The sequence below is a fragment of the Serratia sp. TSA_198.1 genome, assembly GCF_052686505.1.
Genome location: NZ_JBQZFP010000001.1, coordinates 1,148,960 through 1,204,956, shown reverse-complemented (window position 1 = coordinate 1,204,956; position 55,997 = coordinate 1,148,960). Strand labels below are relative to the sequence as shown.

At 58.2% G+C, this 55,997-nt stretch carries 56 protein-coding genes (1 of these 56 cut by a window edge); 23 read left to right on the top strand and 33 right to left on the bottom strand.

Annotation, left to right across the window (positions count from 1 at the left end):
- From yddG to ACUTSW_RS05660, 3 genes are all read left to right on the top strand, one after another.
- A protein-coding gene (yddG, locus tag ACUTSW_RS05670) for an aromatic amino acid DMT transporter YddG (RefSeq protein ID WP_062870576.1) crosses the window boundary here: on the top strand, nt 1–474 show its 3' portion. Its footprint begins 420 nt before the window's first position; the window shows 474 of its 894 coding nt (coding positions 421–894); its start codon lies beyond the left edge, outside the window; its stop codon occupies nt 472–474.
- A gap of 72 nt (nt 475–546) precedes the next feature.
- A complete protein-coding gene (locus ACUTSW_RS05665; protein WP_020438887.1) occupies nt 547–819 on the top strand; it encodes a hypothetical protein in 273 nt (90 codons plus the stop codon).
- Between the two features lie 387 nt (nt 820–1,206).
- On the top strand, nt 1,207–2,088 hold the full coding sequence (locus tag ACUTSW_RS05660) for a nucleoside-specific channel-forming protein Tsx (protein WP_197912724.1): 882 nt from the start codon (nt 1,207–1,209) through the stop codon (nt 2,086–2,088).
- Nucleotides 2,089–2,141: 53 nt separating this feature from the next.
- Here ACUTSW_RS05660 and ACUTSW_RS05655 read toward each other — a convergent pair whose 3' ends face one another.
- A complete protein-coding gene (locus ACUTSW_RS05655; RefSeq protein ID WP_006324851.1) occupies nt 2,142–2,321 on the bottom strand; it encodes a hypothetical protein in 180 nt (59 codons plus the stop codon).
- Between the two features lie 469 nt (nt 2,322–2,790).
- On the opposite strand from ACUTSW_RS05655, the gene ACUTSW_RS05650 reads away from it, so the two are divergent.
- A complete protein-coding gene (locus tag ACUTSW_RS05650; protein ID WP_062870578.1) occupies nt 2,791–3,303 on the top strand; it encodes an anti-virulence regulator CigR family protein in 513 nt (170 codons plus the stop codon).
- A 128-nt stretch (nt 3,304–3,431) separates the two neighbouring features.
- Nucleotides 3,432–3,962: a chorismate mutase gene (locus ACUTSW_RS05645; protein WP_445583904.1), complete on the top strand. Its 531-nt coding sequence runs from the start codon at nt 3,432–3,434 to the stop codon at nt 3,960–3,962.
- A gap of 9 nt (nt 3,963–3,971) precedes the next feature.
- Here the strand turns inward: ACUTSW_RS05645 and ACUTSW_RS05640 are convergent, their stop codons facing one another.
- From ACUTSW_RS05640 to hutC, 4 genes are all read right to left on the bottom strand, one after another.
- The gene (locus tag ACUTSW_RS05640; RefSeq protein ID WP_445583903.1) at nt 3,972–5,507 is read right to left on the bottom strand and encodes a serine hydrolase domain-containing protein; all 1,536 of its coding nucleotides are present in this window, start codon (nt 5,505–5,507) and stop codon (nt 3,972–3,974) included.
- A 325-nt stretch (nt 5,508–5,832) separates the two neighbouring features.
- Complete coding sequence (gene hutG / locus ACUTSW_RS05635; RefSeq protein WP_445583902.1) at nt 5,833–6,633, bottom strand: N-formylglutamate deformylase; 801 nt, start codon at nt 6,631–6,633, stop codon at nt 5,833–5,835.
- Nucleotides 6,630–7,853, bottom strand: a complete 1,224-nt coding sequence (hutI, locus tag ACUTSW_RS05630; protein ID WP_004943404.1) for an imidazolonepropionase — start codon at nt 7,851–7,853, stop codon at nt 6,630–6,632. The genes hutG and hutI overlap by 4 nt, the downstream gene beginning before the upstream one ends.
- Before the next feature lie 160 nt (nt 7,854–8,013).
- Entirely contained in the window at nt 8,014–8,730 is a 717-nt protein-coding gene (gene hutC / locus ACUTSW_RS05625; protein ID WP_208295248.1) for a histidine utilization repressor, read from the bottom strand.
- 215 nt (nt 8,731–8,945) lie between these two features.
- Here hutC and ACUTSW_RS05620 point away from each other — a divergent pair, with 215 nt between their 5' ends.
- The 8 genes from ACUTSW_RS05620 (at nt 8,946) to ACUTSW_RS05585 (ending at nt 17,349) form a co-directional block, all read left to right on the top strand.
- Complete coding sequence (locus ACUTSW_RS05620) at nt 8,946–10,316, top strand: formimidoylglutamate deiminase (RefSeq protein ID WP_445583901.1); 1,371 nt, start codon at nt 8,946–8,948, stop codon at nt 10,314–10,316.
- Entirely contained in the window at nt 10,316–10,879 is a 564-nt protein-coding gene (locus ACUTSW_RS05615) for a HutD/Ves family protein (RefSeq protein ID WP_445583900.1), read from the top strand. The genes ACUTSW_RS05620 and ACUTSW_RS05615 overlap by 1 nt, the downstream gene beginning before the upstream one ends.
- 230 nt (nt 10,880–11,109) lie before the next feature.
- The gene (locus tag ACUTSW_RS05610; RefSeq protein ID WP_445583899.1) at nt 11,110–12,096 is read left to right on the top strand and encodes an ABC transporter substrate-binding protein; all 987 of its coding nucleotides are present in this window, start codon (nt 11,110–11,112) and stop codon (nt 12,094–12,096) included.
- Between the two features lie 11 nt (nt 12,097–12,107).
- Nucleotides 12,108–12,971, top strand: a complete 864-nt coding sequence (locus tag ACUTSW_RS05605) for an ABC transporter permease (RefSeq protein WP_434462925.1) — start codon at nt 12,108–12,110, stop codon at nt 12,969–12,971.
- On the top strand, nt 12,968–13,750 hold the full coding sequence (locus ACUTSW_RS05600; RefSeq protein WP_062870587.1) for an ABC transporter ATP-binding protein: 783 nt from the start codon (nt 12,968–12,970) through the stop codon (nt 13,748–13,750). Before ACUTSW_RS05605 ends, ACUTSW_RS05600 begins: the two co-directional genes overlap by 4 nt.
- 89 nt (nt 13,751–13,839) lie before the next feature.
- Nucleotides 13,840–14,982, top strand: a complete 1,143-nt coding sequence (gene hisC / locus ACUTSW_RS05595; RefSeq protein ID WP_445583898.1) for a histidinol-phosphate transaminase — start codon at nt 13,840–13,842, stop codon at nt 14,980–14,982.
- Complete coding sequence (locus ACUTSW_RS05590) at nt 14,982–16,139, top strand: alpha-hydroxy acid oxidase (RefSeq protein WP_445583897.1); 1,158 nt, start codon at nt 14,982–14,984, stop codon at nt 16,137–16,139. Before hisC ends, ACUTSW_RS05590 begins: the two co-directional genes overlap by 1 nt.
- 208 nt (nt 16,140–16,347) lie before the next feature.
- Entirely contained in the window at nt 16,348–17,349 is a 1,002-nt protein-coding gene (locus ACUTSW_RS05585; protein WP_445583896.1) for a LacI family DNA-binding transcriptional regulator, read from the top strand.
- Nucleotides 17,350–17,399: 50 nt separating this feature from the next.
- Here ACUTSW_RS05585 and ACUTSW_RS05580 read toward each other — a convergent pair whose 3' ends face one another.
- The 12 genes from ACUTSW_RS05580 to ACUTSW_RS05525 all read right to left on the bottom strand — a co-directional run bounded on the left by ACUTSW_RS05580 (nt 17,400) and on the right by ACUTSW_RS05525 (nt 30,320).
- A complete protein-coding gene (locus tag ACUTSW_RS05580; RefSeq protein ID WP_445583895.1) occupies nt 17,400–18,842 on the bottom strand; it encodes a glycoside hydrolase family 32 protein in 1,443 nt (480 codons plus the stop codon).
- On the bottom strand, nt 18,839–20,098 hold the full coding sequence (locus ACUTSW_RS05575; RefSeq protein ID WP_445583894.1) for an MFS transporter: 1,260 nt from the start codon (nt 20,096–20,098) through the stop codon (nt 18,839–18,841). Before ACUTSW_RS05575 ends, ACUTSW_RS05580 begins: the two co-directional genes overlap by 4 nt.
- 196 nt (nt 20,099–20,294) lie before the next feature.
- The gene (locus tag ACUTSW_RS05570) at nt 20,295–21,077 is read right to left on the bottom strand and encodes an SDR family NAD(P)-dependent oxidoreductase (RefSeq protein WP_445583893.1); all 783 of its coding nucleotides are present in this window, start codon (nt 21,075–21,077) and stop codon (nt 20,295–20,297) included.
- Between the two features lie 9 nt (nt 21,078–21,086).
- On the bottom strand, nt 21,087–22,076 hold the full coding sequence (locus tag ACUTSW_RS05565) for a zinc-dependent alcohol dehydrogenase (protein WP_445583892.1): 990 nt from the start codon (nt 22,074–22,076) through the stop codon (nt 21,087–21,089).
- On the bottom strand, nt 22,073–23,407 hold the full coding sequence (locus tag ACUTSW_RS05560; protein ID WP_445583891.1) for a hypothetical protein: 1,335 nt from the start codon (nt 23,405–23,407) through the stop codon (nt 22,073–22,075). The genes ACUTSW_RS05565 and ACUTSW_RS05560 overlap by 4 nt, the downstream gene beginning before the upstream one ends.
- Nucleotides 23,408–23,425: 18 nt before the next feature.
- Nucleotides 23,426–24,754, bottom strand: coding sequence for a histidinol dehydrogenase (gene hisD / locus ACUTSW_RS05555; protein ID WP_062870595.1), 1,329 nt, complete (start codon nt 24,752–24,754; stop codon nt 23,426–23,428).
- A gap of 10 nt (nt 24,755–24,764) precedes the next feature.
- Nucleotides 24,765–25,535, bottom strand: coding sequence for an ABC transporter ATP-binding protein (locus ACUTSW_RS05550; protein ID WP_004943452.1), 771 nt, complete (start codon nt 25,533–25,535; stop codon nt 24,765–24,767).
- A complete protein-coding gene (locus tag ACUTSW_RS05545; RefSeq protein ID WP_445583890.1) occupies nt 25,535–26,407 on the bottom strand; it encodes an ABC transporter permease in 873 nt (290 codons plus the stop codon). The genes ACUTSW_RS05550 and ACUTSW_RS05545 overlap by 1 nt, the downstream gene beginning before the upstream one ends.
- A 62-nt stretch (nt 26,408–26,469) precedes the next feature.
- Entirely contained in the window at nt 26,470–27,471 is a 1,002-nt protein-coding gene (locus tag ACUTSW_RS05540) for an ABC transporter substrate-binding protein (protein WP_445583889.1), read from the bottom strand.
- A gap of 267 nt (nt 27,472–27,738) precedes the next feature.
- Nucleotides 27,739–29,049, bottom strand: a complete 1,311-nt coding sequence (locus ACUTSW_RS05535) for an MFS transporter (RefSeq protein WP_445583888.1) — start codon at nt 29,047–29,049, stop codon at nt 27,739–27,741.
- Between the two features lie 100 nt (nt 29,050–29,149).
- Nucleotides 29,150–29,536: a GFA family protein gene (locus tag ACUTSW_RS05530; RefSeq protein ID WP_445583887.1), complete on the bottom strand. Its 387-nt coding sequence runs from the start codon at nt 29,534–29,536 to the stop codon at nt 29,150–29,152.
- Between the two features lie 85 nt (nt 29,537–29,621).
- Nucleotides 29,622–30,320 carry a DAPG hydrolase family protein gene (locus tag ACUTSW_RS05525; RefSeq protein WP_445583886.1) on the bottom strand — a complete coding sequence of 233 codons (699 nt, stop codon included), beginning with the start codon at nt 30,318–30,320 and terminating at the stop codon, nt 29,622–29,624.
- 93 nt (nt 30,321–30,413) lie between these two features.
- Here ACUTSW_RS05525 and ACUTSW_RS05520 point away from each other — a divergent pair, with 93 nt between their 5' ends.
- Nucleotides 30,414–31,076, top strand: coding sequence for a TetR/AcrR family transcriptional regulator (locus ACUTSW_RS05520; protein WP_062870600.1), 663 nt, complete (start codon nt 30,414–30,416; stop codon nt 31,074–31,076).
- A 296-nt stretch (nt 31,077–31,372) separates the two neighbouring features.
- Here ACUTSW_RS05520 and pckA read toward each other — a convergent pair whose 3' ends face one another.
- A complete protein-coding gene (gene pckA, locus ACUTSW_RS05515) occupies nt 31,373–32,992 on the bottom strand; it encodes a phosphoenolpyruvate carboxykinase (ATP) (RefSeq protein ID WP_062870601.1) in 1,620 nt (539 codons plus the stop codon).
- Between the two features lie 488 nt (nt 32,993–33,480).
- Here pckA and ACUTSW_RS05510 point away from each other — a divergent pair, with 488 nt between their 5' ends.
- On the top strand, nt 33,481–34,824 hold the full coding sequence (locus ACUTSW_RS05510; protein WP_445583885.1) for a 2-hydroxycarboxylate transporter family protein: 1,344 nt from the start codon (nt 33,481–33,483) through the stop codon (nt 34,822–34,824).
- A gap of 209 nt (nt 34,825–35,033) precedes the next feature.
- On the opposite strand, the gene ACUTSW_RS05505 is transcribed toward ACUTSW_RS05510, so the two are convergent.
- Nucleotides 35,034–35,243, bottom strand: a complete 210-nt coding sequence (locus tag ACUTSW_RS05505; RefSeq protein WP_004943477.1) for a hypothetical protein — start codon at nt 35,241–35,243, stop codon at nt 35,034–35,036.
- A gap of 168 nt (nt 35,244–35,411) precedes the next feature.
- Between ACUTSW_RS05505 and ACUTSW_RS05500 the strand changes: the two genes are divergently transcribed.
- Nucleotides 35,412–35,576, top strand: a complete 165-nt coding sequence (locus tag ACUTSW_RS05500; RefSeq protein ID WP_004943479.1) for a hypothetical protein — start codon at nt 35,412–35,414, stop codon at nt 35,574–35,576.
- A 25-nt stretch (nt 35,577–35,601) separates the two neighbouring features.
- Here the strand turns inward: ACUTSW_RS05500 and yniD are convergent, their stop codons facing one another.
- Entirely contained in the window at nt 35,602–35,709 is a 108-nt protein-coding gene (gene yniD / locus ACUTSW_RS05495) for a small membrane protein YniD (RefSeq protein ID WP_020438901.1), read from the bottom strand.
- 330 nt (nt 35,710–36,039) lie between these two features.
- Here yniD and ACUTSW_RS05490 point away from each other — a divergent pair, with 330 nt between their 5' ends.
- Together ACUTSW_RS05490 and ACUTSW_RS05485 are read left to right on the top strand one after the other, a co-directional pair.
- Nucleotides 36,040–36,432 (top strand): ASCH domain-containing protein, encoded by a 393-nt coding sequence (locus ACUTSW_RS05490; RefSeq protein ID WP_445583884.1) that lies wholly within the window; start codon nt 36,040–36,042, stop codon nt 36,430–36,432.
- A 1-nt stretch (nt 36,433) separates the two neighbouring features.
- On the top strand, nt 36,434–37,036 hold the full coding sequence (locus tag ACUTSW_RS05485) for a C39 family peptidase (protein WP_445583883.1): 603 nt from the start codon (nt 36,434–36,436) through the stop codon (nt 37,034–37,036).
- 53 nt (nt 37,037–37,089) lie between these two features.
- Here ACUTSW_RS05485 and ACUTSW_RS05480 read toward each other — a convergent pair whose 3' ends face one another.
- The 10 genes from ACUTSW_RS05480 to yebS all read right to left on the bottom strand — a co-directional run bounded on the left by ACUTSW_RS05480 (nt 37,090) and on the right by yebS (nt 48,957).
- Entirely contained in the window at nt 37,090–37,329 is a 240-nt protein-coding gene (locus ACUTSW_RS05480; protein ID WP_445583882.1) for a DUF1480 family protein, read from the bottom strand.
- Between the two features lie 137 nt (nt 37,330–37,466).
- Complete coding sequence (locus ACUTSW_RS05475) at nt 37,467–38,399, bottom strand: Csu type fimbrial protein (RefSeq protein ID WP_445583881.1); 933 nt, start codon at nt 38,397–38,399, stop codon at nt 37,467–37,469.
- An 18-nt stretch (nt 38,400–38,417) separates the two neighbouring features.
- Nucleotides 38,418–40,907, bottom strand: a complete 2,490-nt coding sequence (locus ACUTSW_RS05470) for a fimbria/pilus outer membrane usher protein (protein ID WP_445583880.1) — start codon at nt 40,905–40,907, stop codon at nt 38,418–38,420.
- A gap of 7 nt (nt 40,908–40,914) precedes the next feature.
- Nucleotides 40,915–41,679, bottom strand: coding sequence for a fimbrial biogenesis chaperone (locus ACUTSW_RS05465; RefSeq protein WP_445583879.1), 765 nt, complete (start codon nt 41,677–41,679; stop codon nt 40,915–40,917).
- A gap of 23 nt (nt 41,680–41,702) precedes the next feature.
- Nucleotides 41,703–42,251, bottom strand: a complete 549-nt coding sequence (locus tag ACUTSW_RS05460) for a Csu type fimbrial protein (protein ID WP_062870607.1) — start codon at nt 42,249–42,251, stop codon at nt 41,703–41,705.
- Nucleotides 42,252–42,256: 5 nt separating this feature from the next.
- Nucleotides 42,257–42,760 (bottom strand): Csu type fimbrial protein, encoded by a 504-nt coding sequence (locus ACUTSW_RS05455; RefSeq protein WP_445583878.1) that lies wholly within the window; start codon nt 42,758–42,760, stop codon nt 42,257–42,259.
- 2 nt (nt 42,761–42,762) lie between these two features.
- Complete coding sequence (locus tag ACUTSW_RS05450; protein WP_004943503.1) at nt 42,763–43,302, bottom strand: Csu type fimbrial protein; 540 nt, start codon at nt 43,300–43,302, stop codon at nt 42,763–42,765.
- A gap of 271 nt (nt 43,303–43,573) precedes the next feature.
- Entirely contained in the window at nt 43,574–45,010 is a 1,437-nt protein-coding gene (gene rsmF, locus ACUTSW_RS05445) for a 16S rRNA (cytosine(1407)-C(5))-methyltransferase RsmF (RefSeq protein ID WP_445583877.1), read from the bottom strand.
- Nucleotides 45,011–45,110: 100 nt separating this feature from the next.
- Complete coding sequence (locus ACUTSW_RS05440) at nt 45,111–47,741, bottom strand: PqiB family protein (protein WP_197927398.1); 2,631 nt, start codon at nt 47,739–47,741, stop codon at nt 45,111–45,113.
- Nucleotides 47,710–48,957 carry a membrane integrity lipid transport subunit YebS gene (gene yebS / locus ACUTSW_RS05435; RefSeq protein ID WP_445584448.1) on the bottom strand — a complete coding sequence of 416 codons (1,248 nt, stop codon included), beginning with the start codon at nt 48,955–48,957 and terminating at the stop codon, nt 47,710–47,712. Before yebS ends, ACUTSW_RS05440 begins: the two co-directional genes overlap by 32 nt.
- 604 nt (nt 48,958–49,561) lie before the next feature.
- Between yebS and ACUTSW_RS05430 the strand changes: the two genes are divergently transcribed.
- The 3 genes from ACUTSW_RS05430 (at nt 49,562) to prc (ending at nt 52,930) form a co-directional block, all read left to right on the top strand.
- Nucleotides 49,562–50,059 carry a GAF domain-containing protein gene (locus tag ACUTSW_RS05430; protein ID WP_004943516.1) on the top strand — a complete coding sequence of 166 codons (498 nt, stop codon included), beginning with the start codon at nt 49,562–49,564 and terminating at the stop codon, nt 50,057–50,059.
- A 95-nt stretch (nt 50,060–50,154) separates the two neighbouring features.
- Nucleotides 50,155–50,865, top strand: coding sequence for an RNA chaperone ProQ (proQ, locus tag ACUTSW_RS05425; protein WP_062870611.1), 711 nt, complete (start codon nt 50,155–50,157; stop codon nt 50,863–50,865).
- Nucleotides 50,866–50,884: 19 nt separating this feature from the next.
- Nucleotides 50,885–52,930 (top strand): carboxy terminal-processing peptidase, encoded by a 2,046-nt coding sequence (gene prc, locus ACUTSW_RS05420; protein WP_063197664.1) that lies wholly within the window; start codon nt 50,885–50,887, stop codon nt 52,928–52,930.
- Between the two features lie 730 nt (nt 52,931–53,660).
- Here the strand turns inward: prc and ACUTSW_RS05415 are convergent.
- Entirely contained in the window at nt 53,661–53,903 is a 243-nt protein-coding gene (locus ACUTSW_RS05415) for a hypothetical protein (RefSeq protein WP_445583876.1), read from the bottom strand.
- Nucleotides 53,904–54,061: 158 nt separating this feature from the next.
- Between ACUTSW_RS05415 and ACUTSW_RS05410 the strand changes: the two genes are divergently transcribed.
- Both ACUTSW_RS05410 and ACUTSW_RS05405 read left to right on the top strand, forming a co-directional pair.
- Complete coding sequence (locus ACUTSW_RS05410; protein ID WP_445583875.1) at nt 54,062–54,325, top strand: hypothetical protein; 264 nt, start codon at nt 54,062–54,064, stop codon at nt 54,323–54,325.
- 71 nt (nt 54,326–54,396) lie between these two features.
- Entirely contained in the window at nt 54,397–54,663 is a 267-nt protein-coding gene (locus tag ACUTSW_RS05405; RefSeq protein ID WP_445583874.1) for an ogr/Delta-like zinc finger family protein, read from the top strand.
- Nucleotides 54,664–54,691: 28 nt separating this feature from the next.
- Here the strand turns inward: ACUTSW_RS05405 and ACUTSW_RS05400 are convergent, their stop codons facing one another.
- Nucleotides 54,692–55,519: a hypothetical protein gene (locus ACUTSW_RS05400; RefSeq protein WP_445583873.1), complete on the bottom strand. Its 828-nt coding sequence runs from the start codon at nt 55,517–55,519 to the stop codon at nt 54,692–54,694.
- Nucleotides 55,520–55,546: 27 nt separating this feature from the next.
- Entirely contained in the window at nt 55,547–55,855 is a 309-nt protein-coding gene (locus tag ACUTSW_RS05395) for a hypothetical protein (RefSeq protein WP_445583872.1), read from the bottom strand.
- Between the last annotated feature and the right edge of the window lie 142 nt (nt 55,856–55,997).

Below are 55,997 nucleotides of genomic sequence, written 5' to 3'. Positions count from 1 at the left end.
ATGAGCGGCGAGGGCGGATGGTCGCCGGCGCAGATGCTGGAGAATGTGCGCAGTAACCCGCTGAGTTATTCGCTGGCTTTCAGCGGCGCAGTGATTTGGGCGCTGTATTGCAACCTGACAAAAAAAATTGCGCAGGGCAGCAACGGCGTGGTGCTGTTTATTACGCTGACCGCCGTGGCGCTGTGGCTGAAATATGCCTTCAGCACCGAAAGCGGCATGCAGTTCACCTGGCCGGTGACCCTGACGTTGCTGTGTGCCGGCGCGGCGATGGGTGCCGGTTACGCGGCGTGGAACGTCGGCATTTTGCACGGCAACATGACACTGCTGGCGACGGTATCCTATTTTACGCCGGTGCTGTCGGCGGTATTTGCCGCGCTGGTGCTCGATACTTCACTGAGGGTCAGTTTCTGGCAGGGGGTGGTGATGGTCACGCTCGGCTCGCTGATCTGCTGGCAGGCAACCCGAGGAAAGTAACGGAAATTTTCAGTCGGCCCTGGGATAGTGGGCTAGAATTTAACTATCGATTGTGCCTGAAGGAACATAAAAATGAGAGACGATATCCAATTCATTCAGCAGCCAGTGATTGACGATGAAAACTATATGCGCGGTGATACGGTGCGTCTGACCACCGCTAATTTGCGTCATGAATATCAGCTTGATGTCAGCATTCTGCGCCGGGAAGGCAAGTTGATTTTCGGCTCCGTGGTTGCCGCTGCGCCGAAGGTGGACATTCCCCCTAAAGAGTGGGAGGTGGCTCCGGGGCAGGAAGTGGTTTTCCGCCAGGAAAATATTGCCAAAGCGGTGCCGAGCGTGCGTTGAGTTTTCAACGGCCACCTGACCCGCTTTCCACTCATCTCTTTCTGCAGCCGGCCGTCTTGAGCCGGCTTTTTTTGGCCTAAAAATGACATCCGCACTCATTTTGGCTGTCGTGCATAATTGGCACAAAAACTGCTTTATAAATCACCGAGCATGACAAAAATCACATCGATCGTGAATTTGCATGAAACATAATTTGACAAATGTGAACGCAATCGATTACCTATTCGCGAAATGCATAACTGGATCACAGATTATTACACTCAGTGATTTCTATAATGCGCGCGTCGCCCGAGAAGTTTGTCAGCGGGGCAACGCCAGGTGTCGTCAGACTCATTGTCATCTTTTCTAACGGGCAGGAAATGGCCCTTTAAGCATGTGGTAATAAAAATGAAAAAAATAGCTCTAGCAGCAGGTGTATTGCTCGCCGCGTCGTACAGTGCATCTTCAATGGCTGATAGCAAAGACAGCGAATTCGTCTCGGATTGGTGGCACCAGAGCGTTAACGTGGTGGGGAGCTACCACACCCGTTTCGGACCTCAGCTGAACAACGATCTGTATCTTGAATATGAAGCCTTCGCCAAAAAAGATTGGTTCGATTTCTATGGCTACGTCGACGTGCCTAAATTCTTCGGTGTCGGCAACACGCCGGATCGTGGGATTTGGGACAAGGGCTCACCGCTGTTTATGGAGATCGAGCCGCGCTTCTCCATCGACAAGCTGACCGGCACAGATCTGAGCTTTGGGCCGTTCAAAGAATGGTACTTCGCCAACAACTACATCTATGATCTGGGCCACAACGCCGATGGCCGCCAGAATACCTGGTACATGGGCCTGGGTACGGACATCGATACCGGCCTGCCGATGAGCCTGTCGATGAACATCTATGCCAAATACCAGTGGGAAAACTACCAGGCTGCCAATGAGAACAGCTGGGATGGTTATCGCTTCAAGGTGAAATATTTTGTGCCGTTGACACAGGTGTGGGGCGGCAACCTGAGCTACATCGGTTTCACCAACTTTGACTTCGGTTCCGATCTGGGCAAAGACAGCAACTGGACCGACGGCACCGGCAAACAGGTTCGCACCAGCAACTCGATCGCTTCCAGCCACATTCTGGCGCTGAACTACGATCACTGGCACTACTCGTTTGTGGCCCGTTACTTCCATAACGGCGGCCAGTGGCAAGATGGCTCGGAGATTGGTACGCCGCAGGGGCCAATTAAATCTACAGGCTGGGCCTATTACCTTGTGGCCGGTTATAACTTCTGATTTTCCGTGGTATCAGAAACAGAAAACCCCGCTTTGCGGGGTTTTTTTTGTCATCACTGCGCTTGTTCACCGGGTAAATGTCTCACCGGCATAAATAATCGTCCTTTGATTACATGGCATTCATTATCGATCCAATGGATGATTTGTTCACGGCTCACGCCTTCGGATTGCGCGTAGCGGTGAAGATCGCCATTAAAGTGCTGAGTGATGTATTCCATGAGGGTCATTTGCATGTCTTTTGCTCCTGAACGCCCACCCGTTGCCAACTGGCCACCGCGGGAGGTTAAGGTTTCTCAGACGCTGAATTTAAAGTATTGGCTACCAAATCTCAACATAAAGCACCGGGTTGGTGCGACAGGCGTCAAATTTAGCAGAAAAAAGAATCCCGCACGGAGAGGCGGGAAGCATTCAGTTTATCATTCTGGACGATAAAATAAGATTTGAGGTGCGACGAAAAAGAGCAGACTAACTCTTTTTGTTACCTTTCCAAAGTACTGGAAGACTTATTTTGCCGCAAGAAAAATATTGTCGCCAAATTCGGTTTTTTCGAATAGTTTTGCGCAGGAATAATCTTTCATCACTTTCCTTACTCTTGCTTGCCCGCCCGCCTTTTCGGTGCCCGCAATCTCGGAGTTTTCCTCATCCTTTATGGGGGAAATTACCGCTATAGTTTATGTAATACCCCAAGCAGGAAGTCATAACATGAACAAAAGTCGTACTACACTCACGGCGCTGGCACTGATTGTCTCGCTGGGTCTGTCTTCTGCGCCAGTGTTCGCCGATAAGGGCGGTAATGGCAATGGAAACGGCGGCGGGCACGGTAATAGTCAAGGCAACGGTGGCGGTAATGGTCACGGCAACAGCGGCAAAGGCAATAGCAGCGATCACGGCAAAGGCAATAAAGACAAGGGCCATAAAGCCAAAGGTGACGAACGCGATCTGGTGTCGGTCAATATCTCCCACGATCGGGTACGTTCGCTGGCGCTGAATTACGGCCTGACCGGCTATCGTTCTCTGCCGCCGGGCATCGCCAAGAACCTGGCACGCGGCAAACCGTTGCCTCCAGGTATCGCCAAGAAAATGGTGCCGTCTTCAATGCTGCGCGATCTGCCGTCCTATCCGGGTTACGAATGGCGCATTGCCGGTAACGATCTGGTGCTGGTGGCGCTGAGCACCGCCATTGTGGCCTCGGTGATTAACGGCGTGTTTGACTAACGCCGGCCTCTTCGGCTCAAAGCCTCGCTTCGGCGGGGCTTTTTTCTTTCCGAGGGAGAGTTGCCTGAGCGGCGGTGACTGTGATGAACTCTGTTTTCTTTATTTGGGCAAACAAAAAGGAAAGGGTTATGTTCAGAGCGTTATTGTTCGTCTGCTGTCTGGCCAGTTTTTCGGCGATGGCAGGCGACGGGGCGCAGCTTGGCGAATTGGTCAACCAGCGTCTGGCCTATATGAAAGACGTCGCCGGTTACAAAGCGCAGCAGCATTTGCCGATCGAGGATCTGGCGCAGGAAGCCAAGGTGCTGGCGAGCACAGAGGCGGAAGCGGGCAGATTAGGGTTGATGCCACGCTCGGTGCGGCCGTTTATTGTGGCGCAGATGGACGCCGCCAAGGCGATTCAGTACCGCTATCGCGCAGACTGGCTGGCGACGCCGGAAAGCGGTTGGCAACCGCGCCCGCTGGACAGCGTGCGGCCGCAGATCGCCGAGCTGAGCAACCGCATTCTGCAACGGCTGGCGCAGCAATTAAAGGCCGGGCCGTTGACGGAACAGGCTCGCGGCGCTTTTGTCAGCGCCATTCGTCAGCCTAATCTCAGCGATGCCGACAAGCAGCGGTTGTTCACCGCCTTGCTGGCAGTCAGGGCCGACAAGGCGGGGTGAGCGGCGTAGCTAATCTCGGCCGGCGCTACTGCGCTGAAAGGTCAGCACCCGGCTGCGGTTGGCGATCAAATCCACGCTGTAGCCGCGAAAGTATAAACAAAAGCGTTTTAGCCACGGGCCGTCGTGGCTTTCCACCAGCATACGGCCGTTGCCGAGTGAGCTGACAGTGCCTGTCTGCGCCGCCGGACCCACGCCGATGTGTACTTGATTGCCGCAAATCTCGAAGGCGGTTCGGTACTGCGGGTGATACCAGAAACCCTGAACGTGTTTCAGGCAGTCGCCGTTGGGGATGACCGGCAGAAAGCTGCGCGCCACGTGGCCCACTTCGCCTTCAACCGCTTCACCGGTCCATTTCAGCCGCATTGGCATATGGGCGGAAAGCGACACCGCGTAGCCGTCGTCGGCTTGATAAAGCGGCTCGCCGGTCCCCAAATAGGTCACATTGCCGTCTTCCACCTCCAGCCAGTAAGGCTCGGCCACCGTAGCGTAAATGCCGTCGGGAATGGCGGTGCTGCGCTGCGGCAACGCCTCATCGAGCAGGGCGGCCATCACCTGTAGCACCATGCCAAAGCTGTCGCAATCCTCGCGGTTGGCCACCAGCGCTACCCCAGCCTGCCGATCGGGGGCCAGCAGGAAATAGCTTTTGTAACCGGCGTGTGAGCCGCCGTGGCCCAGCAACCTATAGGTGCCGAGCGGGTTTTGCGCCAGCCCCAGACCGTAAGCGCTGAGCTGGCCCTGATTGAGCCGCCGTGGGGCGCTGAGCTGCGCCAACACGCCGTGGCCCGGGCCTTCATCCGCCAGCAGCGTTTGCAGCCAGCAAGTGAGGGCATTGGCGCTGCCGGTCAGGCTGCCGGAGGCGGACAGATGCAGGCCGGCGCTGGCCAGTTGCCAACCTTGCGCGGAACGCCAGTAGCCGGGTACCAGCCCAGGCACCACGTCAAACCAGCTTTCCGGCGCCCGCAGCTGAACCTGCAGCGGCTGGGCAATATGCTGTTGCACCAGTTGATCGAAATCGTAGCCTTTGGCTTTCAACGCTGCTTCAACCAGCCGGTATCCGGTATTGGTGTAGGCGACTTCGTTGCCGGCCGGATAATTGAGTTCACGCAACCCCTGCAGGAACTGCATCACCGGTTGCGCATCGCTGCGGGTATGCACCGAGATGCCGAGCAGCCCCAGGGTTTCACGTACGTCGGGCAGTCCGCTGGTCATGTCCAGCGCCTGGCCGACGGTCACGTCCGCCAGCGGAACATGTAGCTCAGGCAGCAAATCGCCGAGGCGATCGCGCAGATTGAGGGCGTTGCCGGTGGCGTTCAGCGCCAGCGCGGCGAAAATATGCTTGGTGATTGAGGCATAGCGCACCACGCTGTCGGCGGTAAAAGGGGTGTTTTGCGCCAGATCGGCCAGGCCGGCGCTGGCGGTCGCCCGTATCTGCCCGGCGTCGAACAGGGTCATTGCCCCGCCGGGTTCGCCATAGGTGCGCCAATTCGCCAACAGCCGATCGGCAACGGCCTGTGCGGCACGCCAGTTTAACGGGGTTTCAGACATGGTAGCCTCCAGAGTAGGTCATCAATTTGGGCCTTGCGCCGCGCACCCCGATCCCGTAGCCGCCTGGGGTGCCGGGGGAGAGGTTTACGGGAGTTTATGCCCAGGCAATCGCCGGGCTTTTCGGCAGATTGTGGCGTACCGCGCGATCCCTATGCCGCTGTTTTGTGCGTTGTCCGACCAGATACAAAGGTTTTCACTAAAACTGCGATGCAGTGCGCAAATTGAAGCCGGGGAAGGAAAGGAGGCATGATTTATGCCGAAAAATCAGGAGGCAAGGTGATGCCGGGGCAAGATAGGCAGGCCCCGGCTTGGCATAGGCTGTGGGTTAACGCGGTTGCCCGCAAGCCAGCAGGCTGTCGATCATTTGTTTCAGCAGGCGCTGCAAAGCGGCCGCACGCTGCGGCTCGAAGGCAAAGGGATACTGTTCGGACATGTAGTTCACCTGCGCCAGCTCCAGTTGAATCGCATGTTGCTGTTGCTGCGGCTGACCATAAGCACGGGTGATGTACCCGCCTTTAAAGCGGCCGTTAAGCACATGCGTGAACTGCTGTTGCTGTTCGCAGCAGGCCACCAGGCGATCGCTCAGCGCCGGGGCGCAGCTTTCGCCGCCGTTGGTGCCCAGATTGAGATCCGGCAGCTTGCCGTCGAACAATCGTGGGATCACCGAGGCGATGGAGTGCGCATCGAACAGCAGCGCGTAGCCGTGCTTGGCTTTCAGTCGCGTCAGTTCATCCTGCAATTGCTGGTGGTAGGGCTGCCAGATTTGCTGTAAATAGCCGGCACGCTCTTCGTCCGACGGCGCTTTACCCGGCAAAAAGCTCGGGCGGCCGTCAAACAGCACGTCAGGGTACAGGCCGGTGGTGGCGGTGGTGTACAGCGGCTTATCGTCCGCCGGGCGGTTCAGATCGATGACAAAACGCGAGTAGTTGCCGATCAGCACGCTGGCACCCATAGTGCGGGCAAACTCATACAGCTGCGGGATATGCCAGTCGGTATCGGGCAGTGGCCGCGCCTCTTCGGTCAAACCGGCTTCGACCGCCGGCGTCAATCGGGTGCCGGCATGGGGAATGCTGATCAGCAGCGGCAGGCTGCCGGCCTGGAAATCATAGGGATCGCGAATGGTCATTGACGTACTTCTCCTCGGAAAATCACCGTACAGGGCAGTTGTCCGCCCAACCAGTAAGCCAGTTCAGCCGGCCGGGAAAGCGGCCAGTGCACAAAATCCGCCACCTTGCCGGTTTCCAGCGTGCCGTGGCTGTCCTGCAGGCCCAGCGCTTTGGCCGCGTGAACCGTGACGCCTGCCAGCGCTTCTTCCGGCGTAAGGCGGAACAGCGTGCAGGCCATGTTGATCATCAGGCGCAGCGACAGCGCCGGGGAAGTGCCCGGGTTGGCGTCGCTGGCGATCGCCATTGCCACCCGGTGCTTGCGGAACAGATCCACCGGCGGGCACTGGGTTTCGCGCAGCAAGTAATAAGCGCCTGGCAGCAACACTGCAACGGTGCCGGCATCGCCCATCGCCCGGGCATCTTGCTCGGTGGCATATTCCAGGTGATCGGCGGAGAGTGCATGGTGATGCGCAGCCAACTCGCTGCCGCCGAGGGCGGAAAGCTGTTCGGCGTGCAGCTTCACCGGCAGGCCGGCGGCCTCGGCGGCGGCGAACACCCGCTCAACCTGCGCCGGTGAGAACGCCAGATGCTCGCAGAAGGCGTCGACCGCGTCCGCCAGCCCGGCGGCGGCGGCCTGAGGAATAATGGTGTTGCACACCAGATCGATATAATCGTCGGCGCGATTGGCGTATTCCGGCGGCAGCGCGTGGGCCGCCAGACAGGTGGTTTTCACCTCTACCGGCAGCATGTCGCCAAGCCGGCGCGCCACGCGCAGCATTTTCAGTTCGCTTTCCGGCGTCAGCCCGTAACCGGACTTGATCTCCACGCAGGTCACGCCTTCCGCCAATAGCGGCCGCAAACGGAACAGCGCTTGCTCGAGCAGCGCTTCTTCGTCGGCGTCGCGGGTGGCTTTGACCGTGGAAATGATGCCGCCGCCTTGGGCGGCGATCTCGGCATAACTCACGCCGTTCAGGCGCTGTTCGAATTCGCCGCTGCGGTTGCCGCCGAACACCAGATGGGTATGGCAGTCGACAAAGCCCGGCGTGATGATGCCGCCGTCGAATTTCACCCTTTCATCGGCGATCAGCCCCGCAGGCAGCGCGGCATATTCGCCCACCCAGACGATTTTGCCTGCGCGCACGGCGATCGCGCCATCGCTGAGGGTGTGATACTTACCGTCGCGCATGGTGACGATGTCGGCCCCGTGCCACAGGCTGTCGCAGTGAATCTCAGACGTCATTGCTTTCCTCCGCCGGAGCCTTGGCTCCCACATGGTTGTATATACAATTAAAAACAACCTAGCGCATTCACCGGTTTGTCACAAGAGGCGGGGTAAAAATTTGTTATCGGGATGTGATCGCGGAGGGAGGACGGGTGCAAAGGCTGCACCCGCGGGGGAATTAAACGTCGCTGGTGAAACGGCCGAACAGCTGATAGCGGCTGCCGGGATACAGCAGGCGCGCCGAGGTGACCACGTTTTTGCCGGACCAGGTGCGGCGGTGAATCAACAGACCCGGTTCGTGATCTTCCAGTTGCAGCAGGTCGCGCTCCTGGCGGGTCGGCACTACCGCTTCCACGATGTGCTCGCCGGCGGTCAGCGGGGCGGCCTGCGTCAGGTAGATATACGGCGTCACGCGGTCGAAATCCTGCTTCATGTAATCGGGTGCGACCACCGGATTGACGCAGCGGTCTTCAACCTGCACCGGCAGGTCGTTTTCGTAATGCACGATCTGCGAATAGAACAGCTGCTGGCCGGGTTGAATACCCAGCGCGAGCGCTTCTTCTTCACTGGCCGGGCGCGCCTTCAACTGCAGGATCTTGCTGCTGTGGCGATGGCCGCGGGCGGCGATTTCGTCGGCGATGTTATGCACTTCCAGCAGCGCGGTATGCGCTTTGGCCTCGGCGACGAAGGTGCCGACGCCTTGCATGCGGATCAGGAAGCCTTCGCTGGTCAGCTCGCGCAGCGCGCGGTTGATGGTCATGCGGCTGACGCCCAGTTCCGCCACCAGTTCACTTTCAGAGGGCACGCGCTGGTGCGGCAGCCAGTGGCCCGCACGGATTTGGTTTACGATCGCCTGCTTGACCCGTTGGTAGATCGGGGCGGGGGTATCGCTCATTGCAGCAGCCAGTTGTAACAGGGTCTGTTGATCCACCACGACGTTAACCTCGTCAAATAAAAAAATAATAACACCAGTTTACTGTTGATGTCGGCGTATGTATATGTATATACAACTAGGGGCCGGTTCGCCACAGCAATGCGATGGGCCTGTGCATTTTCGGATGCGTGATTCTCGCGCGTTATTAGCCGTTACATTAACAGTGGAATACTGCCATGCCTGCTTATTTTGCCTCACGCGCTCTGCTCCCTGAGGGGTGGGCGCATAACGTCCGTCTGGACGTCGATGCGCACGGTCACCTGGCTCAGGTGATTGCCGATTCAGATCCCGAAGGCTGCATTCGCCTGCACGGCGATGTGGTGCCGGGCATGCCGAACCTGCATTCCCACGCCTTCCAGCGTGCGATGGCCGGGCTGGCAGAGGTCGCGGGCAACCCGCAGGACAGTTTCTGGACCTGGCGCGATCTGATGTATCGCCTGGTACAGCGGCTGACTCCGGAGCAGGTGGAAGTTATCGCCCGACAACTGTATATCGAAATGCTCAAGGGGGGATATACCCAGGTTGCCGAGTTCCACTATCTGCATCATGGCGCCGACGGCAATCCTTACGCCGATCGCGGCGAAATGACCGGCCGGCTCAGCCAGGCGGCGCAACAGGCCGGGATCGGCATGACCTTGCTGCCGGTGTTGTACAGCTACGCCGGTTTTGGCGCCCAGCCCGCCCAGCCGGGGCAGAAACGTTTTATTCAGGATGCGGACAGCTACCTGCAACAGCAGCAGGTGATTGCCCGCCAAGTGGCGGACCAACCGCTGCAAAATCAAGGCCTGTGCTTCCATTCCCTGCGTGCGGTGGAACTGAGCCAGATGCAGCAAATCCTGGCGGCGTCGGACAGCGCCTTGCCGGTGCATATTCATATCGCCGAGCAGCAAAAAGAGGTCAACGATTGCCTGGCCTGGAGCGGTCAACGCCCTGTGGCCTGGCTGTATGAGCATATGCCGGTGGACTCGCGTTGGTGCTTGGTGCACGCCACCCATCTCGATCGCGCAGAGCTGGAGCAACTGGCGCGTAGCCAGGCGGTGGCCGGCCTGTGCCTGACCACCGAGGCCAACCTGGGCGATGGCATTTTCCCCGGTGACGCCTATCTGGACCATCAGGGGCGTTGGGGCATAGGTTCCGACAGCCACGTGTCGCTCAACGTAGTGGAAGAACTGCGCTGGTTCGAATACGGCCAACGGCTGCGAGATCAGCGCCGTAACCGCCTGACCACGCCACAACAACCGGCGGTAGCGGACGTGCTGTACCAGCAGGCATTGCAGGGCGGTGCGCAGGCCTGCGGCGCGCCAATCGGCCGTTTGCAGAGCGGCTACCGCGCCGACTGGCTGGTACTGGATGGCGACGATCCTTATCTGGCCGCCGCGCCCGATGCCTCGATCCTCAACCGCTGGCTGTTCGCCGGCGGCAAAGAGCAAATCCGCGACGTTTTCGTCGGTGGCCGTCAGGTGATCGAGCAGGGGCGTCACGCGTTGCAACAGCAAAGCAGCGCGGAATTCCTGCAAGTACTGAAAACTTTCCAGCAGGAGGCGTGATGAGCCTGACCCGTTTTGATTTCGATTCCCTGCCGGTGACGCCCTGGCGCAACGGCGGCGGCGAAACCCGTGAGATCGCCTGCTGGCCTGCGGGGGCGCAAGACTTTGACTGGCGCGCCAGCATCGCCACCATCGCGCAGGACGGCCCGTTTTCGGCATTTGACGGCATCGACCGCTCGATTACCCTGCTGGAGGGCGACGGCGTGCATTTGTTCAGCGCCGGGCACATCGATCACCGACTGTCGCAGATTGGCGAGCCGTTTGCCTTTTCCGGCGACGTGGCGTTGAATGCCACGCTGCTGGGCGGCGCCAGCCAGGATTTCAACATCATGACCCGGCGCGGGCGCTGGGCGGCCAACGTGCAGCGTATTACCGCCGGCGTGGCATTGCCGACAGCCCACGCCGGTGTGCTGTATGTATTGCAAGGAACCTGGTCACTGGCGGGCGGCGTCACGCTGGCTGCACGCGAGGGCGGCTGGTGGCCGGCCGAACATCACGGCGGGCAGTTGACGCCGCTGGCGAAAGAGAGCCTGGCCCTGTGGGCCGATATTCACCCGGTTTAATCCGCTCATCCGGCAGGCGGCGCTCTTGCTCCAATTAGGTGCGCCGCCTGCGCCATCATGATTCACCCGCACCCGGCATCGCCTTCCTGAAACCCGTTTCTCCGCCTCCCACGCTGCTTGCGCGTTTGGCACAGTCTTTGCTCCTGTCACATCGCTTGTATAGACAAGACTATACAGAGCCTTTCTGGCGCCCGCGGTGGGGCGTTTTATCGGCAAGACAGGAGCACAGCATGAGCAAGGGTTTTTCCGTGAAAACGGCAATGGGGACACTTTCGATCCTGGCAGCAGCGACAGGATTTTGCGGTTTGACGGCAACGGCGGCGCAGGCGGCCGATACGCCGGTGGCGATTGGCATCTCCGGCTGGACCGGCTTTGCCCCGTTAACGCTGGCGGACAAGGCCGGGATTTTCAAAAAACATGGCCTGGATGTCGATCTGAAAATGATCCCGCAAAAAGACCGCCATCTGGCGATCGCTTCCGGTGCGGTGCAGTGCGCCGCCACCACGGTGGAAACCTATGTTGCCTGGAACGCCAACGGCGTGCCGATCACGCAAATCGTGCAGTTGGACAAATCCTACGGGGCCGACGGGTTGGCGGTGCGCAACGGTATCAGCAGCGTGGCGCAGTTGAAGGGCAAGACGGTGGGCGTCGATGCGCCCGGCACCGCCTCCTATTTTGCGCTGGCGTGGATCCTCGACAAAAACCATATGACGCTGAAAGACGTCAAGCTGGCCACCTTGTCACCGCAGGCGGCGGCGCAGGCTTTCAATGCCGGGCAGAACGACGCGGCGATGACTTACGAGCCTTACCTGTCGGCGGTCCGCGACAACCCCAAGCAGGGCAAAATCCTGGCCACCACGCTGGATTACCCGATGGTGATGGATACGCTGGGCTGCACGCCGGACTGGCTGAAGAAAAACCCGCAGGCGGCGAAAGCGCTGGTGGAGAGCTATTTCGACGCGCTGGAGATGATCAAGGCGCAACCGGATAAATCTTACGAAATCATGGGCGCGGCGGTGAAGTCCAGCGGCAAGCAGTTTGCCCAGTCCGCCGGCTACCTGCGTTGGCAGGATCGCGAGCAGAACCGCAAGTTCTTCAATGGCGAAATCGCCGATTTCAGCAAAGAGGCCGCAGCGTTGCTGCTGGAAATGCGGGTGATCCGCAAGCTGCCGGACATCGGCACGCTGTATGACGCCAGCTACGTAAACCAGCCATGAAGGAGTCCGAAATGAATTCACCCCTCAGTTCGGTTGCGGAACTGGAACGGGAGCCTGCGGCGCTGCCGCCCGCCAAACCGCACTGGCATAACCCGATGATGGTGCCGTTGCGGCCGGTCACCGGCAGGCTGCGCGGCTTTCTCGGCCTGGCTTTCTTTGTGCTGTTTGTGGCGCTGTGGGGGCTGGTGACTTTCACCGGCCTGGTGTCGCCGACGTTTCTGGCCGATCCGCTCACCATGCTGCGCGAAGGCGTACTGTTGTTCACCGAGTACGATTTCTCGCTGGATATCGGCATGACGGTATTCCGGGTGCTGAGCGGCTTCTTGCTGGCGGCGGCCATTGCGGTGCCGCTCGGCATCATGATGGGTTCGTACAAGCTGGTGGAGGCGTTTCTTGAACCCTTCGTCTCGTTTTGCCGCTATTTGCCGGCATCGGCGTTTGTGCCGCTGTTGATCCTGTGGGCCGGCATCGGCGAAATGCAAAAAATTCTGGTGATCTTTATCGGGTCGTTCTTCCAGATTGTGCTGATGGTAGCGGTGACCGTCGGCGCCGCTCGGCGCGATCTGGTGGAGGCGGCCTATACCCTGGGGGCTTCCAACCGCAGCGTGGTGCGAAGGGTGCTGATCCCCGGTGCGGCCCCGGAGATTGCCGAACTGCTGCGTCTGGTGCTCGGCTGGGCCTGGACCTACGTGATTGTCGCCGAACTGATCGGCTCTTCCAGCGGCATCGGCCACATGATTGTCGACAGCCAGGCGCTGTTGAACACCGGGCAGATTATCTTCGGCATTATCGTCATCGGCTGTATCGGTCTGCTGTCCGATTTGCTGTTCAAGGCGGCTAACAAACGCCTGTTTATCTGGAGTTCTCTGCGATGAAAGCCGACAAACTCAACGTCAGAAAGGTATCGCGGATCTTTACCGGGCCGCATGGCGAGCAGACGCAGGCGCTGCTGCCGGTCGATTACCAGGTGCAGGAGAATGATTTCATCACCATTCTCGGGCCTTCCGGCTGCGGCAAATCGACGCTGCTGCGCATCATTGCCGGGCTGGACAGCCCGACGCAGGGGGAAGTGTGGCTGGATGGTCAGCGGGTAGAGGGGCCGGGCGCCGATCGCGGCATGGTATTCCAGAGCTATACGCTGTTCCCGTGGCTCACGGTGGAGCAGAACATCCGTTTTGGCCTGCAGGAACGCGGTATAGGTGCGGCACAGCAGAAAGAGCGCAGCGACTATTTCATCAACAAGGTCGGGTTGCGCGGCTTTGAACGGCATTTCCCGCGCCAGCTTTCCGGCGGCATGCAGCAGCGTACCGCCATCGCCCGCGCGCTGGCCAACGATCCGAAAATCCTGCTGATGGACGAACCTTTCGGCGCGCTGGATAACCAGACGCGGGTGATGATGCAAGAGCTGTTGCTGAATATCTGGGAGGCCTCGCGCAAGACGGTGCTGTTTGTCACGCACGACATCGATGAGGCGATTTTCATGGCCAACAAGGTGGCGATTTTCAGCGCGCGGCCGGGGCGGATCAAAACCGAAGTGCCGGTCAACTTCCCGCATCCGCGCGATTACACCCTGAAAACGTCACCGGAGTTTATGGCCATCAAGGCGCAGGTCACCGAAGAGATCCGCAGCGAAACGCTGCAAAGCCTGCACTGAGCTTCCGCCAGGCCATAGTCCTTCCTGCCGATCTGGAAGGGGGGGTATGCGCTTTTTGACTTTACCGATACTCAACCCACGAGGTGAGGATGCAAGCCATTTCTTCCGCAGCACAGGCGGTGCGCCGCCTGGCGCGCCAACAGGCGAGTTCGCTGGGCGCCTATAACGCCGGATTATCCAGCGAGGCGGTGCGCAATCGTTACGGTGTCACTGAAATTACCCGTCTGGCGAGCAACGAAAACCCGCTTGGCGCCAGCCCTTTGGTGCAACAGGCGCTGAGCGATTTGGCTCAGCATAGCGGCATTTACCCTGACCCAAACAGCCAGGCGCTGCGGGCGGAAATCGCCGCGCTGACCGGCATTGCGCCGCAGCAGGTGGTGATTGGCAACGGGTCTGAAAACATTCTGGAAATGCTGTGTCTGGCGTTTATTAATCCGGGTGATCGGGTGGTGACCCTGCTGCCGTCGTTTGGGTTGCATGAAATCTACCCGCGCATGATGGGGGCGGAGGTGACGCTGGTGGCGGTCAATCAGGCGCTGGAGTTCGATCTGGCCGCCTGGCGGCTGGCATTGCAACGGCCGGCCAAGATGGTGGTATTCAGCAACCCGTCGAACCCGGTCGGGTGCATGCTCGGGCGTGATGACTTTTTGCAATTGATCGCCGCAGTGCCGCAAGACTGCCTGCTGGTGATCGACGAGGCGTATTACGAATACTGCGCCAACCAGGCGGATTACCCGGACAGCCTGGCGCTATTACCGTTACAGGACCGCCCGTGGATTGTGCTGCGCACCTGCTCCAAAGCTTACGGGCTGGCCGGGCTGCGCGTCGGTTACGGTCTGGCCTGCGATGCCGAGTTGGTGGCGCTGCTGGACCGGGTGCGTACGCCGTTCAACATTAACCGGGCGGCGCAAAATGCGGCGTTGGCGGCATTGCGCGATCGGCAACATGTGGCCGACAGCGTCGCCTGGGTCAGTGAGGCGCGTGCGGCGATGGCGGCGGCGTTGTGTGCGCTGGAGTTGCAGGTGGCGCCCTCCAGCGCCAACTTCCTGTTCTTTGATTGCGGCTACCCGAGCGTGCAGATCGCCGAAGCGTTGCTGGCGCACGGCATCATCGTCAAACCCTGGCGCGAAGCCGGTTATCAGCGGTTCATCCGGGTTTCGATCGGCAGCGCGGCGGATAACCGGCGTTTCCTCCATGCGTTGCGACAGGTGCTGGCGGAGGCGGCGCGCTGATGAGCGGGGCGATACTCAACGTGGCGGATTTACAGCGTGCGGCGCGGTGTTATCTGCCGCGTTTCGCTTACCGTTACCTGGCGGGCGGCGCGGAAGACGAACACACGCTGCGCGGTAACCGGGTGGCGTTCGGCCAATGGCAGTTTGTGCCGCCGGTACTGCGTGACGCCAGCCGCCGCACGCTCAACATTCGGCTTTGGCAGCAGGAACTGGCGGCGCCGCTGCTGATTGCGCCCACCGGCTACAACGGCATGCTGCGCTATCAGGCGGATCTGATGCTGGCGCGCAGCGCCCGGGCGTTCGGCATTCCCTATATTCAGAGCACGGTGTCGACCGCCTCGTTGGAGGAGATTGCCGCCGACGGCCAGGGGCTGCACTGGTTCCAGCTGTATGTGCTGCGCGATCGACAGGTTACCGCCGGGCTGTTGCAACGCGCTCTGGCCGCGGGCTGCAACACCCTGGTGCTGTCGGTGGATGCGGTGCATTTCGGCAACCGCGAGCGCGATCGGCGCAGTTACCGGCGGCCAATGAAACTCTCCCTCGCCAGCCTGTGCGACGTGGCGCTGCACCCTCGCTGGTTGTGGCATACCTTGCGCCCGGCGGGCATGCCCGGTTTCGGCAATCTGCAACCCTATTTGCCGGCGGAGCAGCAGCGGGGCCTGAGCGGGGCCGCTTATTTCGCCCGCGAGATGGACGCCGCGCTGAACTGGCAAACGCTGGATTGGGTACGGCAATGCTGGCCGGGCAAGCTGCTGGTGAAGGGCATTCTGCACCCTCAGGATGCCCGTCAGGCGCTTGATGCCGGGGCGGATGGCATCGTGCTGTCCAACCACGGCGGCCGCCAGCTCGACGGCAGCGTTGCTCCCATCAGCCTGTTGCCGGCGGTGCGTGCTGCCTGTGGGCCGACGGCGACGATCCTGATCGACAGCGGCTTTCGGCGCGGCACCGACGTGGTGAAAGCGTTGGCGCTGGGTGCCAATGCCGTGTTGCTCGGCCGCCCGTTATTGTACGGCGTGGCGCTGGCCGGGCAGGCAGGCGCGACTCAGGCGCTGCGGATTTTCAGCGAAGAAATCGACCGCACGTTGGCGCAACTGGGCTGTTGCAGCGTGCAGGAGTTGGGGCCGCACTTGCTGCGGCCGGTGAATGACCGAGGATAAGGCACCCGAGGTGGCTTTAGCGAAAATCGCTTCCCCGGCGCGCATGGTGCTCGGCGGTTGCAGCGTCGGAGAGGGCCAATATGTCGCTGAACCCGGTTGGCGCGAGCTATGCAGCAGGTGCATGATCTGGCAGCAGGTGCGCAAGGGGTAGAGTCCGGCGTTAAGTTGTGGGATTATTTGGTTTTCTATCCTACACAGAGAAGGGCGCATGGCCTCGCTGAAAGACGTTGCAAAACTTGCCGGGGTGTCGCTGATGACAGTTTCCCGTGCCATCAACGAGCCAGGCAAACTGCGGCCAGATACCTACCAGCGCGTCAAGCTGGCGATTGATCAACTGGATTACGTGCCCGATCTCTCTGCCCGGCGCATTCGCGGCGACAGCAGCCGGGTGCAGACGCTCGGCGTGCTGGCGCTGGACACTGCCACCACGCCGTTCTCGGTGGAAATGATCCTGTCGATCGAAAAGACCGCGCGCGAACACGGTTGGAACAGCTTTGTCGTCAACCTGTTCGCCGACGACAGCGCCGAACACACCATAGATTTGCTGCTGGCGCACCGGCCGGATGGGGTGATTTTCACCACCATGGGGCTGCGACAGGTCACGGTGCCGCCCAAGTTACTGGATAAAAGGCTGGTGCTGGCCAACTGCGTCAGCCAGGGAAACAGCGTTGCCAGCTACATTCCGGATGACGAACAGGGCCAGTACGACGCCATACGCGCGTTGATCGCCAAAGGCTACCGGGCGCCGCTGTGCATTCATCTGCCGGAAAATACGCTGGCGGCCGGGCTGCGCCGTCGCGGGTTGGAGCGCGCCTGGCGTGACGCGGGCGGTGACATAGACCAACTCAAGCAATATCACCTTGACTTGAGCGACGGCGATGAGCGCTACCGCGATTGCGTGGCCTTGCTGGAACGGCATTTCGCACCGGGACGGCGCGATTGCGATGTGGTGGTGTGCGGCAACGATCGGGTGGCGTTTATGGTGTATCAGGTGCTGTTGGCTCAGGGCTGGCAGATCCCGCAGCAGGTGGGGGTGTTGGGCTATGACAACATGGTCGGCATCGGTCAACTGTTCCTGCCGCCGTTGACCACGGTGCAACTGCCGCATTACGAACTGGGCCGTCAGGCGGCGTTGCATCTGATTAACCAGCTGGATCACTGCGAGACGGTGAAGGTGGCCTGCCCGCTGTTGCTGCGCGAATCGATGTGAGCGAAACAGGGCACGACAAGCGTGCCCTGCCAGTCAGGCGCCGAGGGCAATCAGGCCCAGATGCTCGCCAGTTCCCACCCCTGTAGCGCTTCAAACTGCGCCTGGCCGCTTTCGGCAAACAGGCTCACGCCGCGCCGGCCATCGGTCGGGTAGATGCGGCTGGTCAGGCAGGCAACGCCCTGATTGACGAACACTTCCAGCGATGAGCGGTCGATAAACACCCTTAGCGACAATGTGTCGCCCGCCGGCAGCGGCACGCTGCGGCAACCGCACAGACCCGGTTCCTCGCTGAAACGCTCCAACACCAGCCTGTGGGCCTGGTTGTCCACGTACAACCGGGCGGCGTCGCCAATGGCGATACCGTAGCGTTCGGCATCGCTGGCGGCCAGATCCAACGACAGCGTCAGCTCTTGCAGGTTTTCCGCCAGAAGCTGGCGTTGGTTGCGCAGTTGCGCTGCGGCAAACGTCTGCGGCAGGCCGCGCAGCGCCGCCAACTCCCGCGCCGGGTTCATCAGCACATCGCCTTCGGCATTCAGCGTCAGTTCGCGGGGCAGGGTGAGCGCACCGGCCCAACCGTGCGCCTTGCTCGGCATCGGCGATTCCCACATGTCCATCCAGGCGAACAGCAGGCGGCGACCGTCGGCGGCGGTGAAAGTTTGCGGCGCATAGAAATCATGCCCGGCGTCCAGCTCGCAGAACGGTTGAGTGACGTTGAAATCGGCGCCCGGCTGCCAGTGACCGAGCAAATAGCCGCTCTGGAAGCGGTTACGGTGGCGGTAACCCTGCGCCGCCAGCCCCTGCGGAGAGAACAGCAGCACCTGTTTTTCGCCGAGTGGGAAGAAATCCGGGCACTCCCACATATAGCCCTGATGCAGAGTCTGCGCGCCGTCCAGCACGCGGTCAAATTGCCAACTGCGCAGATCTTTTGAACGATAAAGCCGTGCCTGCCCGAGGCCGTTTTGTTTGGCGCCGACCACCATCCACCAGCCGTCATTCTCGCGCCAGACCTTGGGATCGCGGAAATGCTGAATGCCTTCCGGCGGCGCCAGCACCGGCCCATGTTTGACGAAATGTACGCCGTCCTCGCTGGTGGCCAGGCACTGTACCTCGCGCACCTGATCGTCATCGCCCACTTTGTCCAGCCAGACGTGGCCGGTGTAGATCAGCGTCAGCACGCCGTTATCGTCCACTGCGCAGCCGGAGAAACAGCCGTCTTTGTCGTAGTCGTCGCCGGGTGCCAGGGCTATCGGCTGGTGCTGCCAGTGCGCCAGATCCCGGCTGATGGCATGGCCCCAGTGCATCGGCCCCCAGTTTTCGTCGTAGGGGTGGTGCTGATAGAACGCATGATAAACGCCGTTAATGTACACCAGCCCATTGGGATCGTTGATCCAGCCGGCGGCAGGCGCCAGATGAAACTGCGGGTAGTAATCGTCCTGACGCTGTGCGCGCAGGGTTTCGACCGCATGGTCGGCTTGAGCTAAGGCATTGTTCATTGGATTGGCTCACTTGATTTTATCGTGGATTGAAATTGAGGTGCGCGGGCGGGAGTCTCGCCGCGCAGCAGGAAGCAGGAAACCAGCGTGGTACCGGCGACGGCGCAGCCCATCAGCAAATAGGTGTCGGCAAAGCCGATGCGGTCGTAGCCGAGACCGGCCAGCGGTGCCAGAATGCCGGCGACGATCTGGCTGATAAACTGGAAGCCCACCAGGTACAGCGTGGAGGACAGGCGGCTGTCAAAGCGGGTGGTGATGTATTTGAACATGGCTACCAGCAGAATCGGCAGCTCCACGGCATGCAGCAGTTTCATGGCGGAAATCATCAGCGCGCCGTTGGCGAAGCCGGAGCCGAACATGCGAAACGCCATCACGCTGCTGGCCAGCAACAGGCTTTGCTTGATACCGATACGGTTGACCAGCAGCGGTGCCAGGAACATGCCGCCGGCCTCCAGAAACACTTGCAGCGAGTTAAGGAAACCGTACATGCGGTTGCCTTCCTCGTGGGTCGCGAATTGCGAAGCGAAGTACACCGGGAACTGCTGGTCGAAGACGCCGTAGATGCTGGTGCCGAGCACGAACACCACCAACGCCCAGAACCCTGGCAGGCGCAGCAACACCAAGGCGTCCTGCAACTTCAGGTTTTCCGGTTTGCCGTATTCGAGCCCGGCCATGGCGTTGGGTTTCAGCTCTCGCACCTGCCACAGCAACAGCAGGAATACCGCCGCCGAGGCCGAGGCAATCCAGAAATTGATGTTCGGGTTGATGTTATAGATAAAGCCGGCAAAGAAGGTGGCGCTGGCCCAGCCCAGCGAGCCCCACATACGCGCCCGGCCGAACTCGAAGCCGACGATGCGGCTGACGCGCTCGGTATAAGATTCCAGCGCGCCAATGCCGGCGTTGAACGCCAGGCTGACGAACAGGCCGCCAACCAGTGCGCCGGCCACCAGATTGGTTTGCAGCAGCGGGGCATAAACATAGATAAAGAACGGCCCGGTGAGCAACAGCAGCACACCGACGAACAGCAGCAGATGCTTACGCAACCCGAGTTTGTCCTGAACAAACCCGTACAGCGGCTGCACGCACAGCGCCATGATCGACATGGCCGAGAAGATCAGGCCGGTTTCGGTGCCTTTCAGGCCGATTTTCTGGTTTAGCCAGATGGAGATCAGTGAAAAGCTGGCCGACCAGGTAAAGAAGAAGAAAAACAACAGGCCGCTTAGAAGCACATAATATTTTTTTGTTTCGCGGTTCATGTGAGATGCCCTGATGGATGATGTCAGTCTTATTGTTAACGTTAACCTTTGGCCAAATAAAGCCACCAACGTCAGGGATTGCGATGTTAATCACAAAAGTTAACGTTAACATATTTGCGTTGTGATCGTCATCACTGGATGGATGCAAGGCGCCGGAGAGGGCGGGGTCAGGATATCGCCCCGCGCCTGCGTTTATTCAGATACTGGCCAGATAGCCGCCGTCGACATACAGGATCTGGCCGGTGATGTAGGATGCCGCCGGGCCTGCGAGGAAAATGGCCGCGCCGGTAAGGTCGCTCAGCTTGCCAAAGCGGCCTAGCGGGATTTTATTCTGCATTGACTCGCGCCAACCGTTGTCCTGGTAAAACACCTCGGTCATCGCGGTCTGAAAATAGCCTGGTCCGATGCCGTTGACCCGGATCCCGTGGGTAGCCCATTCGCTGGCCAGCGCACGCGTCATGCCCGCGAGCCCTGATTTTGACGCGCCGTAGGCGGTAGCCCCCGGCACGCCGACTTCGCTGGTCAATGAGCACAGGTTGATGATGCTGCCGCTGCCCTGTTTGACCATCAGGCGCGCCGCCGCCTGCGCGCAGAAGAAAGCGCCTTTCAGGTTGGTGCCGACGATGCTGTCCCACAACGTTTCATCCACCTCCAGCGACGGGCACAGGCGTTCGATACCGGCGTTGTTGATCAGGATATCCAGCGGTTTGCCCGCCAGCGTGGCGAAGGCGGTTTCAATCGACGCCGGGTCCTGAACATCCAACAGCAGCATTTCCGGGTGTTCTCCCCAGTTATTCAGCTGTTGCACCACCTCTTGCAGCGCGGCGCGTTGTCGTCCGGCGACGATCACTTGCGCACCGGCCTGCGCCAGCCCGATCGCCAGCGCCTGTCCAATCCCCCGCGTAGCGCCGGTGATCAGGGCACGCTTGCCGAGCAGTGAAAAGGGGGCCAGGCCTGGCGGTAAATAGGTGTTTTGCATAAATTCTCCTCAGGGAACCACCAGGGTTTTCAGCGCTCCGACGCGCCCCGCCAGCAATTGCCGATAGGTATCCGGCAATGCGTCGAGAGGGATCGGCCGGGATATCCAGTGCGCCAGTTCGCCGGCCAACTGCGGCAACAGACTGATGGCGCTGCGTTGCTCATCGGCGAACACGCTGCAACCGATTAGCGAAATCTCGCGCTCCACCAGCCTATTGGCATCGATTGCCGCCTGCCCATGAAACAGACCAACCATGGCAATGCGGCCGCCTGGGGTGACGAGGTTAATCAGTTGATTCAATACCCCGGTAACGCCGGTGGCCTCCACCGCGTAGGCTGCCGCCAGCGGTAAGTCGTGATCCAGCTCCACCGCCTGTAACGGCAGCACCTGGCTGAGCTTTGTCAGCCGCAGCGGGTTGGGCTCCGCCACCAGCAGCGGGCAGCCGCGCAGATGATGCAATAACAAGGCGACCAACCCGCCTATGGTGCCGCCACCGGCGATCAACACCGGTTCTCCGGGGGGCGGGTTCAACTGATTCACCACCCGCAGCGCCACGCCAAGCGGCTCGCTCAGGGCGGCAATCGCCGCCGGCAGGGTATCCGGTACCCGCAGCAGCCGTGAGGCCGGCAACTGCACCTGTTCGGCAAAGCCGCCGTCGCAGACTTCGCCGACAAAACCCAGCGAACGGCACAGGTTGTGACGCCCGCTTTGGCAGGCGGCACAGTGGCCGCAACCGACGCGTGAGTCGGCCACCACCCGGTCGCCAACGGCAAAGCGGCTTACCGCACTGCCGATCGCCAGCACTTCGCCGCAGAACTCATGACCGGGGGTGACCGGCAGAGGACCGATCCATTGCCCGGTGCGGAAGTTATGCAGGTCGGAACCGCAAATACCGGCGGCCAGCACCCGCAGGCGTACCGCATCGTCGGGCAGGGCGGACGGCGGGGCGATGTCTTCGATGCGCAGGTCGCCTACGCCATAAAAACGTGCGGCTTTCATACTTCACCGCCGAACTGCGGATCGATGGCGGTGAACCAGCGGCTGGCCACGTCCTTGCCGTCGACGGGGTCGCTGCCCAGCATCATGGCGATGGCAAATCCTAGCGCCGAGCTTTCCGGCGTATGGCCGCTGCCGCCGCCGGCGCGCAGATCGAGCACCAGCGTCGGGCAGCAGAACAGCGCCAGCCGCATCAACCGCCGCCAGTTATGCGGCAACCAGCCGCGCGTCGTCAGTTCGCTGAGCAATGGCCGCCAGTACAGCGCACCTTTGTCCTGCAGGAAGGCGGCGCGCAATGGCGTCAACTGCCAGTCATGCTCGACGATCAGCCGTTGCCCCTCCAGCCGGGCTGCCACCCGGTAATGCGTCGCGCAGCGCTGCGGTTCGTACAGCCAGAACGGGTGAGCGAAAATATTGTGGAAAGTCGCTTTGATCTCCGCCAGCAGCGCCGGGATATTGCGCCCGGCGAAGGCCGGATCGAAACTGACCAACTGCGGCGGCGGGCGATCGGTTTCGTACCATACGTTGGCGTTGTGCGCGTCGCCGTGGGCGATCACCACGCCGTGCTGCGCCAGTTCGGCCGGGGCCAACAGTTCACCGGCCTGCAACAGCAGTTCACCCAGCGTATGGCGATAGCGCACGCCGTTGATTTCCCACTGGAGGTCTTGCAATTGCGCCCAGCTCAACGCTTGCTGCGCCAGTTGGAAGGTTTTGCCTACGTAGAACTGCGCCACCCGGCCGCCCAATCCCGGTGTGGCACCAGGGCTGACCAACCGGTGATGAAACAGCTGGTGGATCGGCTCGCGCGCCACCGCCGCAGGCTGGCCGATTTTCAGCGTCGGCAGCGTCATCCGCAGGATCTCCGCATCGGCACGGTGCTGGGCATCGACCACCGGGGCCATCTGCGGCCAGCTCTGTTGCAGTTCGATTTCGCGGCACACGTCGGCCAGCCGCCGGTCGTGGCGCAACCGGTACAGCAGGATCTGCCGCCCCGGCTCGCCGCAGGCATACAGCGGCACATCGACGCGAAAACCGTTGTTGCGCAGCAGCTCGGCGTTGTAATACTCCTCGATGGTGTGGTCTTCGCCTTCCTCGTGGTGATATTTAAAGAACAGGCCGCGGCCGTCGGCCAATTGCAACTGGCCGTTCAGCGAGTTCAGGCTGTACTGATCGCGGTTGATGCTCAACTCGCCCACCGCCACTCCGGTGATCTCCAGCACCAGTTGGCGCAGTTTGTCCGCCGCCTGCCGCCATTCGCCGGCGTGGGTCAGCGCTCTGGCCTGCGCCGCCAAGGGTTCGCCTCGGGCGGTGCGGGGAATAGGATTATCGGTCATCGTAACCTCACTGCCTGTTCAGGACTGACGATCGAGCAGGGTTTTACGCAGCGGTGACACCGCCAGCGCGTGTGCGGGGAAGCCTTCATACAGGGCAAACCCGTGCGCCTTTTCCGCCAACGCGTCGTAGCCGCTGCGGGTGACATAACCCACCGAAATACGCTTCATGTAGTCGAATACCGACAGCGGCCCGGCCACTTTGGCGGCGCCATTGGTCGGCAGCACCGCATTGGGGCCGAGCACAAAGTTGCCTAACGTCACCGGGGTGTAATTGCCCAGCAGGATTTCACCGGCGTTGCGAATTTGGCCCATCACCGCCAGCGGCTCTTCCGCCAGGATCTCCAGGTGCTCCGGTGCGTAGCCGTTAACAAAGGCTACTGCGGCGGCGAAGTCCTGCGTCAGCACCACACCGCCGTGGGCACCGCACAGCACGCTTTGCGAGAAGCCGGCGCGTTTCTCGTCAAGCTGCGCCCAGTAACCCGGCAGTGCGGCGATCGCCTGTTCGGCTACCCGGCGGCTGGAGGTCACCAGCCAGGCGGAGGAGTCCGGGCCATGTTCCGATTCAATGATCAAGTCCAACGCCGCCAGTGCACCGTTGGCGCTGTCATCGGCCAAAATAATACTTTCGCTGGGGCCGGCCGGCACGCCGGGATCGATCAACTGCGCCAACTGGCGTTTGGCGGCCACCACCCAGGGGCTGCCGGGGCCGACGATCTTCAGGCACTTTGGCACCGTCTCAGTGCCATAAGCCACTGCCGCTACCCCTTGCGCGCCGCCGCACTTGTAAATTTCGCGGATGCCGACCAACTGCGCCGCCACCAGCGTGGCATCATCGACTCTGCCATCCGGGCCAGGCGGGGTGATCACCACCGGCCGGGGTACGCCGGCCACCAGCGCCGGGATCGCCGTCATCAGCAGCACGCTGGGGAACGAACCTTTGCCGCGCGGCACATAGCAGGCCACGGAATCGATCGGCAGGTGGCGATCGCCGGCAAAAGCGCCGGGCTGCATCTCTTTCAACCACATTTCTTCCGGTTTCTGCGCTTCATGAAACGCACGGATATTGCCGGCGGCATAGGCGATAGCGGCGGTGACGGCGGGATCCAGCCGCGCCATGGCGTCGTCGAACTCGCTTTGTTCGACGCGAATCGACATGCGCTCGGCCTGTACGCCATCGAATTCCCGTGCGAAGCGCTGTAGCGCGGCATCGCCTTCACTGCGTACCGCCGCGATAATCGGCTGCACCCGTTCGATAAAGAACGACAAGTCGGCTTCGGTGCGTTGGAACAGGGCTTCCGGCAATTGCCGGCTGTGGCTGAGATCGTGAAAGGTCACTGTGTGCGACATGGGGATGCTCCTAAGCTAATTCGTGTTGGGAAGCCTGTTCCCGGATAGATTTCAGAACCTGACGTTGCAGATCGATATAGCGTGCGTCACCGCTCACTTCTTCGCTGCGCGGGCGCGGCAGATCGACCTGAAAGGTGGTATTGATTTTGCCCGGCCCCATCACCACGATGCGGTCCGACAGGTACACCGCCTCTTCGATATCGTGGGTGACAAACATCACCGTCAGGCGATGGGTTTCCCAGATGCGGGTCAGCAACAGCTGCATCTGGTGGCGCGTCATGGCGTCGAGCGCGCCGAAGGGTTCATCCATCAGCAGGATTTTCGGCCGGTAGGACAGCGCACGGGCAATCGCCACCCGCTGTTTCATGCCGCCTGACAGTTCGTTGGGATAGGCATCGGCGAATTCGGTCAGCTTGACCAGCGCCAGGTGGTCGCCGGCGATGTCACGGCATTCGCCGCGGCCATAGCCCGCCGCCTTCAGGGCGAATTCAATATTCTGGCGGGCGGTCAGCCACGGCAGCAGGGTATAAGACTGAAACACCACGCCGCGATCGATGCCCGGCCCACGAATGTCCACGCCGTCAACGCGCACGCTGCCGCTGTCGAAATCCTCCAGCCCGGCGGCGATCGACAGCAGGGTGCTTTTGCCGCAGCCGGAACTGCCGACCACAGAGACAAACTCGTTGTCGTGCAGCGTCAGATCGATGTCATGCAATACCTGACGCGATCGCTTACCGACCTGAAAGCTTTTGTTCAGACCGTTTAGGGTTAGGGTCGCCATTATTTACGCCTCGCGTTGTAGCGGAACAACACGCGCTCGGCGGCGCGCATCAGTTGATCGGTGATCAGCCCAAGCAGCCCCAGCAGCAGGATGTAGCCGATAATGGTGTCGGTCTGGAAAAAGCGCTGCGACACCACGATGCGGTAGCCCAGCCCTGAGGTGGAGGCCACCAGCTCCGCCAGCACCAGCCAGGTCCAGGCCCAACCGAGGCTGATGCGCAACGCATCCCAGATGCCCGGCAGCGCGCTGGGTAGCACGATCTTGAACAGGATATTGCGGTCCGGCATGCCGAGCGTGCGTCCCAGGCCGACAAAATCCCCCGGCACGCGCTTTACGGTGTCGATCACCATCAGCACCTGTTGAAAGAAGGTGCCGATCCAGATGATCAGGAATTTCTGCACGTCATCGGTGCCGGTCCACAAAATGGTCAGCGGCACAAAGGCCACCACCGGCATATAGCGGACAAAATCCACCAGCGGTTCGGTGACCGCTTTGAAAAAACCGTAACAGCCGGCCAATACGCCGATGACAATGGACATCATCGACGAAATCAGGAAGGCCACCGAGATGCGGTACAGGCTGCTGCGAATATCGCTCCACAGCGTGCCGTCCTGCGCCAGGCTGACCATGCGGCGCCATACGCCGTCCAGCGTGGGCATAAAGATCGCCGGTACCGCGCCGCTGCGGGTTGCCAGCCACCAGCTCAGCAGCAGCAGCGCGAACACGGCCATGGCGATGGCGACGAACAGCCCGCGCGACGGCGTTTTGCCGATCACCATCAGCCCAAGCGGCTTGCGCCTGCGCCGCCCTGGCGGTGGGGCGTTGTTCAGATGCGTGCGCGCGTTAGGCGCATCCAGTTTTATCGAACTCATCGGGTCTTTCCTCTGATGGGGCGTTGCGCCGGTCATAAATCGCCGGCCGGCGCTAATCCGGCTTACAGACCGTTAACGAATCGCGCGTCGATGAGATTTTCCGGCGTGACCGGTTTGCTCACCAGCTTGGCTTCTGTGGCCGCTTTCAGCACGTGGGCGAAGGTGTGTTTGGCGAAGTGCTCGCTCAGGACCTGCTTGTTTTCCGCCAGCGAGTAGTACTTCACGCCGTCAAACGCGCTGGCCAGATCGGCCGGGCTGGCGCCAACCTGTTTGGCGATGATTGCCCGGTCCGCCGCAGTGTTGTGTTGATAATGCCGTAACGCGGCATCCCAGCTTTTAATCATGGCGGCGACCTGGCCCGGCCTGGACTTGATCACCTCGTCGCGTACCACCAGCACGTCGCTGATCAGGCCCGGATCGGACTCGCCGCTGTACAGCATTTTTACGTCGGCATCCTGTTTCTTCGCCATGCTCAGGTAAGGTTCGTAGGTGACGGCGGCGCTGACGCGTTTGGCGATCAGCGCACTGCCTGCGGCGTCGGCTGGCATCGGCACTGGCACTATGTCACTCCATTTCATTCCGGCGGAGGCGAGGGCGCTGTGCAGCAGGATGTCGCTGGTGGTGCCTTCTTCGTATGCCACCTGTTTGCCTTTCAGATCGCTCAGCGTTTTGATGCCTGGGCCGACAATCAACGCGTCGGCGGTTTGGCTTTGATCAAGCAGCAGCACGATTTTGACCGGCAGACCGGCGGACACCATGCCCATAGCGGTGTGGGTGGCGATATTGGCGGCATCGATCTGGCCGCTGGCCAGTGCGGCGTTGATGTCTTTATCTTCGGCGAAGTTGATGATATCCACCTTGTCCAGCCCCTGTTGTTTGAACAGCTCAAGGCTATTGGCTACGTGCCACTGGCCGTAGCCCAACCAGGGCTCAATGCCCATTTTGAAGGTGCCGGCCTCCGGCTTGACCAGAGGTGTCTCGGCGGCGAATGCCGGGGCGGCAAGCATGCTGAGGCAGCAGGCGGTGGCGAGCATTTTTTGCAGCGTTTTTATGGGTTGCTTCATGGGGGAACCTCGTCTTTCGCACTGGTGAGTAATAGTGATGTCCGTGTCGGTAATGTCCGTCCATGTATATACAAGGCGGAGCAAGTTAAGGGCCAACTGCGAATAGTGGCGGGAATTATTTTTCAACTTATTAATAACTATAAATAATCAGTCATTTTGCTGACGGGGCGAGAGGGGCGTTGAAACGGTGACTGGAGGGATGCACTAGAACGGCGCACAAAAATTGCGCAGCGGTTCGAACTTGGGGCGCTATGCGCCCCTTCAAGATTAACGCGCGTTCAGCGAGCGCAGATGATCGTCGCGTCGCAGGGTCATCAGAGCGAACAGGCTGACCACCGAGGTGGCGACCACGTAGTAAGCCGGGATATCGAGGTTGCCGGTCTGCTTGATCAAACCGGTGATGATTAACCCCGCTGAACCGGAAAATACCGCGTTGGACAGCGAGTAGGCCAGCCCCAGACCGGTGTAGCGCACTTTGGTCGGGAACATCTCTGCCAGCATCGCCGGGCCGGGGCCGGCTAGCATCCCGACCACCGCACCGGCGATCAATACTGCGATGCCTTTGGCCAGCAGCGAGCTTTGCGGGTCTTGCAGCAGGTGCAGCAGCGGGAAAGTAAACAGGATCACCGCGATGACCGCCGCCAGCATCACCACTTTGCGCCCCAGCTTATCGCTGAGAATGCCGGCGGGCAGAATGGTCAGGGCGAAACCGACGTTGGCCAGCACCGTGGCCACCAGCGCCTGCTGGAAGGTGGCGTGCAGCGAGGTTTGCAGGTAGGACGGCATCACCACCAGGAAGGTGTAACCGGCGGCGGACCAGCCCATCATGCGGCCAATGCCGATCAGAATGGTTTTCAGCATGCCGCCCAGCTTCACTTCCGGCGCTTGCGCCGTTTCGCCGCCGCTTTGTTGCGCCTGTTTAAAGGTCGGCGTTTCCTGCAGTTTCAGCCGCAGCCACAACGCCACCGCGCCCATCGGCAACGCCAACAGGAAGGGAATGCGCCAACCCCAGTCATGTAACTGTTCCGGCGTCAATAGCGCGGCCAGCAGCGCCACCAGCCCGGCACCGGCCAACAGCCCGAACGCCACGGTCAGCGATTGCCAGGCGCCGTACAGCCCACGCTTGCCCTTGGGCGCGAACTCGGTCATCAGCGACACCGCACCGCCGAACTCGCCGCCGGCGAACAGCCCCTGAAACATGCGCAACAGGGTCAGCAGCAACGGGGCGGCGACGCCGATAGAGGCATAGGTCGGCATCACGCCGATCAGGGCGGTTGCCAGGGTCATCAGCAGCAATACCGCAATCAGCGTCGGTCGGCGCCCGATCCTGTCGCCGATGCGGCCGAAAATCACCGCGCCGATCGGACGGCAGAAAAAGGCCAGCGCGAAGGCGGCGTAGGTGAGGATCAGACTGGTGATTTCACTTTCACCCTGCAGAGTGAAAAAATTGGCGGCGATGACGGTGGCGAGAAAACCGTAAACGCCAAATTCATACCATTCGATAAAGTTGCCGACCGATCCGGCCAGTAATGCCTGGCGCGACTGGCGTGCGTCGATAACCGTCGTTTGTGCGTCCATTCCCGTTCCCGTGTGTTTGAATTGTTGTCATCCACTTCTAAATTCATATGACAAAACAATCAATTATTTTCAACGGGAAGTGTGAAGGGCGATAGCGGCATCAGACAATGCCGTCGATTTTCCACCAATGGGGACAACCGTCGGCGAAGGCGTGGGCGGTGGGGCGCAGCACCGGTAGGCCGCTTTGATCGAAACTGCCGGTGACCAGCGCGATGGTCGGCTCATCATCCATCGCTCCCAGGGTGCTGCCGCAGCGTGGGCAAAATGCGCGGCTGGAATAGTCGGAAGAACGGTACAGTGTGGGCATGCCGCCTGCGCCGACCCAACTGATGGCCTGGCGGGGAAACTCCACCCAGCACAGCGTCGGTGCGCCGGAGTGCCGCTGGCAGTACTCGCAAGAACAACTGTGCGGATTGCCCGGATACCCGCTGGCCTGAAAGCGAATATGGCCACAGAGGCAGCCGCCTGAATACTGTTGTTCTGCCATAGGTTCTCCGGTTGCTTACCGTTGTGGATTGAGCGTCCCCAACTATAGAGATTCCACCTGAAAATAAAACGCTTACGCCTAATCATTACCAGGGTAACGGTGCCGCCTCACGACCATTTTCGGCGTAGTACAACGACGGCAGGAACTGCGCCAGATAGCTGAATTCGTTATAGCAGTGGCGCATCAGATTAAAGCCAATCTCGTCCGGCAGCTCGTCATGCGCGTTCGCACAGGATTTACCCAGCAGGAAGCGGCTGCGCAGCACACAGCCGTAGGGCGTGTCACGCGCCAAATGCAGCATTTCACCGTCGCGGGGATCACCGTTGTCATCCAGCGCTACCTGCTCGCCGAAGCCGATGCGGGCGCAAATGGCGGCAGATAGCGCCTGGGTGTCGCGCGCCTGTTGCAGCGGTTGCGCGGCAAAAAAATCTTCGGCGGCGTGAAACTTGAGGCGAGCCGGCACCGGCGGCAACTCCGCCAGCCATTCAACCGCGTTGATGCTGGCGCCAATGTAACTTTCGCCTTTTTTCCAGTGCCTGTCCCAGCCGCGGTGCTCAACGTGATCGTGCGGATGCCACCAGCGAATGTGCTGGGTGGTCTCAAAAAAGGTAAACCACCAGTCCAGCATGCGGCCCTTGCAGCCGGGCAGATCGGCGCGGATCGCCACGGTCAGTAAACCGTCGGTGCTGCGCGTCAGCCCCATCTCCAGCAGCAGCGGTTCCGGTTTAAGCAACGCGTTGATATCATTAACGCCCCAAGGGAGCATCAGCGATTGATGTGTCATAACGGTCATCCTTATAAATTAGGAAACGATATTTGTTTCTTAATTAAGGCTATGCCGGTATGCTGTCTCTGTCAACGATTTCGAGGAACTATCATGGCAAATGAAAAGGATGCCGCACCGCGCTCGCGTGGAAGGCCTTCGGCCCCGGAGGCGGAGCTGCGCGCGGCGGCGGTTGAGGCCACTTTGGCGCTGTTGCTGACGCAGGGGTATGCCGCCACTACCGTGGACGCGGTGGCGAAACGGGCCGGTATGGCCAAGAAAACCCTGTACCGTTTTGCCGAGAACCGCGATGCGCTGGTGATGCAGGCGATAGCCAGCTGGACCGACGCTTTTCGGCCGGCGTTTGAACAGGATGCGCAGCGGGCGGCAGAGGTGCAGCCGCTGCTTGAGCAGGGTTTGCGCGCCATTGCGCATCACGTGCTGAGCGTGCAGGCGGTGGGGGTCTTTCGCCTGTTGCAGAGCGAGTTTCCTGGGCGGGAAGCCCTGTTGGCGGCCTATCAGCGTAACGGCATTGAACGCGGTCGGGCCATTGTGGCGGACTGGCTGCAGCGCCAACAACGGCACGGCTGGTTACGTGAGTTGGACTGTGCGCAGACCAGCGATCTGCTGCTGGCGATGGTGATGGCCGAACCCTTGCGCCAGATGGCGCTTGGACTGTTGCCGCCGGGCAGCGACATCGACACTCGCATTACGGCGGCGTTGACGCTGGTGCTGCCGGGGTTAGTACGGGATGCCATGGCTGCGCGGAATCGATAAATGTCACCGGTCCACTCACGTTGACCGATCCCCCCTTTTTACTGAGACGTTTCTGCCGCTTGAGTCGGCCCGGTAAGGAGGAGACAGATGAGCGCAGTCTGTTATCTGCTGGCCATCGCCCTGTTGGGTGACGGAGGGGCTGCGTTTTTTTCCGGCTGACTGCAAAGAGGTGTTGCTGATGGGACTGGCATCCTGCCTGTGATACTACAGCCTGACTACCGGTCGTTTCACCCATTCAGGACGGGTCATGGAAATAAAAAGGGCGCCTTCAGGCGCCCGGATAAAACAGGGAGTGTTTACAGTTTCGGCCCAGCGTTCACCAACTTTTCGCCTGCCGGAGTCACAGTGTATTTAGCGAAGTTATCGATAAAGCGCTGTGCCAAATCCTGCGCTTTTTCCTGCCACAGCGATTCGTCGGCGTAGGTTTTGCGCGGATCGAGGATCGAAGGGTCAACGCCCGGCAGCGCCGTTGGGACCGCCAGGCCGAAGATCGGTAGGGTGAAGGTCTCGGCGTGCTCAATCTCGCCGTTCAAAATCGAATCGATAATGCCGCGGGTGTCCTTGATGGAGATACGCTTGCCGCTGCCGTTCCAGCCGGTATTCACCAGATAGGCCTGAGCACCGGCCGCTTCCATGCGTTTCACCAGCACTTCGGCGTACTGCGTCGGGTGCAGCGTCAGGAACGCAGCACCGAAACAGGCGGAGAAGGTGGGGGTTGGCGTGGTGATGCCGCGTTCGGTACCGGCCAGTTTGGCGGTAAAGCCGGACAGGAAGTGATATTGGGTTTGTTCCGGCGTCAGGCGAGAAACCGGTGGCAGAACCCCGAAAGCATCCGCCGTCAGGAAGATGATCTTCTTGGCGTGGCCAGCCTTGGACACTGGCTTGACGATGTTTTCGATGTGGTCGATCGGGTAGGAGACGCGGGTATTCTCGGTCTTGCCGGCGTCATCGAAATCAATGCTGCCGTCTGCCAGCACCTGCACGTTTTCCAGCAGCGCATCGCGACGAATTGCCTGATAAATTTCCGGCTCGGCCTGCTGCGAGAGCTTGATGGTCTTCGCATAACAGCCGCCTTCAAAGTTGAACACGCCGTCGTCATCCCAGCCGTGTTCGTCGTCACCGATCAACTGGCGCTTGGGATCGGTGGAGAGGGTGGTTTTGCCGGTGCCGGACAGGCCAAAGAATATCGCCACGTCACCCTGTTCGCCAACGTTGGCCGAGCAGTGCATGGAGGCAATGCCTTGCAACGGCAGCAGGTAGTTCATGATGGAGAACAGACCCTTTTTCATCTCGCCGCCGTACCAGGTGCCGCCGATCAACTGAATGCGTTCGGTCAGGTTGAAGGCGACGAAGTTCTCTGAATGCAGCCCCTGCTGTTGCCAGTCCGGGTTGGTGCATTTGGCGCCGTTCATCACCACGAAGTCCGGTTCGAAATCGACCAGTTCGGCTTCGCTCGGGCGGATAAACATGTTCTTGACGAAGTGCGCCTGCCAGGCCACTTCGGTAATGAAACGCACCTTCAGGCGGGTATCGGCATTGGCGCCGCAGAATGCATCCACCACGAACAGGCGTTTGCCGGAGAGCTGATTGCCCACCAGGGTTTTCAGGTGCTGCCAGACTTCCGGCGACAGCGGTTGGTTGTCGTTTTTGCCGGTGCCGTTATCGGACCACCAGACGGTATCGCGCGTGGTGTCGTCACGGACGATGTATTTGTCTTTCGGCGAGCGGCCGGTGAATTCGCCGGTATCGACGTTAACTGCGCCAAGCCGGGTCAGCGTACCGCGTTCCAGTGCCGGCAGGTCGGCGCGGGTTTCCTCGATAAACAGTTGTTCGTAACTTGGGTTATAAACGATCTCGGTAGCCTGATGGATACCGTAGCGGGCCAGCGTTTGTGGGGTAACAGCGGTTGAAGACATATCTACTTCCTTATCGGTTCTATGTCCGTAGCCTTTCAAGCCGGGGCATTGGCAAAGATGAAAGCCATACGGCATATATTATGTGCCTCACTCCCGCACGGTGCCGCGTGCAGAGAAGAAGCTCGGGTACAGCTGACCGGATTCAGCTAATTACTGCTCCGGTTCTCATTAATAAACGCACGGATTTTTACTTCCATCTATAGCATAGCAGCGAATTTTGACCTGATTAATTTAATTACAAAACGCTGACGATAATTAATTAAAACCAACATTGGTTGGGGCTCACAATATTGAATTAACGCGACGCAATTTAGTTTTGTATTTTTATTTTTTATCATATTGTCTGAGCTGTCCACTGTTTTTTCCATTATTAAAAAACGAAAATACGCAATAAAATTTATGATAAACAGTTGTTTTTGTTTGATAACGTTCTTCGCTTGTGGTCAGGCGAACCGTTCCGCACCGAACACTTGTCAGCAGGGTGAATAATGAAACAGATAAATGCAGAAGTTGCCTGTGAAAAAAATACGCCACTCCCTGATTCATCAGGATTAATTAATCAAATTCGACAAATGGATATCGGCGCGGTTCCGGTCGCGTTGTTTATCACTATTTGCGCCATTGTTACCGTGTCGGCCTACGCCAACTTCTTGCCGAAAAATATGATCGGCGGCCTGGCGGTGATTATGACGCTGGGTTTTGCGCTGGCGCATTTAGGCAAAAGTATTCCCGTGTTGCGGGATATCGGCGGCCCGGCCATTTTATGCCTGATGGTGCCTTCGGTTCTGGTTTACTTTAACGTCTTCCAGCCTAACGTGATGGGCACTGTCCATCTGCTGATGAAAGAAGCCAACCTGCTGTACTTCGTTATCGCCAGTCTGGTGGTGGGCAGCATACTCGGCATGAACCGGGTGATCCTGATCCAGGGCATGATTCGCATGTTCGTACCTTTAGTGGTCGGCACGGTAACGGCGGTCGTCACCGGGTTGCTGGTGGGCAAGCTGTTTGGCTTTACCTTCTACCACACCTTCTTCTTTATCATCGTGCCAATCATCGGTGGCGGCATAGGTGAAGGTATCTTGCCGCTGTCGCTGGCGTATTCCGCCATTTTGGGATCGACACCGGACGTTTACGTGGCGCAACTGGCACCGGCGGCGGTGTTGGGCAATATCTTCGCTATCGTCGCGGCTGGGGTACTGGCGCGTATCGGCCTGCAGCGCAAAGCGCTGAGCGGGGAAGGCATGCTGATCCGCTCGACGCAGGAAAATGCGGTGTTCGCCATCAAGGAAACCAACGGCACTGTCGATTTCCAACTGATGGGCGGCGGGCTGCTGGTGATCTGCGCCTTCTTTATCGTTGGCGGCCTGTTTGAACACATTGTGCATATTCCCGGCCCGGTGCTGATGATTCTGTTTGCCGTCCTGTGCAAATATTGCCGGGTGATCCCGGTCTCAATGGAAACTGGCGCGCACAGTTTTTACAAGTTCGTTTCCACCGCGCTGGTGTGGCCGCTGATGATTGGCCTGGGCATGCTGTATGTCCCCTTGGAAAGTGTGGTGGCGGTGTTTTCGGTGGGCTATGTGGTGGTCTGCGGTTCGGTGGTGTTGTCGATGGGCGTGGTGAGCTTCCTGATTGCGCCTTACCTGAAAATGTACCCGATTGAAGCGGCGATCGTCACCTGCTGCCACAGCGGGCTGGGCGGTACCGGCGACGTGGCGATCCTCTCCGCGTCCAACCGCATGGGGCTGATGCCGTTCGCGCAAATTGCCACGCGCATTGGCGGTGCTTCGACGGTGATTGGCGCGACCTTATTGCTGGGTTGGTTAATCTGAGCCCAACATTCATGATGGATAGCCGGGGGTGATTCCTCCGGTTTTTTATTTTGCTGTTGATAGGCCAAGGCAACAAAAAGAGTAATTTTTGGCAAAAACGCGATAATTCCTATTAATTTCATCGGGTCAGCCTGACATAGTAGCGCTCAGAAGGCCGGGCTTGCATACCTCGGGCTTCTGCCGAATCGCCAACCATTCCGGTTGGCGATTCACTTTCCATCTTTCAGCATGTTGATCGCCGCACCGATCAGGATCCGGCGTTCGATATCGTTGCTTTCAGCCAACTGCCGCGCCAGGTGCTTCGCCAGCGTTTCTACCGATAACACCTCGCCGCGATGGCGCAGTTGCATCACGCTGTCACCGATCAAACGGGCGACCTCATCCCACACGGGTTTTATCTCCTGCTCCGAGAACATCATCGTTTACCTCGGCTGGGTGATTTTTGGTCAATGTAGCAGTTGGGCCTGGGGTTCGCCACTGCACCGGTCGCACAACGCTAAAACCGGAAGCATAAAAAATAAGGCATCAGTGTTTCTTCTGGTTTTTTCGCCCAATACTTAGCTTGTCGAATATCTGGAGGGTGCGTGATGAAACTGGTCGATCAACTGGCGGAATACTATCGCCTGAGCCGGCGGGCAGAAGTGCAAAATCGGTTGTGCCGTCTGTGGTTGCCGCAGGGGGAGGCGCGAATAGCCTATCTGCGAGAGCTGCTGGAGCCGGTGGCTAAAACGCCGGGCGAACGGCGTAACTGAAAATAGCGCCGGCGTCCGGTTGGCGTTAACCGAAGACCATTGCCGCCCAGCGCAATAACAATAGGGCGACGCAGATTAACAACAAAATCAAAAACATCTTCCAGTGCTTGGTGCGCATGCGTTTGGTTGCCAAGGTGATCTCCTGTTCTATTGATCAGCTGAAATACCAGCCGCCGATAACAAAGAGAGCAATCACGACCAGCGCAATGACTTTTAATAAGTCACTGAAGGTGTCATCGGGGTCTTTGTCGTCATTTTTCATGTTACCGCCTGGCCGTAAGCCATGGTGTGGATGTCGTCCACAGTATGCCTGTTGTCCCGGCTCAGGCACAGAGATTTACCGTAAAAAGCCTGTAAATGGTATGGGTTTGCGTCGCCGTGCGGTGAATTCGGCAGGTGCAGGCGGCGGGGAATACGTTGTACTATTCTCTCTGCACAATGATTCATTTAATAAGGTAAGGCAATGGCAGACGCAATTCCAAAGAAATATGAGAACACCGAGCGTTGGGCGTTCGGCAACACCGAGCAGCAGGCTGATGATGTGGTCAAGCTGATCCTCAATGGTACCAAGACCGCCACCTGTTCCAATCTTGACGGGGAAGGTATCCCGCTGGCCGGCGACGTGTTTGTGGTCGTTGACGGTAAAAATGTTCCGATCTGTGCGGTAGAACTGACCACCGTGGAGATGAAAACCTACGATCAGGTTGATGAAGCGCATGCCTATGCCGAAGGGGAAGGCGATCGTTCATTGGCTTACTGGCGTAAAGAGCTGCAGAGTTTCTTTGAAGAGTACGACCTGTTTTCGCCGGATATGACGCTGGTGCTGATGAATTTCAAAGTGATAGAGATTTTCTGATTTGACGAGCGCGGTCCCCTACGTTTGCCAATGGGCGACGCCTGAACTGGCGGCCGATCTGATTGCCGGGCGTGCGACATTGGCGCAAGACGTCAACTGGGCGCGCAGCGGGGCGCGCGATCGGGCGGAATATATCGAATGGGCCAATCACGTTTGCGGCATGGCCTGCCTGAAAATGGTCCTGAGCCACCGTGACGGCGATGCGCCGCCGGTGTTGGAGCTGGCGCGCCGCAGCCTGCCGTACGGTGCCTATGTGCGTGAAGGCGAACGCATCAAAGGGCTGATCTACGCACCCTTCGTCGACTATGTGCGTGAGCAGTTTGCGTTGGACGCCGAGGTGCGGGTCGGCCTCGACGTGGAGGCGTTGCCGCAATTGCTGGCGCAGCGACGCTATTTTATGGCTTCGGTGCACCCAGGCATTCGCCAGCCCGATCGGCACCCGCCGCAGCGGGGAGGCCATCTGGTGCTGGTCACCGCGGTTGAGGCCGAGAACGTGACCTTTCACAATCCTTCCGGTGACAGCCAAGCCACGCGCCAACAGGTAACGCTGCCGCTGAGCCGTTTTGGCCGTTTCTTCGCCGGTCGCGGTATCGCCATCACATAAAAAACGCGCCGTGTTCCTTGCGGTACACGGCGCGTTTTTCAGTTCATCGTTGTTCATGCCAGCCGCATCACCCAGGCATCGGATTGCCGATCGTAATGCTGCTTAAACAGCAGCGAATGCTTGCCATCCAGCGTCGCCGGAATGCTGGTCTGTTCATCCCAACCGTCTAATTGCATGCACAGGTCGGGATCCGACTTGCAGGGGATGGTCAGCGTGCCGGCCTGCTCGGACGAGGAGGACAAATGCGCATCATCAACCTCAAAACTGCCTATTTTTACCACGGTTTTGCCCATTGGAACTCCTTGCTCGATCTTCTGGTATGAGGTATGACCAGTTAGGGTCACCTCTATGAGCATAGCCAAATGAGCAAAAAATGCCACATAAAAAATACAAACTGGCAACAATAGCCGCAAGCGACTAGCGCATAAGGCTAATATTCCACGACAAAGCTGAGATTGTCCTGATAGGCGCCGACCGGCTTTTCGGTTTGCGCAGAGTTAATCACCGCCAGATAGGGAATGCTCTGCGCCAGACCGGTACCGGCACCGCTTTGTTTGTTGGTGCTGTCCCAGACGGTGGTGGTATTGGGCAGGTAAATTTGATACTGCATAAAATTGCTGGTGCCGTTTTTCATCTGCCGCCAGCCGGTGACCGGGTTATTGCCGTTGGTGAAATAGGTGTTGTAACCCTCGGTTTTGGTGCAGGTAAGGGTGATGCTCTGGTTCACCGGGTTAAACTGGCCCACCAGCGCCATACTGCCAAAATTGACGTTCTGCGCGGTGCCAATCAGGCAGTCTTTGGTGATCACGGCGGTAATGGTCACGGTACTGAGCTTGTTGACGCCGTCCCACCAGATACACAGACCGAGCACGCCCAGGCCGCAGATGTGGTAGTTCCAGGTCAGGTTGACGGTATCGGTATAGGTGCCTGAGCGCACGTTAGCCCCGGCGGTGGTCCTGACATACAGCGGGAAATTGACGTTGGAGGAGATGAGGATCAGCGACAGCAGGTTCAATGAGCTGTAATCGATGGTTTGCCCGACGCTATACGCGTATTGGTAATTCGAATCGGGGTAAATCAGGTACGGAATTTGATCGCCGGAGCCGTCGGCGTTGGCTATCGCCATATTGTGGGTGGTCGAGGTGATTTTCACCGTTACGGTGTTTTGCGACAGCAACGACAGGCCGAGGCCGGTGCAGTTCAACCCGGCGGTGCCCTGGGCGCTAGTCTGGCCGTTGTAGACGGTAAAAGAGCTGCCGCCAGGCAGCGTCACGCTGCCATTGGTGGTGGCGCAGTCAGCCAACGCCCGCTGGCTTGCCAGAAGCATCAGCGTCAGTAATATCGCTTTGAATCCCCGAATCATATCTTTCTCCATAATGGGTTACTGGCAAACGATCGGCCCGATGCTCTGGATGCCCTGCGTTTTTGTCAGGCTGAACTGCGCCTGACAAGGTGCGCCACCGTCTGCGGGGATAACGCTCAACCGGTTGTGCTGCTGCACCGGATCCAGATAGGCCATGCCGTCCCAACCGACATAGCTGCGTTGACTGCCGCCGATAACTGCAACCTCACTGCCGTTGGCCAGCGGTTTGCCTTGCGCATCGACCAGTTTGACGTCGGCGGCGGCGATCTGCTGGACCGGAAAATCGACCAGGAAACCGCTGTGATCGCGGATCGCCACAGTTTTCTCGACGGTAGGAATGGCAACGTCCGCAGGCAAATTGAGCGGGTCGATCTGGAATTTGGCGTGGTAATACGAGGTCACGGTCGGCACCAGCAGATAGCCTTTGGCGTTGGTCACGCCGATCAACTGATTTTCATAGCGCACCGGAATGTCCGGATAGCCCTGGGTTGAGACCAGCGCGAAGGCGTCGTTGATGGTGTTGGTGGCGTAGAGATCGCTTTTCATCATGACCAGCGAACCGCTCACTTCTCCCCAGCGGGTATAGTCATCGCTGTTGCCGTACATCCCGGCGCGGGCCTCGAGCAAGCGGGTGCGCCAGGTCATGTCGGCCTGACGGTAGCTGTTGCTGGCTTGTCCGTCCGCGTAGGCCAGGTTCCAGCCCAGGCCGCCGTCGGTCGGTGCGGCGCGGCTGTAGCTGACGCGTTCGCTCCACCGATTGTTGTTGTCGCGGGAAGCGCTGACGCTGGCGGTGCCCCAACTGTCGAAGGGAATGGAGAGCTGTAGCTGGGTGCTGTAACCGCTGCTGCCGATCTCCCGGTTGACCGAGGCATACAGGCTCATGTTACGCCATAACGACAGGCTGTAGGAGAAGTTGACCAGCCGGGTGCGCGTGCCGATAGCGTCACGCACGTCGAAATAGCCGGCGCCAATGCTGCCGGCGCGGCCAAGGCCGAGGCTGCCGGTGAGTTGATCGGTACGGCGGCTCAGGCGGTAGTCGCTTTTATACACCGAAATATCGCCAAAGCCCGCGCTACGCAGGACGCGCTGGGCATTGAGGCTGAAATACCGGTTGCTGTAGGTGTAGCCGATGCTGCTTTGATCGCCCCGGTTACGGGTATATTGGTAGACCGGCTGTTGATCGGGCTGCGGCAGCGATTTGCCGGTCAGCGGATCGTAATAGTTCATCTGCCGCGAAGGGTGATAATCGTTAAACGCGCTGTCGCCGGCTTGGCTGTAGCTGTACGACGCGTTGAGCACGCCCCACTGGCCGAGGCGGATATCGGCACCTGCACCGCCCACCGCCAGTTCCGCCGCCGCTTCGGCGCGGCCTTCCATCGTCAACCAATCCGTGACGCCGTAACGCCCGCTGCCGGTTGCAACCCACTGGCCGTAATCGGCTGAATTCAAACCATAATTGCGGCGCAGGGCACCGGTGGACAGGCTAAAGTCGCTCATGCCGGCCTGCAACAGGTTGCTGGCGACATAAAACGGCACCAGGGTGCTGACCTGGCGGCCAAGAGCGTCGGTGGTGACCACTCTGGCTTCGCCGGCGCCGTTGATGTACGGCACCGTATCCAGGGTGAAGGGGCCGGGATTGACGCTGGTGGTGCTGTTTTTATAGCTGTTGATATACAGATCGACGCTGCTGGGCACCGCCGCCTGGCCGGAAAACTGCGGCAGCGGATAGGTGATCAGGTCTGGGCGGGCGGTAAAATTACGCGCCAGTTGGATGCCGCCAATACGCACGGCGCTGCTCCAGGGCAGTGAACCGGTGGTGAGATCGCCGGCGGTATAGCTGAGCAGACGCTCATCATCCGTGTAACGCCACTGGCTGTCGTAGCGAATATAACGGCTCTCCTGGCTATCGCTGCTGGATCGGTTAAAGCTTCCACGGAAAATGCCGGTGTTCGCCACCACGCCAAAACCGTCAAACAGCCGCTGTTCGCTCCAGGCGGAAAGGTAGCCCGGCTGGCCGTTGACGTTGCTTTGGCTGGCGTAAACGTCGTAATTGAACAGCAGGCCGAGGCTGCTTTGCGCCGGCAGGCGATCCAGCGGATTCTGCGCGTTGAATTTTTGTTTGGGCAGCCAGTCGTTGGGGATGTTGATCAGCAATTGCTGGGTTTCGCCGCTGTAAGTGACATCCACCTGCTTCAACAGATCGACCGCAATTTCTTTTGCCTGCTTGTCCGTCACCGGCAGACCGGCGTCGATCAATTGCTGCGGCGTGAGGTAATAGTGGCCGCCACGGTAGTTCACCGGCACCACTTTGCCGGTCTGGCGGCCATTGACCACCGGCTCCAGATACAGGGTGGTATCCGGCATGCTGATGGCGCTGGGCGGCGGCGGCAAATCATCGGCGTGCGCCAGCGGCGCCCACGGCGTGGCCACCGCGCAGAGTATGGCGAATGCCAACGGCTTCAGCCCGAATCCGTTGCTCCTGAGTGACGGCGTCCCTGTTAACCGCATGTGAAACTCAGTAAGACGAGAAGGTTATCGGTTGTTTATTGTCATTGACCGTGGCCTGCAGTTTACCGCTGCTGAAACTGCCTGAAGGCGGCACGGCAAAGCGCATTTGCGAACCGGGCAACACGTAACCCATCAACCCGGCATTGAGCGTTTTTCCCTGTATCGTCACTTTGGAGATGCGTGCGTGCACGATGCCCTGATTACGCACCTCCAGCCAACGTTGGCTGCTTTGCTGCAATAGCCGGTAGCTGAGTTGCGGTTGGTTGGCGGTGGCGTAGTCGCGCGGTTTTTCAGAGTCCGGCTTGGTCCAGACGCCCTGGCCGCTGACAAACAGCGGCACGGAATAACGCATCTGGAATTTCAACCCCATCTGGGCGCCGGCGGGCGTGGATGAACTGTCGTTTTCTTTTACCGGCACTTCATCAATCAGAATGCGGTAGGCGCGTTCCTGGCCGGCGGGCGGCGGGGTCTGCTTAATCAGCCGGATCAGTTGGCGCTTGCCCGGCGCTATCGAAGCGACCGGCGGGCTGGCGATCACCTCGCTTTGGTTACTGTAATCGTCTTTGCCGTCGATTTGCCTCCAGCCAAGCACCCGTACCTGCATATAGACCGGTTTAGTGTCGCGGTTTTCCAACCACAGCGCCGTGGCGGGTTGTTGATCTTCAATCACCGGATCGATGGGCCAAATCAGAATCGACGCTGCGGCCAGTGCCTGTTGCTGGCCGACAAACAGCAACGCTGCCGTCAACGGCAGACGGAAGGGGATACGCATAGCTAAATCCTTATTCAAAATACTTAATAAGTTACCGTCAGTAAGACCGTATCGTTGTAAGTGCCACTGGTGGGCAAGGTACTGGCCGAAAACAAACGGGCATAAACTTTTATTTCCTGAGTGCTGCCGGTGGCGGCGATCACTTGCGCAGTGCCGCCGTTGCCGCCATCGCCCCACGGCGTGGAGTAGTTGTTGTCCTGGTAGAGTTGATAAAGCAGCGTCTCCGTGGTCAGGGTATTTTTTAGTTTGCGCCCTGCGGAGATGGAACCGGTGATGTTGTTGCCGATGCCAAGCGCCAGCGTGACGCTCAGGCCCGGGTTGCAACGTAGCAGCACTGAACCGGCCCCGGCGCTGGAAACGATGCTGACATTGCTGGCCAACGAAGAGATCTGACCAAAGCTGAGGGTGCCGAAGGTGGTGACATCGCTGTTGCCGCTGCCCAAGACGCAACCTTTCACTACCGTCGCATTGACGGTAAACGGCGTGCTCTTTTGCAAGTCGTTGACGCCGGTGTCACCGATTACCGGGGCCGCCGTCATCCCGAGCAGCAGCCCGCAGGCTGAAATGCGCATTGCCTTTACCAATTGATGGTCACCTGTACGGTATCGGTGTAGCTGCCGACCGGCGGGGTGGATTGCACCGGGATCATGCCATACACCGGCAACCAGTTATCCTGGCCGTTAGCGGTTTGCGACACCCCGTTCAGGTTATCCCAAATGACGCTATGGGCGCTGTTGGTATACAGGTTGTAGTTTACCCGCTGACTGGCGGCGCTTTGCATGTAACGGGCTGCGGTGTTGCCGCTTTGCCCACCGCTGAGCAGCACGTTGTAGCTGGTACCGTTGTTGCATTTTACGCGGATGGCGCCGGCATTTTGTTGCCCGGCTACGCTGACGGCGGTAGTGAGAAAATACACCGTGCCAAAGTTCAGCGAGCCGAAGCTGACGTTGCCCCCCGAGCTGCTGCCGGCTTCGCACGCATTCAGCAGAGTGGCGCTGACGCCAATATTGGCGGTTTTGCTATCGGCATAAACCGCCAGACTTAACGTCAGTAATCCGCAACCGAAAACCGCCTGCCGCACCCTTACCAGGTTACCGTCATCGTCACGGTATCGTTATAGGTATCGGCCGCCGGAGTGCTGCCCGCAGCCGGGACACGGCCATAGACAATCAGAGGAACTGCCGCGCCGGTGCCGGTGCCGGTTCGGGCGTTGGCGCCGCTGCCCCAGGCGGTAGCGCGGGCTTGATCCTGGTAGAGGTTGTAATTGATAAAGGCGCCGGCGGCGCTGGCCATGCGGCGCTGAGTGCCGGAGGTCACGTGCAGTCCGTTGTCCAGCGCTACGGTATAGTCGGTCCCGCTGGTACAGGTCAGCGACAGCGTGCCTGCGCCGCCGGAACCGGTTGCGCTGGCGTCGATAATATTTGCAAGCGAGGAGTAGGTGCCGAAGCTGATGGAGCCAAAATCATTGACTGAGCCGCTGCTGTTTCCGCCACCCACTACGCAACCTGCGCCGATGGTTAACGTCACCCCCAGGTTGCCCTGAATGGTGCCTGCTGCATGGGCTGCGCCGTTTGCGCACAGCAGGGTTGCTACCGAGGCCAATGCCACCAGAGTTTTTTTCATTTTTTGTTCCTTGCTGTGCCAGAGAGATCCGCAAAGCGCCATCCGGAAAGGCTGAACGCATTAATTTCTTTATAGGTTAATTAATAGGATAAGAATTCAGAATTGTCTTGGTGGGGGGGGCTAAAAATTTTCTTTATTTTGAAAGGTATCAATATTGCGCAGTCTGGGAAGCGCAATGTCGTAAACGTAGAATCATTAGAAGGGTAATACTTACCGTTAGGAATATTATTAACGGTATTAATTGGCCGGGATTTCCCGGCCAACTTATACATTATTGATGGAAATCCAAAGCGCCGTCGCGGACCAGTTCGCGCGGCAGATTGTTTTTAATCCGGCTGCCGATGCGTTTGGCGATACCCAGCGGCTGCTGTTGGTAGGTCACTATGCATTCATCGCTCTGCGGCGGTGTTTCCGGATACAGATCGCGACCGTGATACCACTCTTGCGCCAGCGCGGCGTCCAGCTCGAAACGCTGTTTGCCGTCGGCGGTGGCCAGCGCGATGACGGCTTCATGCTGCCAGCGATACCCTTTAGGGAAAGACTCTGCCAGCTTCACCCCAATACGCGAGAAGCGCACTTTGCTGATCAGCGCCTCCAGTTCGGCAGGGAACAGCCAGATCTCTTTATCGCGCGCCCACAATCGGCTGGTTTCATCCCAGGTGAGGCCGGAGGCCGCAGCGGCCTGGCTAACCACGGCCGAATCCTTGCCGGAAAGCGGGGTGAACGGGAATTTGCCCAGCTTGTAACTCGGTTTCGGCAACGGGGTAACAGAGTGGTTCTTGCGCAGGCGTGCCACGAAGAACCCCTCGCTGTCGTAGATCTGCGGGAAAACATGCAGGAAACCTTCGGCGGTTAGCGCCTTTTCCGCACCGGGGAACAGCTCGCCCAGCGGTTCAATGCTCACCGCATCGCCATACGCCGCCAGCAGGCCGTTGACGATTTGTTGATTTTCCTGTGCGTTGAGCGTGCAGGTGGAGTAGACCATGACGCCGCCTGGGGCCAGTGCATGGAAAGCGCTGTCGATCAGTTCGCGTTGGGTTGCCGCAATAGCGGTAACGCTTTCCGGCGACCAGTTGCTCATGGCGTCCGGATCTTTGCGCACCACGCCTTCGCCGGAGCAGGGGGCGTCCAGCAAAATGGCATCAAAGCTTTCCGGCAGCGCCGCGCCGAACACCCGGCCGTCAAAGTGGGTCAGCGCGACGTTTTTTACGCCACAGCGGCTGATGTTGGCGTGAAGGACTTTAACCCGGCTGGCTGAGTATTCGTTGGCCACGATACCGCCCTGATTGTTCATCAGCGCGGCAATCTGGGTGGTTTTGGAGCCCGGGGCGGCGGCGACGTCCAGCACCCGACGCGGTTTTTCCCGATCGGCGAACAGGGCGCTGACGGGCAGCATTGAACTGGCTTCCTGAATGTAAAACAGGCCGCTCAGGTGCTCCGCCGCGCTGCCAAGCCGCAACTCTTCATCCTCACGCTCGATCCAAAAACCTTCCGCACACCAGGGAATGGGCTCCAGCCGCCAGTCATAATCTTGTACCAACGCCTGAAAATCGGCGACGCTGATCTTCAACGTATTGACCCTCAGGCTGCGGCGCAGCGGGCGTTGGCAGGCGGCTATAAAATCGTCCATCGACAGTTCGGCGGGCATAATGGCGCGCGTCGCGTCGAGAAACGCGGGAGGCAAAAAAACGGAGGCAGGTTTGGCCACGGGGCGAGCTCTCTGGCAGCAATCGAAATAAGGGCGGGATTCTAGCATAAAACGGGCCGACAGGGGGAGTGGGGCCCCCTGCCGGCATTGGGTTACGCGCTTAATCCCTTGGGATTGCGGTACCCCATTCTTTCCAGTCTTTCGGCTCTTCCGCATTCAGCATGAAGTGCTTGTTCGGCGTCGATTTAGGCGCCAGCGGAATGGTTGGCGGGGTGGCGAAGGCAATGCCGCCGCGGATGAACTGCTGGAAGGTGCCGCTCTTGATCACGCCGCCGGTCAGGCCAAACTGCAAGTTGTAGCCGGAGGCCAGCCAGAACACGCTATTGTTGCGCACCAGGTGCTGATATTTCTTGCTGATGCGCAGCGCAACGTGAACGCGATCGGACATGGCGCCGAGATAGAAACCGGTGATGGTGCCTACTTCCATGCCACGGAACAGCACCGGCGTGCCGACTTGCAACGAGCCGGTTTCCGCTGCGTCGAGGATCACGCTCAGGCCGTCCAGATAGCGTGAGTCGGTGATGCTGGCTTCCTGCAGTTCGAAGCTGCGCAGTTCGCGGCCGCGGCCTGGTTCAACGTTGATATACGGCTGCAGCAGCGTATCGAGGTTGCTGACCCCCGCGGCGGAAATTTCCGGCGACACTACGGAGAAACGGCTGCCCAGACGCGCGAAGGTCTGTACGTATTCCGGATACAGCACCGCCTTGGCCAGCACTTCATTGCGCTCCGGCGCCAGTTTAAGCGAATCCACCTGGCCAATATCGATGCCGAGATAACGCAACGGCATGCCGGGCGACAGCTTGCTGGCATCGTAAGTTCTCAGGACAATCTGGCTGCCTACCGCGCGGGCGGCGGTTTCATTGGCATACAGTACGCGTTTGGCGCCTTTATCCAGCGTCACGCCCTGCAGATTGTCGAAGCTGATGGCGCCTTTCAACGCCCGGTTGAGCGGCGAAGCTTGTACCGTCAGGCCGCTGCCGTTCAGTTGCACCTTGGCGCCGCCTTCGGCCCAAAAGATGCTTTCGCTGGTCAGCAGTTTGCGGTATTCCGGGCTGATATAGACGTCCACCTCAAACTCGTTGGCTTTCGGGCGAACGTTAACAATCTCGCCCACCTGGAATTTGCGGTACAGCACCACCGAGCCGGTCTGCACGTCCGGCAGGCTGACGGCGTTCAGCGTAAGGGTTGGCGTTGGGCTGTTGCCGATAATGCCGGCTTCGGCCTTCTCGGCGTTGGCATACAGCGGATACTGGCCAACCGGCTCGCCCTTGCTGCCGGGGATGATGCGTACGCCACCGTCCAGCCACTCTTGCGCGCTGGCACCCAGCACTTCCATGCCGTCGATCCCCAGCTTGACGTCGACGCGGCTGTTGACCACGAATTTGCTGTCTTTATGCAGCAGACGGCGGTATTGGGCTTCGACGGCGGCGGTAAATACTACGCCGCTGTCGGTCAATGCGCGGCTCATCACCTGGCCGACTTTAACTCCATGCACAATCAGCGGCTGCCCTACGTCGATGCCGTAGCTTTGCGGGGCGTTGAGCGTTACGGTCAGCACACCCGGCTGTTGCAGCAGGGTTTCGCTGCTGTCGAGTACGTTGAAATGCTGCTGCGGTTCACCGTCGCCCGGCACCAGTTCCAGGGTATTGCCGGTCAGCAGTTGGCTGATTTTAGCGTCGTTAAGGCTGAGGCGCGGGCTGCGCATCACAATACGCGTTCCGCTGCGCATCAGATCCACCACCGAGGGATCGACAGTCAGTTCGCCGCTGACCTTACTGTCCTGCTGCAGCGTCAGCTTGGTCAGGGTGCCCACCTGCAGCCCCTGGTAAATCAGTGGGGTGCGGTTCTCGCTGAGGTTATTGCCGCTCGGCAGATCAAGCGTAATGTTCACGCCGCGTTGGCTGTGCGCCAGATCCGGGTACAGGTCATAGCTTTGGTCGGCCTTGGCTTGCTGGCCGTCCGGCGGCGAGTCAAAGGCGATTGCGCCGTTGACCAGCGCCGCCAGGCTCTCAACCTGCACCGAGGCGCCCGCCAGGCTGAAATCGCCCTTAAAGCCTGAAACATTCCAGAAGCGGCTGTTACCTTTCACCAGATTGGCGAAGCGGCGGTCGATCAGCACGTCGACAGTGACGCCCTTATTACCTTCGGCGATGGTGTAGTCGTAGACTTTGCCGACCGGAATTTTACGGTAATACACCAGCGAACCGGTATTGAGCGAACCGAGGTCGTCGGCATGCAGGTGAATCATCAGTTCACCGGTATTCAGACGGTATTTGGGCTGGGTATCGAGTGCGGTGAAATGGGTTTGCTCTTTGCCGCTGCCCGGCATCATACCGATGTAGTTACCGCCGACCAGCGCGTCCAGACCGGATATCCCGGCCAGTGAAGCCTTTGGCGTAACCAGCCAGAATTGGGTGCCTTCGCGCAGCGAGTCTTCCAGATCGCTCTTGATGCTGGCTTCAACCACAATGCTGCGCAGATCCTTGCTCAGGCTGATGGACTGCACTGTGCCGACTTCCACCCCCTGATAGCGCACAGGAGTACGGCCCGCGACGATGCCCGCCGCAGACTGGAAATCGATGGTGACCGTGCTGCCGCGTTCCTGAAAGTTGGTATAAACCAACCACCCCGCGATCAGCAGGGCGATAAACGGCAGTAACCAGAATGGCGAAATGCGGCGCTTGTTTTTGACCCGCGCTTCAGTCGGTGTATTCGGCGTTTCCTGTTGCATGTGCATCCCAAATCAATCGGCTATCCAGCCACTCTACGGCAAGAATAGTTAAAATGACCGCAGAACCAAAGTAAAAGGCTGCCGGCCCCATAGTAAAAGATAACAGTTGGTCGCGATTCACCAGCGACATCATTAAGGCAATAACGAACAGATCGAGCATGGACCAGCGACCGATCCAGGTGACCAGCCGCAGCAGACGAATGCGCGTCTTCAGGCTGTGCGAGGTCTTGAAGTGTATGCTGAACAGCAGGGTGATCAGCACTATGACTTTGGTGAAGGGGACCAGCACGCTGGCGATAAAAACGATAGCGGCGATCGGGGCGTTGCCGGAGGTCGCCAGCGACACTACCCCGGAGAAAATGGTGTCTTCCAATCGTGCGCCGTTGGCGTAGACGATTGAAATTGGCAGCAGGTTGGCCGGGATCAGCAAGATCATCGCCGCAATCAGCGCCGCCCAGGTTTTTTGCAGGCTATAGGGCTGGCGATGACACATGGGAATATGGCAGCGCGGGCAGCGTCCCCGCTCGTCCGGATAACCGGTGAAATGGCACGACAGGCACACATACAGCGCCGCCGGCGGGCCTTCCGGTTGTTCCTGCGGGTAATAACGTTCCCACAGCTGTTCCAGATTGACGTGGATCAGGGTCAGGATGCTGAGCAGAGTGAGCGACAGGTAGGCGATCAGCGCGCTGCCGGCCTGGATATCGGCATACTCTTTGACTTTGATCGCCGCCACCGCCATGCCGATCAGATAAATATCGAGCATCACCCATTCTTTCAACCGTTCCAGCATCAATAATACCGGACGCAAATTCATGCCGAACGCGTGCCCGAAACGCAGATAAAGCAGCGACAGCGCCAACGTCAGCGGGGCACCCAGGGTACAGAATGCGACCATGCTGGCGGTAAGGGGATCGCCCTGGCGACTCATCTGCCAGATGCCTTCCAGCAGGCTGGCGTCGATGCGGGTGCCTAACAGGCGGATGCTGATCAAGGGTTCGCTGAAGGCGAACGGCATCAGCAACAGCATGGCGACCGCCATGGCGGTCAGGCGGGTCATCGACCAGTCGCGGCCATGCACCACTTTAGCATTGCAGCGCGGGCAGTAAGCGGCTTGATTGCCGTTCAGCGGCGGCAACACGAACAGCAGGTCGCATTCGCAACAGCGCTGGTGGCGTGCTTTGGAAAGAGGGCCGGTGATCGCGTGTATTTTCATCATGACAAAGCTGCTCTAAAGCCCGCCGGAGGGGTAGCGTGGCTGAAAAATAAACCTGCTGTAACCCGCTTCGGGTAACGCGCGGCGCGGTAAACAGGGTTTCTGCGAGGCAAACATACCTTGCCCGGCAGGGGTTTGTGAAGCAACAGATGAATAACCCGATGGCTATACGCATTTTTTGTAGGAAGCACAATGCGGACCGGCGATCGTCACTGCGTTTTCTGGGGTGGCCTTTCTGGACATGGCTTCATTATAGCCACGGCGGCCATTTGCGGGCTGCCGGCAGGGCAATGAAGGGGTGACATTGAGCGTCGTTGAACGTCATAACTACCAATGCATTGATATTAAAAGAATAAAGTTCATGGCGGTTGACCCGTCGTTCCTTGCGCTAACTCCCTGTTTCAAAACGTCTCATGATTGCTTTGGACAACGCGACGCAATAGCAATTATGCTGGGGGCAAGCCGACAGGAAAATGGCAAGACAGCGAAACTACCTGCATGATATACAATAGAAAATCAAATCTATTGCCGCTTGCATACATTATGACTGGTTCCTGTGTTTCGCTCTCTATTCGGCACGGGAACAGATAACCATGGTTAACTAATGACAAAAGAAGAATTCTACGCGGAATTAAAACGCGATTTGAGTGCGCTGCTCGACGGGGAAACCAACTTCATTGCCGCACTGTCCAACGCCAGCGCGTTGATTAATGAGCGTCTCGACGACGTCAATTGGGCCGGCTTTTACCTGATGGACGGCAACCAACTGGTGCTCGGTCCGTTCCAGGGGAAAATCGCCTGCGTGCGCATTCCGGTGGGCAAGGGCGTATGTGGAACCGCAGTGGCGGAAAATCGCGTGCAGCGCGTTGGCGACGTCCACGCGTTCCCTGGCCACATCGCCTGCGACGCGGCCAGTAATGCGGAAATCGTACTGCCGCTGCGGGTTAGCGGTCAGATCATCGGCGTTCTTGATATCGACAGCACAGTTTATCAACGTTTCGACGAACAGGACCAACAGGGCCTGGAAGCAGTGGTGGCGGGGCTTTGCGTGCAACTGGAACACTGTGATAGTGCGAAATACATCACTGTGACGGCAAGTTGATCTACGGTTAACGTGGCATTTACCGATGACGTCATTATAATGACGCCTGTTCATGCCTGTGGCTTGTTGGCAACCCGTTGTAATCAGGAAATTTCATGGAAAATCAACCTAAGTTGAACTCTAGTAAAGAAGTCATTGCTTTTCTTGCCGAGCGTTTTCCGCTCTGCTTTAGCGCCGAGGGCGAAGCTCGCCCGTTGAAAATCGGTATTTTTCAAGATCTGGTAGAGCGTGTTCAGGGGGAAGAAAGCTTAAGCAAAACGCAATTACGTTCTGCACTGCGCCTGTACACCTCAAGCTGGCGTTATCTGTACGGTGTCAAAGTTGGCGCGCAGCGCGTCGATCTGGACGGTAATCCGTGCGGTGAGCTGGAACAGCAGCATGTCGATCATGCCCGCCAACAGCTTGAAGAAGCCAAAGCGCGCGTTCAGGCACAGCGTGCCGAACAAAATGCCAAAAAACGTGAAGCTGCCGGTGAATCAGCCGATGCCGAGCCACGCCGTCCACGTCCAGCCGGTAAAAAACCTGCTGCGCGTCGCGAAGGCGGAGCTACACCGGAGAACCGCAAGCCGCGCCCACAAACTCGCCCACAGCAAGCTCGTCAACCTCGTGCAGCAAAAGAGGAAAGCCAGCAGCGTCATGTGCCAGTCACGGATATCTCTAAACTGCAAATTGGCCAAGAAATCAAAGTCAGAGCAGGCCAGAGCGCGATGGATGCAACCGTACTTGAAATCGCTAAAGATGGCGTACGTGTGCAGCTCTCTTCCGGTCTGGCGATGATTGTGCGCGCAGAACACTTGCAGTTCTGATACGGAGGCCAACCAAGGCATGAACAAATTTGTCAGATTAACAGCAGTCGCGGGTCTGTTGTGGGCGGGTGTCAGTTACGGAGCGGATACAGCCAACATCCGCATCGATCAACTGCCTCAGCTTCATCAGGAACCGCAGCATGCTACTGTGAGTGAGCGCGTAACCTCGCGCTTCACTCGCTCTCATTACCGTCAGTTTGCCCTCGATGCGGATTTTTCAGGCAAGATCTTCGATCGCTACCTGAATATGCTGGACTACAACCATAACGTGTTGCTGGCCTCCGACGTGGCGCAGTTCGCCGACAAGCGCAATCAACTGGGCGAAGAACTGAAAAGCGGTAAGCTGGATACGCCATATGCGCTGTACAATCTGGCTCAGAAACGCCGTTTTGAGCGTTACACCTATGCGTTGTCGTTGCTCGAAAAGCCGATGAACTTTACCGGCAACGAAACTATCGATCTCGACCGCAGCAAAACGCCGTGGCCGAAAGACAAGGCCGAACTGGACAGCCTGTGGGATGCGAAAGTCAAATATGACGAGCTGAACCTCAAGCTGACCGGCAAAACCGACAAAGAAATCCGCGAAACGCTGACCAAGCGCTATCAGTTCGCCATTAAGCGCCTGACGCAAAGCAACAGCGAAGACGTGTTCCAACTGGCGATGAATGCCTTTGCGCATGAGATCGACCCGCACACCAACTATCTCTCCCCGCGCAACACCGAACAGTTCAACACCGAGATGAGCCTGTCATTGGAAGGCATTGGTGCGGTGCTGCAGATGGATGACGATTACACGTTGATCAACTCCATGGTACCGGGCGGCCCGGCCGCCAAGAGCAAGGCGATCACCGTGGGCGACCGCATTGTCGGCGTCGGTCAGACGGGTAAACCTGTGGTCGATGTTATCGGCTGGCGTCTGGACGACGTGGTTTCCCTGATCAAAGGGCCGAAGGGCAGTAAAGTCCGCCTGGAAATCCTGCCTGCCGGCAAGGGCACCAAAACCCGCGTTGTTACGCTGACCCGCGAACGTATCCGCCTGGAAGACCGTGCGGTGAAAATGACCATCAAGACCGTCGGCAAAGAGAAAGTCGCGGTGATGGACATTCCTGGCTTCTACGTGGGCCTGACCGATGACGTGAAAGTGCAACTGCAGAAGATGGCCAAGCAGAACGTCAAGAGCCTGATTATCGATCTGCGGACCAACGGCGGCGGTGCGCTGACCGAAGCGGTCTCGCTCTCCGGCTTGTTCATTCCGAGCGGCCCGGTGGTGCAGGTGCGTGATAACAACGGCAAAGTGCGTGAAGACGCGGACACCGACGGCGTCGTTTATTACAAAGGCCCGCTGGTGGTGCTGGTTGACCGTTTCAGCGCCTCGGCTTCCGAGATCTTTGCCGCAGCGATGCAGGACTACGGCCGTGCGCTGATCGTCGGTGAACCGACCTTCGGTAAAGGTACCGTGCAACAGTATCGCTCGCTGAACCGCATTTACGATCAAATGCTGCGGCCGGAATGGCCGGCGCTGGGCTCGGTGCAATACACCATCCAGAAGTTCTATCGCGTTAACGGCGGCAGCACCCAGCGTAAGGGCGTAACGCCGGATATCCTGATGCCTACCGGTGTCGATCCAGCGGAAACCGGTGAGGCGTTCGAAGATAATGCCATGCCTTGGGACAGCATCAATGCGGCTACTTACAGCAAAACTGGCGACCTGACCGCGTTCGATCCTGAACTGCTGAAGGACCATGAGCAGCGTATCGCCAAGGATCCGGAGTTCCAGTACATCGCGCAGGACATCGCCCATTACAAGGCGTTGAAAGACAAGCGTAACATCGTCTCACTCAATCTTGCTCAGCGCGAGAAAGAGAACCACGATGATGACGCTACCCGTTTGCAGCGCATCAACGATCGTCTGCAGCGTGCCGGTAAGAAACCGTTGAAGGCGTTGGAAGATTTGCCGAAGGATTACCAGGAGCCGGACCCATACCTGGATGAAAGCGTGCATATCGCGCTGGATCTGGCCCACCTTGAACAGGCGCAGCCAACCCAGCAGCCGGCGGCGAAGTAACGCAGCCGGGTAAATAAAAAAACGCACCTTCGGGTGCGTTTTTTGTTGTCATTTTCTATTGATTTTATTGGCTTTTATGTTTTTGTGTCCACGATATGACCACGCTTGTAGGCTGTTGACCTCATTGCGGCCCCGTTGTCCACATTTTGCCATCTTCGACACATGGCTAATTCTCTGCATGTATAAAGATCCTTTCTCTGCAACGTTGCAAAAGTTTCACAGCGTCCCAAATCGTCCACAACCCGCGCCACAACTGACCATAAGCTTCTTCTGAGCTATTTGGCTGTAGTGATCTGTTCACGCTTAGATCCTCACGGAAAGCAAAAGAGATCCTTTTATTTCATCAAGTTAACTTTTCAAACCTTCGCCGTGCACTTGTCTGGCGTTGCAAATCGTTGAAAAACATTGCAATGCGTGCAACGGCGTTTCTTCCGCAAAGCCTCAGGCGTGGCGCGGGCTGGCGGTATCAATTGCAGAAAAGATCCTTTGCAAAAATTTCTCAACACGAAACGGGCAGGCGGGTGCGGTGTAGTCCGGTTTCCGTGGCGCGGCGGCTCCGTGCCGTGGGTTTCCGTGCATCCTGTGGAGTGTGATGCTGCGTTTTGCTTTTCGTTGTGGGTCGGTAGGTAAGAACTTCATCACGTAGTGGTGGCACGCTGAGGGGGCAATACGAGTGGGGAGCTGAAAGCGCTCTGTGATGGGCAAAAAAAACCGCCCGGGGGCGGCTAATTTATACTGGGTTAGGACGATACCTAAAAATGGCTTCTCGTATATCCTCGGCAAAAGGCTCTTTACCGGTATATCCTACTTTGTAAATATCCCCATCATCAGATACGTATTCTAAAACAGTAAACATTACTTCCCTTAGATGGGGAGCTGCGGGGGTTGGGATAAAATTGAATTGCCACAAGTGTGGCTCAATCTTACGCACCTCGCCGCCCCATCCTTCACCGAATAACATAATATCGTTCATGTCTTTTCCATTCAGCTATAGAGTTGGCTCAGTATAACTTTGTTCATTATCGGTGGCACACCGTTATTCGATAAGGTGGGCGTACTTGCCTTTTAGTTCGTTGGCCGTAGCTGACTTTGGCCTATCTGGCTGCGGTTGGTAGGGGGGCCGGTGTTACTGTGGGTGTACCTTGCGGTACGCTGCGCCAGTACGTCGATCAGGTCAAGCGTTTCGGTAAGCAGGGTGAGGAGGTTGGTCACGCCATCGCCGATCGATGTCTTGGCCGCCTGCAATTGCAATGCAGCGGAAACGCTCTGACGTACACCGGCGATGCGCTCGGTAAGTGTGCCGCCGATAACCGCGCAAATGGTACCTTTGCCAATGCTCGATGCTTAAATCGAGTGACTGCAGAAGACGCCATCTTGATTTCACTACGGGCGTAATAATAAGTATTGAAAATTCCTCATTTGTGCGCATGGTGTTAAAATCACCATAGCAGCGAATGGGGGTGACTATGCGCGTTATGAAGGTTAATTGTACGGAATGCGGGGCGAAAGCGATCATCAGCAAGACCAACAGGAAAGACCCGAAATTGTCCGATCTGTACTGCCAGTGCAGCGACGTGGAATGTGGGCATACTTTTGTGATGAACCTGACGTTCTCTCATACCATAAGCCCCAGTGCACGAAGCGGTCGCGGCTTGGTCAAGTCGCTACTTAGTTTGCTTCGTCCTGAGGATAAGCAGATTGCATTAACTTTATTACAAGAAAATTTATATTAATATATGCCCGCTTATGCGGGCAGTACTTTCAATCATTACCTTTTGCTAAAAAATATCTAGTTCCTTTTTCTATTTCATGATTATATTTTATTGTCTTTGCAATATATTCTACATCATCCCTTTCAGATGGGTGCATGAACTCCATCCAGTCCGGCCTTGTTTTAATTATACTAAGTAAAGTTGCTATGCTCGATCTTTCTGGCCGTATACTTTTCTTCCACCCATCTAGTTCTTTTTCTAGCGATATTATCTCCTTTGCCATTCCTTCTATTTTTATTTTTAAATCATTATAGGTGTCAATATCTATTTTTTTTGCGGCTATAAGTACTTCTAGTTCATGTTTTTCTTTCTTTAGTTCATGCACTGTCTCGTTTATTTTTGTATGATCAAGTCTTGCGGTCTCTAATGTTCCATGTAGTGATAATATTTCTGAATTTAATGCTTCCCTTTCAGTTTTTATTTCTTCTATAGCGGCCGTCTTAGTGGTTAATTCAAAGTTTTTATTTGCCAGCTCAATATCTTTATTTGCTATATGGTTGCTCACTGCATTTTTTTCGTCGTGATCGGATATGCTCTCTAATTTTCTTGCAAGTGCGGTTATTTGTTTGAACTTGAGTCTTACAAAAGGCATTGCTATAGCTAGAATTGTGCCAACCAATATAGGTATCCCTATACCGCAAGCTTTTGGAAAAAACCTTAGTATAGAAGTTATTTTAACCTCTGCCATTTTATCGCTGAATATTAGGAAGTAAAACCATGACCAGTTATATACTATAAATGATAAGGTTATATACCCTAAAGGTCCACTAACTCTTTCTTTGATGCTTTTTTTTATATCTTCAATTTCTTCATTCATTTTTAGTCCTTAAGTAAAACAATGCCACTATATGGAAAGGATTAGTGCAATTAAAGCTACTATTATCGAAATGCTAGCAAGTAGTAGAGTCGCCGTTTGTATCATTCTTTGATAGTAGAACTCTCTCATCTTTTCTATGGTTTTTTTTCTTTCACTTAATTGTTCTTCTGTATATTCCATTCCTTTGATGATGGGGAATTTTTTCTGGTATTCATTAAAAATATTATTTTCTATGGCTTCATGAAACTCTTTATTCCATCCATCCGTAAAGTCAACGAAGTGTTGTACCAAGATCTTTCTTGCCTTGTAATATATTCCTCTTGTTTCTTTTTTCATCACAACCTCGCGCGAATAACGGTGTTAGTTAATAATTACTATTATTGCTAAGTCTCATGCTAAAGGTAAAGAATTCTTACTCTTTCTAAGGTTATATCTCATAATGTATTGAAATCGTCAACTATGCATGCCTGCTCCGGGA

What these genes read in the sequence shown, in the direction of transcription:
- ACUTSW_RS05665 (WP_020438887.1), top strand. Translation starts at nt 547, where the DNA reads ATGAGAGACGATATCCAATTCATTCAGCAGCCAGTGATTGACGATGAA.
- ACUTSW_RS05660 (WP_197912724.1), top strand. Translation starts at nt 1,207, where the DNA reads ATGAAAAAAATAGCTCTAGCAGCAGGTGTATTGCTCGCCGCGTCGTAC.
- ACUTSW_RS05655 (WP_006324851.1), bottom strand. Translation starts at nt 2,321, where the DNA reads ATGCAAATGACCCTCATGGAATACATCACTCAGCACTTTAATGGCGAT.
- ACUTSW_RS05650 (WP_062870578.1), top strand. Translation starts at nt 2,791, where the DNA reads ATGAACAAAAGTCGTACTACACTCACGGCGCTGGCACTGATTGTCTCG.
- ACUTSW_RS05645 (WP_445583904.1), top strand. Translation starts at nt 3,432, where the DNA reads ATGTTCAGAGCGTTATTGTTCGTCTGCTGTCTGGCCAGTTTTTCGGCG.
- ACUTSW_RS05640 (WP_445583903.1), bottom strand. Translation starts at nt 5,507, where the DNA reads ATGTCTGAAACCCCGTTAAACTGGCGTGCCGCACAGGCCGTTGCCGAT.
- hutG (WP_445583902.1), bottom strand. Translation starts at nt 6,633, where the DNA reads ATGACCATTCGCGATCCCTATGATTTCCAGGCCGGCAGCCTGCCGCTG.
- hutI (WP_004943404.1), bottom strand. Translation starts at nt 7,853, where the DNA reads ATGACGTCTGAGATTCACTGCGACAGCCTGTGGCACGGGGCCGACATC.
- hutC (WP_208295248.1), bottom strand. Translation starts at nt 8,730, where the DNA reads ATGAGCGATACCCCCGCCCCGATCTACCAACGGGTCAAGCAGGCGATC.
- ACUTSW_RS05620 (WP_445583901.1), top strand. Translation starts at nt 8,946, where the DNA reads ATGCCTGCTTATTTTGCCTCACGCGCTCTGCTCCCTGAGGGGTGGGCG.
- ACUTSW_RS05615 (WP_445583900.1), top strand. Translation starts at nt 10,316, where the DNA reads ATGAGCCTGACCCGTTTTGATTTCGATTCCCTGCCGGTGACGCCCTGG.
- ACUTSW_RS05610 (WP_445583899.1), top strand. Translation starts at nt 11,110, where the DNA reads ATGAGCAAGGGTTTTTCCGTGAAAACGGCAATGGGGACACTTTCGATC.
- ACUTSW_RS05605 (WP_434462925.1), top strand. Translation starts at nt 12,108, where the DNA reads ATGAATTCACCCCTCAGTTCGGTTGCGGAACTGGAACGGGAGCCTGCG.
- ACUTSW_RS05600 (WP_062870587.1), top strand. Translation starts at nt 12,968, where the DNA reads ATGAAAGCCGACAAACTCAACGTCAGAAAGGTATCGCGGATCTTTACC.
- hisC (WP_445583898.1), top strand. Translation starts at nt 13,840, where the DNA reads ATGCAAGCCATTTCTTCCGCAGCACAGGCGGTGCGCCGCCTGGCGCGC.
- ACUTSW_RS05590 (WP_445583897.1), top strand. Translation starts at nt 14,982, where the DNA reads ATGAGCGGGGCGATACTCAACGTGGCGGATTTACAGCGTGCGGCGCGG.
- ACUTSW_RS05585 (WP_445583896.1), top strand. Translation starts at nt 16,348, where the DNA reads ATGGCCTCGCTGAAAGACGTTGCAAAACTTGCCGGGGTGTCGCTGATG.
- ACUTSW_RS05580 (WP_445583895.1), bottom strand. Translation starts at nt 18,842, where the DNA reads ATGAACAATGCCTTAGCTCAAGCCGACCATGCGGTCGAAACCCTGCGC.
- ACUTSW_RS05575 (WP_445583894.1), bottom strand. Translation starts at nt 20,098, where the DNA reads ATGAACCGCGAAACAAAAAAATATTATGTGCTTCTAAGCGGCCTGTTG.
- ACUTSW_RS05570 (WP_445583893.1), bottom strand. Translation starts at nt 21,077, where the DNA reads ATGCAAAACACCTATTTACCGCCAGGCCTGGCCCCCTTTTCACTGCTC.
- ACUTSW_RS05565 (WP_445583892.1), bottom strand. Translation starts at nt 22,076, where the DNA reads ATGAAAGCCGCACGTTTTTATGGCGTAGGCGACCTGCGCATCGAAGAC.
- ACUTSW_RS05560 (WP_445583891.1), bottom strand. Translation starts at nt 23,407, where the DNA reads ATGACCGATAATCCTATTCCCCGCACCGCCCGAGGCGAACCCTTGGCG.
- hisD (WP_062870595.1), bottom strand. Translation starts at nt 24,754, where the DNA reads ATGTCGCACACAGTGACCTTTCACGATCTCAGCCACAGCCGGCAATTG.
- ACUTSW_RS05550 (WP_004943452.1), bottom strand. Translation starts at nt 25,535, where the DNA reads ATGGCGACCCTAACCCTAAACGGTCTGAACAAAAGCTTTCAGGTCGGT.
- ACUTSW_RS05545 (WP_445583890.1), bottom strand. Translation starts at nt 26,407, where the DNA reads ATGAGTTCGATAAAACTGGATGCGCCTAACGCGCGCACGCATCTGAAC.
- ACUTSW_RS05540 (WP_445583889.1), bottom strand. Translation starts at nt 27,471, where the DNA reads ATGAAGCAACCCATAAAAACGCTGCAAAAAATGCTCGCCACCGCCTGC.
- ACUTSW_RS05535 (WP_445583888.1), bottom strand. Translation starts at nt 29,049, where the DNA reads ATGGACGCACAAACGACGGTTATCGACGCACGCCAGTCGCGCCAGGCA.
- ACUTSW_RS05530 (WP_445583887.1), bottom strand. Translation starts at nt 29,536, where the DNA reads ATGGCAGAACAACAGTATTCAGGCGGCTGCCTCTGTGGCCATATTCGC.
- ACUTSW_RS05525 (WP_445583886.1), bottom strand. Translation starts at nt 30,320, where the DNA reads ATGACACATCAATCGCTGATGCTCCCTTGGGGCGTTAATGATATCAAC.
- ACUTSW_RS05520 (WP_062870600.1), top strand. Translation starts at nt 30,414, where the DNA reads ATGGCAAATGAAAAGGATGCCGCACCGCGCTCGCGTGGAAGGCCTTCG.
- pckA (WP_062870601.1), bottom strand. Translation starts at nt 32,992, where the DNA reads ATGTCTTCAACCGCTGTTACCCCACAAACGCTGGCCCGCTACGGTATC.
- ACUTSW_RS05510 (WP_445583885.1), top strand. Translation starts at nt 33,481, where the DNA reads ATGAAACAGATAAATGCAGAAGTTGCCTGTGAAAAAAATACGCCACTC.
- ACUTSW_RS05505 (WP_004943477.1), bottom strand. Translation starts at nt 35,243, where the DNA reads ATGATGTTCTCGGAGCAGGAGATAAAACCCGTGTGGGATGAGGTCGCC.
- ACUTSW_RS05500 (WP_004943479.1), top strand. Translation starts at nt 35,412, where the DNA reads ATGAAACTGGTCGATCAACTGGCGGAATACTATCGCCTGAGCCGGCGG.
- ACUTSW_RS05490 (WP_445583884.1), top strand. Translation starts at nt 36,040, where the DNA reads ATGGCAGACGCAATTCCAAAGAAATATGAGAACACCGAGCGTTGGGCG.
- ACUTSW_RS05480 (WP_445583882.1), bottom strand. Translation starts at nt 37,329, where the DNA reads ATGGGCAAAACCGTGGTAAAAATAGGCAGTTTTGAGGTTGATGATGCG.
- ACUTSW_RS05475 (WP_445583881.1), bottom strand. Translation starts at nt 38,399, where the DNA reads ATGATTCGGGGATTCAAAGCGATATTACTGACGCTGATGCTTCTGGCA.
- ACUTSW_RS05470 (WP_445583880.1), bottom strand. Translation starts at nt 40,907, where the DNA reads ATGCGGTTAACAGGGACGCCGTCACTCAGGAGCAACGGATTCGGGCTG.
- ACUTSW_RS05465 (WP_445583879.1), bottom strand. Translation starts at nt 41,679, where the DNA reads ATGCGTATCCCCTTCCGTCTGCCGTTGACGGCAGCGTTGCTGTTTGTC.
- ACUTSW_RS05460 (WP_062870607.1), bottom strand. Translation starts at nt 42,251, where the DNA reads ATGCGCATTTCAGCCTGCGGGCTGCTGCTCGGGATGACGGCGGCCCCG.
- ACUTSW_RS05450 (WP_004943503.1), bottom strand. Translation starts at nt 43,302, where the DNA reads ATGAAAAAAACTCTGGTGGCATTGGCCTCGGTAGCAACCCTGCTGTGC.
- ACUTSW_RS05440 (WP_197927398.1), bottom strand. Translation starts at nt 47,741, where the DNA reads ATGCAACAGGAAACGCCGAATACACCGACTGAAGCGCGGGTCAAAAAC.
- yebS (WP_445584448.1), bottom strand. Translation starts at nt 48,957, where the DNA reads ATGAAAATACACGCGATCACCGGCCCTCTTTCCAAAGCACGCCACCAG.
- ACUTSW_RS05430 (WP_004943516.1), top strand. Translation starts at nt 49,562, where the DNA reads ATGACAAAAGAAGAATTCTACGCGGAATTAAAACGCGATTTGAGTGCG.
- proQ (WP_062870611.1), top strand. Translation starts at nt 50,155, where the DNA reads ATGGAAAATCAACCTAAGTTGAACTCTAGTAAAGAAGTCATTGCTTTT.
- prc (WP_063197664.1), top strand. Translation starts at nt 50,885, where the DNA reads ATGAACAAATTTGTCAGATTAACAGCAGTCGCGGGTCTGTTGTGGGCG.
- ACUTSW_RS05415 (WP_445583876.1), bottom strand. Translation starts at nt 53,903, where the DNA reads ATGAACGATATTATGTTATTCGGTGAAGGATGGGGCGGCGAGGTGCGT.
- ACUTSW_RS05405 (WP_445583874.1), top strand. Translation starts at nt 54,397, where the DNA reads ATGCGCGTTATGAAGGTTAATTGTACGGAATGCGGGGCGAAAGCGATC.
- ACUTSW_RS05400 (WP_445583873.1), bottom strand. Translation starts at nt 55,519, where the DNA reads ATGAATGAAGAAATTGAAGATATAAAAAAAAGCATCAAAGAAAGAGTT.
- ACUTSW_RS05395 (WP_445583872.1), bottom strand. Translation starts at nt 55,855, where the DNA reads ATGAAAAAAGAAACAAGAGGAATATATTACAAGGCAAGAAAGATCTTG.